This window comes from Microcoleus sp. ARI1-B5, from assembly GCF_036705795.1.
Lineage (GTDB): Bacteria > Cyanobacteriota > Cyanobacteriia > Cyanobacteriales > Microcoleaceae > Microcoleus.
This window is the reverse complement of record NZ_JAUBVK010000019.1, coordinates 1-57671: the sequence shown is the minus strand read 5'-3', so window position 1 is coordinate 57671 and position 57671 is coordinate 1. Positions and strand designations below refer to the sequence as shown.

At 48.2% G+C, this 57671-nt stretch carries 43 protein-coding genes (1 of these 43 running past the window's edge); 19 read left to right on the top strand and 24 right to left on the bottom strand.

Annotated elements, in window-relative coordinates:
- Positions 1–2213, top strand: partial view of a PAS domain S-box protein gene (locus tag QUB63_RS23700; protein WP_332947779.1) — the 3' portion only. It extends 1207 nt beyond the left edge of the window; 2213 of the gene's 3420 nt are visible here — the last part of the coding sequence; its start codon lies beyond the left edge, outside the window; the stop codon is at positions 2211–2213.
- A gap of 443 nt (positions 2214–2656) precedes the next feature.
- On the opposite strand, the gene QUB63_RS23695 is transcribed toward QUB63_RS23700, so the two are convergent.
- Positions 2657–4468: a CHASE2 domain-containing protein gene (locus QUB63_RS23695; RefSeq protein WP_332947778.1), complete on the bottom strand. Its 1812-nt coding sequence runs from the start codon at positions 4466–4468 to the stop codon at positions 2657–2659.
- Between the two features lie 57 nt (positions 4469–4525).
- Positions 4526–5629 carry a FecR family protein gene (locus QUB63_RS23690; protein WP_332947777.1) on the bottom strand — a complete coding sequence of 368 codons (1104 nt, stop codon included), beginning with the start codon at positions 5627–5629 and terminating at the stop codon, positions 4526–4528.
- A gap of 672 nt (positions 5630–6301) precedes the next feature.
- Here QUB63_RS23690 and petP point away from each other — a divergent pair.
- Positions 6302–6505 (top strand): cytochrome b6f subunit PetP, encoded by a 204-nt coding sequence (gene petP, locus QUB63_RS23685; RefSeq protein WP_332947776.1) that lies wholly within the window; start codon positions 6302–6304, stop codon positions 6503–6505.
- Positions 6506–6730: 225 nt separating this feature from the next.
- Here petP and QUB63_RS23680 read toward each other — a convergent pair whose 3' ends face one another.
- Positions 6731–6928 carry a hypothetical protein gene (locus QUB63_RS23680; protein ID WP_332947775.1) on the bottom strand — a complete coding sequence of 66 codons (198 nt, stop codon included), beginning with the start codon at positions 6926–6928 and terminating at the stop codon, positions 6731–6733.
- Between the two features lie 67 nt (positions 6929–6995).
- Between QUB63_RS23680 and QUB63_RS23675 the strand changes: the two genes are divergently transcribed.
- The gene (locus tag QUB63_RS23675) at positions 6996–8090 is read left to right on the top strand and encodes a Get3/ArsA fold putative tail anchor-mediating ATPase NosAFP (RefSeq protein ID WP_332947774.1); all 1095 of its coding nucleotides are present in this window, start codon (positions 6996–6998) and stop codon (positions 8088–8090) included.
- Positions 8091–8394: 304 nt separating this feature from the next.
- Positions 8395–9135 carry a Uma2 family endonuclease gene (locus tag QUB63_RS23670; RefSeq protein ID WP_332947773.1) on the top strand — a complete coding sequence of 247 codons (741 nt, stop codon included), beginning with the start codon at positions 8395–8397 and terminating at the stop codon, positions 9133–9135.
- A gap of 133 nt (positions 9136–9268) precedes the next feature.
- Here the strand turns inward: QUB63_RS23670 and QUB63_RS23665 are convergent, their stop codons facing one another.
- Positions 9269–11329: an elongation factor G gene (locus tag QUB63_RS23665; RefSeq protein ID WP_332947772.1), complete on the bottom strand. Its 2061-nt coding sequence runs from the start codon at positions 11327–11329 to the stop codon at positions 9269–9271.
- A gap of 1084 nt (positions 11330–12413) precedes the next feature.
- On the opposite strand from QUB63_RS23665, the gene QUB63_RS23660 reads away from it, so the two are divergent.
- Both QUB63_RS23660 and QUB63_RS23655 read left to right on the top strand, forming a co-directional pair.
- On the top strand, positions 12414–12806 hold the full coding sequence (locus QUB63_RS23660) for a peptidase (protein WP_332947771.1): 393 nt from the start codon (positions 12414–12416) through the stop codon (positions 12804–12806).
- Positions 12796–13206, top strand: coding sequence for a HEPN domain-containing protein (locus tag QUB63_RS23655; protein WP_332947770.1), 411 nt, complete (start codon positions 12796–12798; stop codon positions 13204–13206). The genes QUB63_RS23660 and QUB63_RS23655 overlap by 11 nt, the downstream gene beginning before the upstream one ends.
- A 218-nt stretch (positions 13207–13424) precedes the next feature.
- Here QUB63_RS23655 and QUB63_RS23650 read toward each other — a convergent pair whose 3' ends face one another.
- Positions 13425–15338: a heavy metal translocating P-type ATPase gene (locus QUB63_RS23650; RefSeq protein WP_332947769.1), complete on the bottom strand. Its 1914-nt coding sequence runs from the start codon at positions 15336–15338 to the stop codon at positions 13425–13427.
- A gap of 182 nt (positions 15339–15520) precedes the next feature.
- Positions 15521–16645, bottom strand: coding sequence for a flagellar assembly protein H (locus QUB63_RS23645; protein WP_332947768.1), 1125 nt, complete (start codon positions 16643–16645; stop codon positions 15521–15523).
- A gap of 399 nt (positions 16646–17044) precedes the next feature.
- Here QUB63_RS23645 and QUB63_RS23640 point away from each other — a divergent pair, with 399 nt between their 5' ends.
- Positions 17045–18148, top strand: a complete 1104-nt coding sequence (locus QUB63_RS23640) for a precorrin-8X methylmutase (protein WP_332947767.1) — start codon at positions 17045–17047, stop codon at positions 18146–18148.
- Positions 18149–18163: 15 nt separating this feature from the next.
- Here the strand turns inward: QUB63_RS23640 and QUB63_RS23635 are convergent, their stop codons facing one another.
- A complete protein-coding gene (locus tag QUB63_RS23635) occupies positions 18164–21835 on the bottom strand; it encodes an eIF2A-related protein (RefSeq protein WP_332947766.1) in 3672 nt (1223 codons plus the stop codon).
- A gap of 132 nt (positions 21836–21967) precedes the next feature.
- On the opposite strand from QUB63_RS23635, the gene QUB63_RS23630 reads away from it, so the two are divergent.
- The gene (locus QUB63_RS23630) at positions 21968–23158 is read left to right on the top strand and encodes an RNA-guided endonuclease InsQ/TnpB family protein (protein ID WP_332947765.1); all 1191 of its coding nucleotides are present in this window, start codon (positions 21968–21970) and stop codon (positions 23156–23158) included.
- Positions 23159–23220: 62 nt separating this feature from the next.
- Here the strand turns inward: QUB63_RS23630 and QUB63_RS23625 are convergent, their stop codons facing one another.
- Both QUB63_RS23625 and QUB63_RS23620 read right to left on the bottom strand, forming a co-directional pair.
- Positions 23221–27315, bottom strand: a complete 4095-nt coding sequence (locus QUB63_RS23625) for an NB-ARC domain-containing protein (RefSeq protein ID WP_332947764.1) — start codon at positions 27313–27315, stop codon at positions 23221–23223.
- 29 nt (positions 27316–27344) lie between these two features.
- Entirely contained in the window at positions 27345–27485 is a 141-nt protein-coding gene (locus QUB63_RS23620; protein WP_332947763.1) for a hypothetical protein, read from the bottom strand.
- Positions 27486–27823: 338 nt separating this feature from the next.
- Here QUB63_RS23620 and QUB63_RS23615 point away from each other — a divergent pair, with 338 nt between their 5' ends.
- From QUB63_RS23615 to QUB63_RS23595, 5 genes are all read left to right on the top strand, one after another.
- Positions 27824–28801 carry a calcium-binding protein gene (locus QUB63_RS23615; RefSeq protein ID WP_332947762.1) on the top strand — a complete coding sequence of 326 codons (978 nt, stop codon included), beginning with the start codon at positions 27824–27826 and terminating at the stop codon, positions 28799–28801.
- A gap of 320 nt (positions 28802–29121) precedes the next feature.
- On the top strand, positions 29122–29397 hold the full coding sequence (locus QUB63_RS23610; protein ID WP_332947761.1) for a hypothetical protein: 276 nt from the start codon (positions 29122–29124) through the stop codon (positions 29395–29397).
- Positions 29398–29549: 152 nt separating this feature from the next.
- Positions 29550–30044, top strand: coding sequence for a cupin domain-containing protein (locus QUB63_RS23605; RefSeq protein ID WP_332947760.1), 495 nt, complete (start codon positions 29550–29552; stop codon positions 30042–30044).
- 76 nt (positions 30045–30120) lie between these two features.
- The gene (locus tag QUB63_RS23600) at positions 30121–30597 is read left to right on the top strand and encodes a cupin domain-containing protein (RefSeq protein ID WP_332947759.1); all 477 of its coding nucleotides are present in this window, start codon (positions 30121–30123) and stop codon (positions 30595–30597) included.
- A gap of 80 nt (positions 30598–30677) precedes the next feature.
- Entirely contained in the window at positions 30678–30818 is a 141-nt protein-coding gene (locus QUB63_RS23595; RefSeq protein WP_332947758.1) for a hypothetical protein, read from the top strand.
- Positions 30819–30933: 115 nt separating this feature from the next.
- Here the strand turns inward: QUB63_RS23595 and QUB63_RS23590 are convergent, their stop codons facing one another.
- The 8 genes from QUB63_RS23590 to QUB63_RS23555 all read right to left on the bottom strand — a co-directional run bounded on the left by QUB63_RS23590 (position 30934) and on the right by QUB63_RS23555 (position 40347).
- Entirely contained in the window at positions 30934–31305 is a 372-nt protein-coding gene (locus QUB63_RS23590; protein ID WP_332947757.1) for a hypothetical protein, read from the bottom strand.
- A 287-nt stretch (positions 31306–31592) separates the two neighbouring features.
- Entirely contained in the window at positions 31593–32132 is a 540-nt protein-coding gene (locus QUB63_RS23585; RefSeq protein ID WP_332947756.1) for an MgtC/SapB family protein, read from the bottom strand.
- 268 nt (positions 32133–32400) lie between these two features.
- Positions 32401–34512, bottom strand: coding sequence for a DNA-binding protein (locus QUB63_RS23580; protein WP_332947755.1), 2112 nt, complete (start codon positions 34510–34512; stop codon positions 32401–32403).
- Positions 34513–34683: 171 nt separating this feature from the next.
- Entirely contained in the window at positions 34684–36450 is a 1767-nt protein-coding gene (locus QUB63_RS23575) for a ribonuclease III domain-containing protein (protein ID WP_332947754.1), read from the bottom strand.
- 569 nt (positions 36451–37019) lie between these two features.
- Positions 37020–37712 (bottom strand): hypothetical protein, encoded by a 693-nt coding sequence (locus tag QUB63_RS23570; protein ID WP_332947753.1) that lies wholly within the window; start codon positions 37710–37712, stop codon positions 37020–37022.
- Positions 37713–37882: 170 nt separating this feature from the next.
- Positions 37883–38617, bottom strand: coding sequence for a hypothetical protein (locus QUB63_RS23565; protein WP_332947752.1), 735 nt, complete (start codon positions 38615–38617; stop codon positions 37883–37885).
- Positions 38618–38655: 38 nt separating this feature from the next.
- Complete coding sequence (locus tag QUB63_RS23560) at positions 38656–39426, bottom strand: PP2C family serine/threonine-protein phosphatase (RefSeq protein WP_332947751.1); 771 nt, start codon at positions 39424–39426, stop codon at positions 38656–38658.
- A 258-nt stretch (positions 39427–39684) separates the two neighbouring features.
- The gene (locus QUB63_RS23555) at positions 39685–40347 is read right to left on the bottom strand and encodes a vWA domain-containing protein (RefSeq protein ID WP_332947750.1); all 663 of its coding nucleotides are present in this window, start codon (positions 40345–40347) and stop codon (positions 39685–39687) included.
- Positions 40348–40642: 295 nt separating this feature from the next.
- Here QUB63_RS23555 and QUB63_RS23550 point away from each other — a divergent pair, with 295 nt between their 5' ends.
- Positions 40643–41245: a Uma2 family endonuclease gene (locus tag QUB63_RS23550; protein ID WP_332947749.1), complete on the top strand. Its 603-nt coding sequence runs from the start codon at positions 40643–40645 to the stop codon at positions 41243–41245.
- 53 nt (positions 41246–41298) lie between these two features.
- Positions 41299–41538 carry a DUF6737 family protein gene (locus QUB63_RS23545; protein ID WP_332947748.1) on the top strand — a complete coding sequence of 80 codons (240 nt, stop codon included), beginning with the start codon at positions 41299–41301 and terminating at the stop codon, positions 41536–41538.
- A gap of 297 nt (positions 41539–41835) precedes the next feature.
- Here QUB63_RS23545 and carB read toward each other — a convergent pair whose 3' ends face one another.
- Entirely contained in the window at positions 41836–45147 is a 3312-nt protein-coding gene (carB, locus tag QUB63_RS23540) for a carbamoyl-phosphate synthase large subunit (RefSeq protein ID WP_332947836.1), read from the bottom strand.
- A 601-nt stretch (positions 45148–45748) separates the two neighbouring features.
- Positions 45749–45958, bottom strand: a complete 210-nt coding sequence (locus QUB63_RS23535; protein WP_442921845.1) for a hypothetical protein — start codon at positions 45956–45958, stop codon at positions 45749–45751.
- 563 nt (positions 45959–46521) lie between these two features.
- Between QUB63_RS23535 and QUB63_RS23530 the strand changes: the two genes are divergently transcribed.
- The 4 genes from QUB63_RS23530 (at position 46522) to QUB63_RS23515 (ending at position 51940) form a co-directional block, all read left to right on the top strand.
- Positions 46522–46776: a hypothetical protein gene (locus QUB63_RS23530; RefSeq protein ID WP_332947746.1), complete on the top strand. Its 255-nt coding sequence runs from the start codon at positions 46522–46524 to the stop codon at positions 46774–46776.
- A gap of 41 nt (positions 46777–46817) precedes the next feature.
- Complete coding sequence (gene mltA / locus QUB63_RS23525; RefSeq protein WP_332947745.1) at positions 46818–47999, top strand: murein transglycosylase A; 1182 nt, start codon at positions 46818–46820, stop codon at positions 47997–47999.
- Positions 48000–48396: 397 nt separating this feature from the next.
- Positions 48397–50865: a tetratricopeptide repeat protein gene (locus QUB63_RS23520; protein WP_332947744.1), complete on the top strand. Its 2469-nt coding sequence runs from the start codon at positions 48397–48399 to the stop codon at positions 50863–50865.
- Between the two features lie 130 nt (positions 50866–50995).
- Positions 50996–51940, top strand: a complete 945-nt coding sequence (locus QUB63_RS23515) for an ROK family protein (RefSeq protein WP_332947743.1) — start codon at positions 50996–50998, stop codon at positions 51938–51940.
- A gap of 189 nt (positions 51941–52129) precedes the next feature.
- Here QUB63_RS23515 and QUB63_RS23510 read toward each other — a convergent pair whose 3' ends face one another.
- The 5 genes from QUB63_RS23510 to QUB63_RS23490 form a co-directional block, all read right to left on the bottom strand.
- Entirely contained in the window at positions 52130–52555 is a 426-nt protein-coding gene (locus tag QUB63_RS23510; RefSeq protein ID WP_332947742.1) for a hypothetical protein, read from the bottom strand.
- A gap of 511 nt (positions 52556–53066) precedes the next feature.
- Positions 53067–54725: a CTP synthase gene (locus QUB63_RS23505; RefSeq protein WP_332947741.1), complete on the bottom strand. Its 1659-nt coding sequence runs from the start codon at positions 54723–54725 to the stop codon at positions 53067–53069.
- A gap of 205 nt (positions 54726–54930) precedes the next feature.
- Complete coding sequence (locus QUB63_RS23500; protein WP_332947740.1) at positions 54931–55167, bottom strand: hypothetical protein; 237 nt, start codon at positions 55165–55167, stop codon at positions 54931–54933.
- Between the two features lie 97 nt (positions 55168–55264).
- Complete coding sequence (locus QUB63_RS23495) at positions 55265–55543, bottom strand: hypothetical protein (RefSeq protein WP_332947739.1); 279 nt, start codon at positions 55541–55543, stop codon at positions 55265–55267.
- Positions 55544–55670: 127 nt separating this feature from the next.
- Positions 55671–57671: DNA primase family protein (locus QUB63_RS23490; RefSeq protein WP_332947738.1), on the bottom strand; the 2001-nt coding region annotated here is incomplete at its 5' end.

Here is a 57671-nt window from a genome sequence, read left to right as displayed (position 1 = left end):
GCATCCTGGCTCAGTCTTTCAACCAGATGGCCCGACAATTGCGATCGTCTTTTGTAGCCCTAGAACGAACCAACTCTAGTTTAGAACAGCGAGTAGCAGAGCGGACTGCCGAACTCGAAGCCACCGAAGCAGAATTGCGGGCTTTGTTTGCAGCCATGAACGAATTAATTGTAGTTGTGGATGCCACCGGCCGCTATTTGAAAATCGCGCCCACAAATATGTCCCTGCTCTACAAACGGGCCGCAGAATTAGTTGGCAAAACTGTCCGAGAGCTGTTTCCCCAAGCTACAGCAGAAAAATTTCTCAACCACATCCGAGCAGCTTTAGAGACTCAGCAAACAGTCAGCATCGAGTACGATTTAACCGTTGACAACCGCGAAGTTTGTTTTGCAGCCAGCATTTCGCCGCTTTCAGAAGCATCCGTAATTTGGGTGGCCCGCGACATTACCGAACAGAAGCGAGCCGCATCTGTACGGCGGATGAGGCAAAAACAATTGCTCAAACAAAATACGGTTTTGCTAGAATTGGCAAGAAATAAAGCGCTGTATCGAGGCGATTTGCAAGTAGCTTTGAGGCAAATCACCGAAGCGGCCGCTCATACCCTAGATGCAGAAGGAGCCGGAGCGTGGTTGTACGACGAAAGCCGCTCGAAACTGCAATGTCTAGACCAATTTCACCGCAGCAACGGCCAGCATTCTCAAGGTGCCGAACTCGCAGCAGCAGACTATCCAGCTTATTTTAAAGCTTTGGAAGAAGACCGGACGATCGCAGCCGACGACGCCCTCTCAGATGTCAGAACCAGAGAATTAGTCGCATCTTACTTTGCAGAAGGCGGTACCACCTCTACCTTAGACGCGCCGGTGCGACTGGGAGGGCAAACAGTCGGAGTCATCTGTATGGAACAGGTGGGAAGTGCTCGCAACTGGACAGTAGAAGAACAAAATTTTGCTGCTTCCCTGGCAGATTTGGTATCATTGGCGATCGAAGCTAGCGATCGCGATCGCACACAAACCGCACTGCGTCAAGCAGAACAAAAATACCGCAGCATCTTTGAAAATGCAGTCGAAGGCATTTTTCAAACAACCCCCGAAGGCCGCTTCTTGAGCGTAAATCCAGCTTTAGCCCGCATCTACGGCTACGCCAATCCCGAAGAATTGACATCAAATCTCACAAACATCAGACAGCAAGCTTACGTCAACCCTCAGCAGCGCGAGAAGTTTATGCGAGTGATGAAAGAATTCGGACAAATTTCGGGGTTTGAGTCAGAAGTTTACCGCGTTGACGGCAGCATAATTTGGATTTCCGAAAGCGCGCGTGCAGTGTGCGACACCGACGGCGAGGTGCTCTACTATGAAGGCAGCGTCGAGGATATTAGCGATCGCAAAGTCTTTGAATCCGCCTTGCAACTCGCCCTAGAAGCAGCCGAAGCCGCTTCCACCGCAAAAAGCGCATTTTTGGCAAACATGAGCCACGAACTGCGAACACCTCTCAATGCCATCATCGGCTACAGCGAAATGCTCCAAGAAGAAACCGAAGAATTGGGCTATGACGAACTCACCCCAGATTTAGACAAAATCCGCACTTCCGGCCGACACTTGCTGTCGCTAATCAACGACATTCTCGACATTTCTAAAATCGAAGCCGGTCGCATGGATCTTTACTTAGAAACCTTCGATATCGCCGCCTTGATTGAAGAAGTCGCCTCCACAGCCGCGCCGCTAATTGAGAAAAATCATAACACTTTAAACTTACAGCAAATTAGCAACATCGGCATTATGTACGGTGACATTACCAAAGTGCGGCAGATTTTATTAAATTTGCTGAGCAATGCTGCCAAATTCACTCAAAACGGTACAATTACTCTCAGCGCCAGCCGAGAAAACAGCGCGGGCGACAGCAGCGGAGCGATAGCAGAAAACAGTTCTGAACCTGCGGCAAATTCTCCATCCTCAAATCCCAGTAAAGAATTTTTAGTAGTTAATTGTACAGATACAGGAATTGGCCTGAATCCAAACGAGCTGGATCGCATTTTCCAACCCTTTACCCAAGCAGACGCTTCTACCACGCGCAAGTACGGCGGCACGGGTTTGGGACTAGCAATCAGCCAGCGTTTTTGCCTCATGATGGGCGGCAATATTTCAGTAACAAGTCAAGTCGGTGTTGGTTCTACTTTTACCATCCGCTTACCTGTCAATAATTCAACAGCAATATAATCCCGTAGGGGCAGGTTTTACGAGAATATTTAATCTGTACAAAAGACAAGATTGCCTAAATATTTGATGAAGAGGTTGACCGCAGATTGAAGGCAAATTTACGCTTCTTAATGCAGATTATTTCAATAATACCGAATGAATGAATGCAACTCAAGTCTTTTGTATATTTCGATTTACCGTGGGGCAGGGTTTTTGAGATTATTTGTTTGAGGGGTAGATTGTCGTTAAACCCGCCCCTACAACAAATATTTTAATTTCCCTGTCTCAACTAATTGGGTCTAATCAACCGAACCTAATATCGCAACAGCTCATGACTAATCACTCATGAATAATCACTATAGCAGTTCTCAAGAAAGTGAGGTACGCTCTCCAGTTATTACCAATTACCAATTACCAATTACCAATTTACCAAGTGTACCTCCAGAAAGCTGAGAAAGGCTATATTACTTTTCACCCAAAATAGCATAAACCACAGTCTCTTCTTTTTTCCCGCGCAATTGAATGGCTCCTACTTTTTGGCCTTCGTAGCGATCGCGCACGTAAGCAAAAGTCCTCCCCGTCACCAACAAATTAAAAGGACTGTCTGACACAATTTCCTTATTCATCGCTTCCAATCTAGCAGCCACGTTGACAGCATCGCCGATCACAGAATAATTCAAACGCCGGGAACCGCCGACACTGCCGGCAACTAACTGTCCGGTATGCAAACCGATGCCAAACTTAATTAAAGGTTTGCGGTCAATTCTAAGTTGCTCGTTGATTTTGTGCAGCTTTTCGTGCATGGCGATGCAAGCCGCAACTGCATTCAAAGCATCTTGTTGAATTTCGGGATATTCTGTGTGGCAAAAAGGTACGCCGAAAACTGCCATAATTGCATCGCCGATGTATTTATCGACAACGCCGCCGTGATCCATAATACAGTTGGTCATTGCTTCTAAATAATTGTTCAGCCAGGTGAGCAAATCCCGCGGCCGCATTTTTTCTGAAATCGAAGTAAAACTGCGAATATCCATAAACAGCACAGTTGCTGTAAGTTCTTGAGGTTCGAGTTCTCCCTGTTCAAATATCTCAGCTTTGCGCTCCCAAATAAGCTGAGCAGTTTCGGGAGCGACGTGCTTTTCAAATAACCTCATCAACTGCTGTTTTTCGTACTGTTCGCGCAGTTGCAAAGCAGTGCCCGATAAAATGAGGGTGCCGATGGGTGCGGCAACGGGAAGCCACCAAAAATAGCAGCCAAATAACACAGCAGCAGCCACAATCCAAATTACAGGCAAACCGAGGGCGATCGCAATTCTTTCTTTAACACCTCGGTTGCACAGAACCGAAGTAGTCAGCGGGCCAATTCCCAACAGTAACAAAATTTCTAGCTGTACCGGCAGCCGCCGCAGATCGCGCTGATTGAGCAAATTGTCAATCAACGCTGCATATAAATAAACCCCAGCAGTAGTTTTGTTGAGTGGTGTAGATATCTGGTCAACGCCCGTAGCGACTACGCCGACTAAGACTAATTTATCAGCTAAAGCGTTTTCCGGAATTCTACCTTCTACAACATCAACAAAAGCATAGGTGCGTAGATTTTCTATTTTCCCGGGCCAGTTAACCCAGATTTTTTGTTCCTGCATATTTGCTGGCTGCGGCAGCAATACAGGATTTTGCGGGTTAGCAGCATTGTACCTCTGAGTCATTGCTAAACCGAAGTTAGGAATGGAGCGCAGAAACATTTTTGAATCGCGGCTAATGCCGTCGCTGTTGGGTTCGTGGATGATGTGTCCGACACCTGCGGCGGCTGCTTTTAAAGATGCTACGGGTTGTTCTTTGGTGGTTCTAGCGAGTACAACTTTGCCGTTGGCGGCGATCGCAGCGGCTAACATTTCATCTTTGGGACTCGGATCGACGAAAAGAATGTCGAAACCAACTGCTGTGGGGGGAGATTTTTTCAGGGCCCCCAGCAGTTCGGCGTAGCGATTGCGCGGCCAAGGAAATTTACCGTATTCCTGCAAGCTGTGGGGTTCGATCGCAATTACGGCAATTCTGTCATCCCACCCCGGATTTGGCAAAATTCCCGATTCTCGAATTTGAAATAGGGTTTTGTATCCCAAATATTCAAGGGGTTTCCACATTCCCAATTGCAGCATGGCTACAGACATTATACCTACTACAGCGCCTGTCATCCAGGGAGGATTTGTGATGATATATTGCCGGATGCCGATCAGTTGATGTTGTTTGAGATGCTCGATCGATTCTTTGAACTTCATGCAATTAATTTGACGCAATAATTGACATTAGAGTCCGAACTCCTAGATAGGGGTTGTTTAGGGAACTGCGAGGCTGTAATGCCTTTCTGTGATTGACGGGCCTCGGACTACGATGTTGAGGCGGCGGCTTGCAGGTAAAATCCCTTGGATGTTGAAGTTGCCCTGTCGATCGATCTTAATGGTTTCGTTGTTGACATAAATTATGTCGATCGGGTTAATTTGACCGCTGAGGCGATACATATCGCCGCTGAGTCTGAACACGCTGCGGACTTTGAGTTGAGCTAGGCGAGGGCTCGCTGATGGCGCTGCGGGCGGGGTTTGAGAGAAAATTGTCGTGGAGTTGCCGCCGTTGACAACTACTTCCGAGTCATTGTTGCCAGATACTCCGACTGCACCTTCAATGGTTTCGACTGCGGTTTTGCCGTCGCCCACGCTGACGCCAAAGGAGGTGCCGCGGACTCCGGCAACGCCTTCTGGGGTTTCAACCCTGACTGGGGCGGTTTTGGCAGATTTTTTTTGTTGGGCAATTTGACTGGAGTTGCCGAGTCCGCTGAAGGTATTGAGGGCGGCTATTTGGTTGGGCGGGATAATTGTTGAGGTGTTGGCTGCGGCTGTTGGCGCAGCAGTTTTGCCGATCGACAATCTGACTCGCCCCCGGCTAACAAAAATGGCTGTGTCTTTTTCGCCTCCACTGCTTGACAAATCGGATATTCTGACTGCGGTTTTTTCGGCAACTTCCACGATGCCGGTGTTGTTGTCGATCGCTAAACGGGCTGTGGAATTCGGGCCGGTGATGATTTCGTCTCCGGGGGCCAGAAGCCGATCGCCCACGACCGCTGGCCGCCCTTTGAAGGTGACTGTACCGCGAATTTCTTGGATTTTGAGCGATCGCACGAAAGCTGTTCCCTGAGCGTTTATCGTTTTGGTTGGGGATGGATTCGCCGCGGCTGTTTGCGGATTTTTGGGATAATTTGAGCCGGTTGGCAGTGCTGGGGGTCGATCGGCCGAGACAATTTTAGTAGTGTTTGACGGCTGTTTGGGGGATGGAGGGAGCGGACTGGCGATCGTAGAGCGACCGAGCGGCAGACAGGCCAGCACAGCTAAGGACAAGCTGAGGAGGGGAATTTTGGTCGATCGCCAGCACGTAAAAATTTTATTCATAATTTCTATTTTGTCATGTTGAAGTTCCTAGACTTCATTTCCTTTATTAGACTCCCTAAATCCGGCAATCGTTCCATTTTTTCTGCCATTAAACAGCCGCCAAAATAAACTTTGTCAGCGTCAAATATTAGCATTAAATTTTATTTTTTTCTCAAACTTTAGTAAGCTGTTACAACGTGGCATTTTCCTAAAATCTGATGTGCGCCCAATTTGGCCGACCAGAGTCAAAGTCTTTCGCAGCATGAGCTTTAGCAGATGTCAAGGTTCCAGAGCGAGTATTTATATATAGCAAACATACAATTTATTACTGCTTGTGAATGCCTTTTGCCTTCTGCCGGAAGGATGACTAATTGCGGAGAAATCCTGTAGTTGTGGCAGTTAATAAAAAGATTGGCTTCGCAAAGCGATAAAAAATAATTATCGGAGCGATGCGGCGGGCTCAGGGAGTGGAGCTTGCCCTGTGGAACCCTAGCTCGGCTGCCTTGTCGCGACAAGGCAGCGTAGATCGAGCAACTCCGACTAGAATACCGTCTTTTAGGGAAAGTCGATCGAAATTTCGAGGGAAAATCATCGCGAGCGATCGCCCGTGCTGGCGTTGCTGTTCGATCGAGACCGCCAAACTGTAAAATGAACGCTTGTATATAAGTTATGTAGAGCAGGAGAAAAATTTCAGTGGCAATAGAAGTAGGTCAGAGAGTTAAGGTGCGCCGTCTCAGAGATCGGATACCTGCAAATATGGTGGGCAAGATAAAGGAGAATCCCGTAGGCACTGTTGACGGATTCAGAATGGTTGACGGCAGCGGAGTAGGCGTGGTTGTCAAGTTTGACGTTGGTTTTGCGACTTGGTTCTTTGAAGATGAGCTAGAAGCCGTTTAGTAGAAGGAAGTTCGGCAGCGGATTTTGTAGCGGATGTAACGGATGTAACGGATGGAGGTTCGGCCTTACTCGCAATGTACGGGATGTAACGGATGTAACGGATAGAGGTTCGGCAGCCGATTGTGTAACGGATGTAACGGATGGAGGTTCGGCCTTACTCGCAATGTGCGGGATGTAACGGATGGAGGCTGAGGTTTGAGGTTCGAGGGAATAAGGAAGATTTTTTCAATTCTCCAGTTCTCCCGTTCTTCCGTTCTTCCCTTCTTCCGTTCTCCTCTCTCCCCATCTCCCTCTCTCCCTCTCTCCCTCTCTCCCCCTCTCTCCCCCTCTCTCTCCCCATCTCCCCCTCTCTCTCCCCATCTCCCCATCTCCCCATCTCCCCCTCTCCTTTTCTCCCGTTCTCCCGTTCTTCCGTTCTTCCACTCCCCCAATCTCGATGGCCGTTGCGCTTAAATGTTAAGTAGTAAGCTTTTGGCACTGAGAACAGAAAATGGCTTTGATTTTGACATTTTTGGGCAAAGGCGGCACTGGCCGCAGCACGATCGCGATCGCAACAGCTAAAAAATATGCGGCTCAAGGCAAGCGAGTTCTGCTACTCGGTCAAGATCCGGGGCCTGCATTAGGTATTCTGCTAGGAGTTCCCCTGACTCCCGCACCACAGGAAATCGCCCCCAACCTGAAAGCAGTACAGGTGCAAAGCGCGCCGCTGCTAGAACGCAGGTGGGACGAAATTAAACAATTAGAAGCTCAATATGTTCGCACACCGTTTTTCAAGCAGATTTACGGGCAAGAATTGGGAGTGTTACCGGGGATGGACAGCGCGCTGGCGTTGAACGAAATTCGGGAATATGACGACAGCAAACAATACGATGTAATTGTGTATGACGGCAGCGGCGGCATGGATACGCTGCGGATGCTGGGAATGCCGGAAATTTTGAGCTGGTATATCCGCCGCTTCCGCCAAGCTTTGGTAGATTCGGATTTGGGCAAAGCTTTGTCGCCTTTTATTCAACCGGTTGTCAGTACCGTGTTGACTGTGGATATGTCGGGAGACAATGCTTTTCAATCTACGAAGCAAGTCGATAATCTGTTGGATAAGGGTAAGGAAGCGCTGGCAGATCCGAAGCGCACGGCGGCTTATTTGGTGACGACTGGTGATGCAAGTGCGATCGGCACAGCCCGCTATCTTTGGGGAAGTTCTCAACAAGTTGGTTTGACTGTGGGCGGTGTAATTGTCAATCAAGCAGCGGTTACAGAAACTGTTGCTGCTGATTTTGAGCCTTTGACGGCAGTTTCGGTGCCGGCGCACAGCGATAATAATTGGCAGCCGCTAATTGATGCTTTGCCAGATTTTTCGGAGGCAACAAAAGCTCCTAAACCGATTAACATCAACACTGCACAGCGTTTAGTTAGTTTGTTTTTGCCTGGGTTTGACAAGAAAGAAATTAAATTGATTCAATCCGGGCCGGAAGTGACGATCGAAGCTGGCGATCAGCGGCGCAATATTTTGCTACCTCCGGCGCTGACTGGTAAGTCTGTTACTGGTGCTAAGTTCCAAAACGGTTACTTGATTGTTTCTTTTTAACAGTTAAGTTGTAGGGGATTTAGGGTGATTTTGGGAACGGGCTCTCCGGCCCGTTCCACAATACTTTTATGATGATTGTTTATAATTTTAGACAGGATTGCATTCATTCGCTCTCACTCAATTCTTGAAATCATCTGCGTTTATCTGTGTTGCATCTGCTTGGCATTTGCGGTCGAGCGCTCAAAGATTTATACAATAAGTCTTTTAAGAAGATGAATCCGCCCTGACAAATTTGGGGAAAATGCGATCGCCCGCCGTGCGTCTAGAATAAAATAAAGTCATCAGCCAATTTGGGGAAACAGCAATGGTTACACAACTGCAATCTCCCGACAAATCAAATATCATCTACCCCGATGACAACGGCGAACCAATGTCAGACAATACGGAGCAATTTAGATTGATCGTCTGGATTAAGGAAAACTTAGAACTGTTATTTGCTAGCGTTGCGAATGTTTTCGTAGCCGGAAACTTGCTGTGGTATCCAGTGGAAGGAAATAACAAAATTTCTCAAGCACCGGATGCAATGGTAGTTTTCGGTAGACCAAAAGGTTATCGAGGTTCTTACCAACAGTGGCTTGAAGAAAATATTGTACCGCAAGTGGTGTTTGAAATTTTGTCGCCGGGAAATCGCTTCACTTCGATAATTCAAAAATTTAAATTTTACGAACGCTACGGTGTGGAAGAACATTATTTATACGATCCACAAAATGTAGACCTGTCGGGATGGCGGCGTGTGGATGAACAATTAGAGGCGATCGAACAAATGGACGGCTGGACAAGTCCCAGACTCGGCGTGCGGTTTGGATTGTCTGAGGAATCAGGACTCCAAATGTTCGGGCCTTCAGGAGAGCCGTTTGTGAGTTTTGTGGAACTCGCTCAACTGCGAGAGCAAGCAGAAACGCGGGCACAGCAAGCAGAATCACGGATTCAGCAGGTACAGGAACAGATTCAGCAAGCAGAAAGTTTGCTGGAGCAAGAACGATCGCGATCGCAAGCTTTAGAAGCTCAACTCCGAGCAAAGGGAATTGACCCCAATCAATTGTAATTGCAACTCGTGCCAAAACCCGGTTTCTTGAACAGTCTTGGAATCAAGACCAAAGAAACCGGGTTTTTACCGGGATTAAAGGTTAAAATCCAGTTTTTTCGTAAAAAACCAGGTTTCTAACCTCCCCTGCTAACTAACTTTTACCGTTACCATTACCATTGCCGCCAGTCGCGAGCAAAACCCGTTTAGCCAAAGGTTCCGGTACTTCTTGCAAACGATCGAACTCCCAGTTAAAAAATCCGACACCCATCGTCTGCGATCGCAATTCTACGATCAAATTCTGCATTTCGGCGATCGGCAAATAAGCCGAAACAGCATCCCATCCCTTCCAGTCTTTTTTACCCTCGTAGCCGAGAATTTGGCCGCGGTGTCCGCTGATTAACTGCAACACCTTTGATGTACACTCGTTGGGAGCGCAAATTTCAACTTTGGCGATCGGCTCCAGCAATGTTGATTCGCATTTCGCCATTCCTTCCTGCATCGCCAAGCGCGCCGCCTGCTTAAAAGCTTGTTCCGAACTGTCAACAGTATGGTAGGAACCGTTAGTCAGAGTCACCGATACATCTACCACCGGAAAACCCAGCGGGCCGCGATCCAAATACTCGCGCACTCCCACTTCAACGCCGGGAATATACTGTTTTGGAACGACTCCGCCGACTATTTTGTCGCTGAAATTGAAACCTTCTCCGCGAGGCTGAGGTGCGATGTCGAGGTACACGTCGCCAAACTGTCCGTGTCCGCCACTTTGGTGTTTGTAGCGCCCGTGAATGGATGATGCGGGTTTGCGGATGGTTTCTTTGTAGGGTACTTGCGGTAAGTGAGTTACCATCGGTAAGTTATACTTGCGGCGCAATCGGTCTAAAGCTACTTTGAGGTGGATTTCGCCTTGACCCCAAAGTATAATTTCGTGGGTGTCGCCGTGCTGTTCCCACACTAAAGATGGGTCTTCTTCGAGCAATTTTGCGAGGGCACCGCTCATTTTTACTTCATCGTTGCGCTTTTCTGGGACGATCGCCAGTGCGTAGACAGGCGAGATGATTTCAGCTTTTGGCAAAAATTCATCACAACCCAGCGTATCGCCTGTTTTCAAGCCTTCCAGCCTCCCCACAGCCACAATTTCCCCAGCGCTGACGGACTGCAAACTTTGCGTTTGGTTGCCGGTCAAGCGGTACAAACCGTTAACTCGAACCCCGTTCAAAACTGCTCCATCTGCGATCGTCCCGCGCCACATTCTCACTAACGATAATTTACCTCCTTGAGGCGTGTAAAAAGTTTTGAGGATTTGAGCGAGAACCTTGTTTTCACTTTGTATAAAACCGCGCCGCTCTGCTGTCGTTTCCGGTGTCGGCGCTTCTTTGAGTAAAGCTTCCAACAGAGGCCGCACTCCGAAATCTTGTTCGGCGATACCGATGAATACGGGCACTATTAAATCAGCGCCTAATTCCATCTTGAAATCGCGGGTAATTTCTTCAGCGTCGGGATTGATTTCTTCGAGCAATTCTTCGAGTAAACGATCGTCAAAATTGGCCAATTCTTCGAGCATTTCCTGTCGCGCGGCGCTTTCTTGTGCTTTGAGGTGTTCGGGAAGCGGGACGGGATCTGCGGGTGCGCCGGAGTGATAGTGGTAGGCTTGTTCGGTTACTAAGTCGATAAAACCGATGATTTGTTCGTTTTTGCCGATCGGGTATTGGTGAGGTACAATTGGTCTGCTGGAAACTGATTTGAGGGCGTTGAGAACGTCGCTGAAGTTGCTAGCGCAAGTGGTTTCGTCGGTGCAAGCGCGATCGATCTTGTTGATGAAAACTAGGTGCGGAATTTCCCAATCGTCGAGGAATTTGAACAGCGGGGCGAGGGTTAAAGTGCGATCGGCAACTGGTTCGCAAACAATCACGGCTGCATCGACACCGATAAGTGCATTGTAAGTTTCTTGAGCAAATTCGATCGAGCCGGGACAGTCAAGAAATGTGAAGCGAACGTTTTCGTATTCTGCGGTGGCGCTGTTGACTTCTACGCTCATTTTGCGATCGCGCGCTTCCGGCGAACTGTCACCTACCGTGTTACCATCTTTAGCATTACCTTTGCGAGTAATCGCCCCTGTGACTGACAGCAAACTTTCCAGCAGTGCGGTTTTACCGCTTAAATAAGGGCCAACAATTGCAACGTTCCGCGCGGCCCCAAGGACTTTTTGGTTCATAATTGCCTCCTACACAAAGTGAAGGGGAAGGGGAAGGAGAAGATGATTGTTCAGGAAAAAAACTTGTGTTTGCCGGTTTCTCCGATCTCTTCCCTTGTGAATCTGAAAACTTTTATTTTGCGATGTTCTTAGTTTAAGCTTAAATTGCGATCGCAAATCGTTAATTCCTATGAACTATTAAGTAGTTTTGTAAATTACTTTGAGTCGCGGGTAGCCAGAAACCGGGTTTTTTCCACAATATCTCGGTATCACCAACAGACTCGGAAAAAAACCCGGTTTCTTTCCCCTCACGAGTAGCCAGAAAGCTAGCCAGAAACCGGGTTTTTTCCACAATATCTCGGTATCACCAACAGACTCGGTAAAAAACCCGGTTTCTTCGTCTCACGAGTAGCCAGAAACAGACTCACGGGTAGCCAGAAACCGGGTTTTTTCCACAATATCTCGGTATCACCAACAGACTCGGTAAAAAACCCGGTTTCTTAGACTCACGGGTAGCCAGAAAGGTAGCCAGAAACCGGTTTTGTCGTCAGAAGGTGGACGAAAGAGAATACTCTTATCAACAAAAGAGAGACCTTGAACACTCTTGTCCCCCCCCTTAAGAAGGGGGGCGCCGGGGGGATCTGGCCTTAATCGCCAAACAACAGTCTATGAGTACATTTTCTTTCAACTCACGAGTAGCCAAAAACCGGGTTTTTCACCACAATACTTCGACATCACCAACAGACTAGGTAAAAAACCCGGTTTCTTTGACTCAGGGGTAGCCAGAAACCGGGTTTTTTACAACCATACTTCGGTATCACCAACAGACTAGGTAAAAAACCCGGTTTCTTTGAGTCCTAATGCGTCCTGAACAGCAAAAACTCTGCTACAATCACCAACAATACATCGCCCACCCAGCCAATTAACGATCCGAAAAAACCGGGTTTTTTACCTAATATGTGGGCGACAATAAAATATTTTCGTCCATCAAGCCCGGTTTCTGGCCACCCGTGCGTAAGTCTTATCAGCATGACACACAGGCTTTGCACAATAGCCCCCATATTTGCTAAAATATTAACAAGTAAAGCACTCCCAACCAACTATTATGACTGCTATTCAAGAGCAAGCCATTAAAACCTCACCCTTTGACGATTTAATCGCTGATTTCAATAAAATCCGAAGTCTCTACAGGGTAGATGAACCTCTAGAAGCTTTTAAGTTAATTATTGAGCAGGAAGTAATGCTAAGTGTGATTTTAGAAGCTCATTCTCACGTTAGAGAACTATTTCCTAGCGAAAGATTGGCCTTGGAAGTGAAAACCGATCCAGAAATTGCCAATTGGCGATCGCTCTGGATTACCATTTACACTAAACTAGAAGTCGATGAAGCTTTGGAAAAATTAACAATTCTTGATGATACTTGGTGGCTGGAAAAGATAACTGCTGTTGCCAACAGTAAATTGCATATTAGTTTGGGATTCGAGTCAAATGAGATTTGATTGGTCTGATTATTTAAATTTAGCCCAAGAATTGGCAGCAATCTCTGGCGATTCAGACAATAATGAGGCAAAATTGCGATCGGCAGTAAGTAGGGCATACTATGCTGTATTCTGCCTAGCTAGAAATTATTTGCGCGATGTTGAAAAAGATTATAGACTTTCTCGAATAAATTCTGATATTAACGAACATCAATATGTGGCTGAAGAATTCATTTTTCATAAATCAAAAGCTAAAAAAATGATAAAAATAGGGGAGAATTTAAGCAGATTAAGGGAGTTTAGGAATAAGGCAGATTATGCGGATACGGTATTTACATTGTCAAGCGATGTGAAAATTGCTTTGAAAATGGCTCAAAATATTATGACATCTCTGAGTGAATTAAATCGAGAAACTGAGTGATAACAGTAGGGGCGGGTTCACCCACCTTATATGAAACCCACAAATAATCTCATAAACCCGCCCCATCCCCGCGATTATTTACATCAACATTTTACAAATAAATTCATGGTACATTTTTATTGTTGGTGGGGGAGGGCGGGTTTATGAAATTGTTGATTTTTATCGTAAATTGTTGGTGAACCCGCCCCTACAAATTCGTCTGGTAATGAGTAATCTAATTAATTTCTCAGCAGCCGCAAACCGCTCAATGTTACCAAAACTGTAGACCCTTCATGACCGATGACGCCGATCGGCATTGTGATATTTCCGAGAAAATTAGCAGCCAACAACAGTATAATGCAACTGAGTGCAAAAACAATGTTTTGCTTCACAACATTTTGAGCGCGGCGGCCCAAACTAATTGCTTTAGCTAATTGTTCTAACTTATCTGCCATTAATACGATATCAGCAGTTTCTAAAGCAACATCGCTGCCGGAAATACCCATCGCAATTCCCACAGAAGCTTGGGCGAGGGCGGGGGCGTCGTTGATGCCGTCTCCTACCATTGCGACGGTTTGATACTGGGTTTGCAGCTTTTTAATTAGGTGCACTTTGTCTTCTGGCAAAAGTTCGGCGTACACTTCATTGATGTCTAATTGTTGGGCGATATATTCAGCGGTTTGCTCGTTGTCGCCTGTCAGCATAATTATATGTTCTACGCCTAATTTTTGCAAGCGTTTTATTGTGGCTGCTGCTTCGGGGCGCACGGTATCTGCTACTGCAATGATGCCTAAAAGTTCATCGCCCTTTGCCACCCAAACAACTGTTTTTCCTTCGGCTTGCAACTGATGGCTGACTTCTGTCAATTCAGCAGTTGCTGCGACAAAACCGGCTTTACCAATGGTAATGGTTTGATTGTTGACTTTGCCGACAATTCCTTGACCGATTTTTGCTTGTACGCCGATCGCACTTGACAATTGTAACTGTTGCTGCTGGGCAAATTGGACAATTGCTTGGGCGATCGCGTGTTCGGAATGAGCTTCGAGAGCCGCAGCCAATTGCAGAACTTCCGTTTCAGTATATCCGGTAGCTGGTACAATTTGGATAACTTGCGGTTTTCCCGTGGTGAGAGTTCCGGTTTTGTCAAAGGCGATCGCCCGAACTTTACCTATTATCTCTAATTGCGCGCCACTTTTAAACAAAATCCCCTGTCTCGCCCCGTTAGCAATTCCCGAAAGCAGCGCCGGCATAATCGAAGCCATCAGCGCGCAGGGAGATGCGACTACTAGGAAAATCAGCGCCCGATAAATAGTATCTTCCCAATTCCAGCCCAAAATAAAGGGCGGCAAAATTGCCAGCAGCAAGCCTAAACCGACAATTAATTTAGCATAACCGCGCTCGAACTTTTCCACAAACTGTTGAGAAGGCGGCGCTTCTGTTTGCGCTTGTTGCACCAGCCGAATCACTCGCTGAATCAAACTGCTTTCTGGGGTTTTGTGAACTTCCAATTGCAGCGCGCCCGCACCGTTAATCGTGCCTGCATAGACTTCATCGCCCCTGGTTTTTTCGACGGGCATCGATTCGCCGGTAATCGAGGCTTGATTGAGAGCGCTGTAGCCTTCGATAATTATCGCATCTGTGGGGATGATTTCTCCGGGCTTGACTAAAATGCGATCGCCAATTTCCAATTTGTCGATCGCAACGAACCGTTCCCCACCGTACATTAGCACCCGCGCAGTATCCGCAGTCAAGCTCATCAAACTGCGAATACTCCGTTCAGTCCGCTGCATAGCATAACCTTCCAGGGCGCCGCTAATTGCAAAGATTAAAATCAGCACCGCACCGTCAACAATTAAATGATATTCTTGCCGCCACAGCCCCAAACCTGCCGCGCCCAAAGCAGCAACAATCATCAACAAATCTACATCTAATTCATGTTCTTGAAAAAGCGTAGTCAAGCCTTCGCGGGTGCTGGAATAGCCGCCGATAACGTAAGCAGCGGGCAATATTAACACGGCTAAGCCCAGCCAACCGAGTTGTAGGGCGATCGAACCCAAAATTACTAGAATTCCGCACAGGGCGGCAGTTAAAGCATCGGGGTGCTCTTGGGCGAGGCGCGACAGGCGCGAGATGGGGAGAGAATTGGGAGTCATTGGAGAGAATTGATTTGGTAGAATGACTCCTGCATCGTAAACCTTGACATTAATGTCAATGTCAAGCTTTTTGCCTGAATTCCCTCCGGGTAGTCCAAGGGCACGGCGCCGTGTCCTGCATTTGATAGAATTGAAAAGCGATCTCGACTTCCTGGTAAAGTCGAGATCACTTTAAACAAACTCTACCCTGGTCTCTGTCCCAATCTGGTCATAAATTCATCAGCCGATAACTGAGGCAATTGTTCCAACAACAATGTCAATTCTGCGGCTGGTAAAGCCAACAAATTAGCAACCAGTGCAGGCAAACTATCGCCAAATTCATTAAACCGCACTGCCAAGACATTTTCTGCTAACAATCTCACCGCTTCTTGCCTGCCTCCTTCATCGACCGCGAGCATAGATATTCCGAGTAAAATCATCGTAAACTCGGCAGCAGGTATCATGGATGCTGGAGTGAGAAACGCTATCATCAGCGAGTCTAACTCTCCAAATCTCACGCGCAGAAAATTCTCTAAAATTAACCGCTGTTGTTCTTGTCTTCCTCGCTCTAATCCTTGTTGAACCCCTTGTTCTATACCTTCTTGAACTCCTTGTTCTTGTGCCGCTTGTAACTGTTCTTGAAAAAGAGGTGCGATAGTCATAATTAACTCCCGGTCTTCTGTTTCTATTGGCTGTTCTAAATCTGCTACTAAGTTTGATTGCAGTCGATACAGCAATTCTAACGCATTAGTTCGCAGGGGGTTGTCTGTCGCCAAGGCGCTCAACTCGGCAACGGCTCTTTCCTGCACCTTTCCTTTGCCCAAAATCCTCAGCCACAAGGTTTCGGGAGTTTTTGGCAACTGATGGATGACCACAATTGCCGATCGCATAGATTCCCCCAAAAAATAGATTCCCGGCATCCAATTGGGCTCGTCAGGTTCGGCGCGAAACCCGTTTAACAGCAATTCTGACGCTGTGGGAGTGAGAATCCACAATTTCGGAAAATCATTTTCGTTCAGTCGGATATTGTCTCTTCTGGCTTCTCGTTCTAATTCGCTCTGAATATCAAACAATTTGCTGATGCAACCGACAACTTCCCTGATAGTTACCGGGTTGCGGAACGGTTCAAAAATTGCCGTCGAAGTTGCTAGTTTTCCCAACACTCCCAAGCTTTCGATGTATTCTGGGACTGTGGCATTCTGACTAAAGTAAACATCGATTTCGCGGACTTCGGAAGTGACATCGCGACCGATATCGACTGCTCCTACTGGAGACAGCATTTCTTCTAGGTATTCTTTGGCAAAGCGATCGTGAATTAATCGAGTCATTGGATTTTAGATTTTAGATTTTGGATTTTAGATTTTATATTTGAGCTTGATACAGAAGTTAATTTTATCATGCTTTCAAGCAATATTTTGGACAGTTTTAGGGATTGTCTAGGCGAGAAACCCGGTTTATACAATTTTTTGCGTTTGGTAACGATAATTTTAGGAAAAAACCGGGTTTCTGAGAGTTTCTGTCCGAAGAGAGGCACGAATCAATCGCAAAGACTTAGATTGCTTCGTGCCTCTCTTCGGACACTTATAGACGTTCATTATTTTCAATAATTAAAGGTTATTATATAAAAGTTAATTAGCCGAGTCCAGTGCCGGACACGGCAATGCCGTTTCCCTACCGATATCGGGTACAATTTAGAAGATTTAACCCGAGTTTTTAGAATTGGTATTATGCAGCAACAATACCTGACAATCAAACAACTTACTGAAGCGGTAAAAGGCACAATTACGCCTCGGATGGTGCGGCACTATCACGCTTTGGGGCTGCTATCTCCGGCCGTGCGATCGACCTCTAACTACAGACTGTACACCCGCAGCGACGTGCAAAGACTCCAAAAAATTGTCGCACTCAAGCAACAAGGCTTTCAACTGTCTCACATCCGCAAACTCTTAGAAACAGACGCGGATGCTTCCCCAGACGCGCTGATGGCGACTCTCCAGCAGCAATATCTGTCGGTAATTCAGCAGATTGTGCGCCTCCGAGAAACGGCATCAGCCCTCGAAGGATTGCTGGGGCGGGATCTTTCCTGTCAAGCGGTGCAAGGAGTCGCACTGGCGCAATTGAGGCTGTTGGAGGCGGAAACTGAGGGGGGTTTGGGAGGGTTGGAACAACTTTGGGATGCTTGGGATGCGGGGGCGCACACTCACCCGGAGGCGTTTGGGGAGTCGTTGCAGCATTTGTTGCCGGATTTGGGCGATCGCTCGGAAATTGAGGTAGACTTGCTGTCAAAACTAATGTTAGCATCCGGTGATTGTTCGCTGCTGCCGTTTGTGAAGTTGAGCTCCACGGCGATTCAATCGGCGCGCGAAGCTTTAAAAAATCGGTGTCAAATTGTAGCTGACGTGCCTCCTGTTTGTGCTGCTTTGGATAACACAAGATTGGCGCATTTAGGAACAAGTATTACAACTTTAATAGACGAGCCGCACATCAATGCTGCGGCGGAAGCTGAACAGGAATTTTGGCAGCAGCGCGAGTGGTTTGAAAAGTTGTTGAAACTGGAAAAAGGATGTATATTAGTGATAGGATATGCGCCGTCTGTGCTGATGGCGGTTTGCGAGGCGATCGAGAACGGGCAACTGCAACCGGCTTTGGCGATCGGAATGCCGATCGGCTTCAGTCATTCTCCGGTGGCGAAACGTCGGTTAGTGCGATCGGGAATTCCTTATATTACGACGGTGGGGACTTTTGGCGGCGGGTTGTTGGCGGCGGTGGCTTTGAATGCTTTGGTTGAGTCTTTGATTGAAAAGCCGAATTGTCACTGTCATCTCAAGTGAAAAGATGCAATTATCTCAAATTCCGCAAGCTTCAGCGCGATCTTTTGCGATCGCCCCCAAAGCACACAGCGTTGCTTTCTGTGCCTCGGTTATGCCTGTAACTCCCGCAATATTCATGCCTTCGTAGGGGCGATCGCCCATCAGGGTTTTCAAACACTCACCCGTATTCACATCCCACAGCTTAATCGTCTCATCCGCACTGCAACTGGCAAGGATTTGCCCATCTGGACTCCACGTTACTCCCCGTACCCAACTAACGTGCTGCCCCAGAGTTTTCAAACAATTTCCAGTGCGAACATCCCACAGCTTCACAGTTTCGTCTTGAGAGCCGCTGGCAAGAGTTTGCCCGTCGGGACTCCAGGCCACCGACCAAACCCAATTCGTATGCTCCTCCAAGATGTGGAGACATTGCCAGGTGCGAGTATCCCACAGCCTCACTGTTTTATCGCTGCTGCTGCTAGCGAGGATTTGACCGTCGGGACTCCATGCTACGCCACCCACCCAGCTAGCGTGTCCCTCCAAGATGTTCGCACATTCCCACGTACCGACATCCCACAGCCCGATCCTGTGATCCGCGCTGCCAGTAGCAAGAATTTGCCCGTCCGGACTCCATGCCGCCGACCAAACCCAATTAACTCCATCTTCCAAGGTTTTGAGACACTCGATCGTACGCGCATCCCAAATTTTCACAGTTTCGTCTTGAGAACCAGTAGCAAACATTTGCCCGGACGGGCTCCACGTTACCGCCCAAACCCAAGCCCCATGAGCTTGCCAGTTTTTGAGACACAGCCCGGTGCGAGTGTCTCCCAAGCTCACTGTTCCGTCACTTCCGCCACTGGCAAGGATTTGCCCGTCAGGGTTCCAGGCCAGTGCACCGATCAAACCCTGATGTTCTCGCATGATTTTGCTGCACGCACCCGTGCTAACATCCCACAGCCTGACGGCCGGCTCGGCACTCCCGCTGGCAAGGGTTTGCCCGTTGGGACTCCAGGCCACCGACCAAATCGGATTCGAGTAGCCTACGAAAGTTTTGAGGCATTCACCCGTATCCGAGTTCCACAGTTTCACCGTTTGATCGTCACCGCCAGTGGCAAGGATTTGTCCGTCGGGATGCCAACCCACAGCCCATAGCTGACCCGTATGCCCGCGCAAAGTTTTCAGGCATTGGCCGGTGCGGGCATCCCACAGTTTGACGGTTTGGTCGCTACTGGCGGTGACCAGGGTTTGCGCAACACGGCTCCATACCACTGAATTGATACGGCTGGCGTGACCCTGCAAGGTGTTGAGACATTCACCCGTGTCGGTATCCCACAGTTTTGCAGTTTGGTCGTAACCGGTAGTGGCCAGAGTTTGCCCGTCCTGGCTGTAGCTGACTGAATAGACCAAATTTGTATGTCCCTCCAAGGTTTTGAGACATTCACCTGTCCGGGCATTCCACAGTTTCGCGGTTTGGTCGCCGCTGCCGCTGACTAAGGTTTGTCCGTCCGGACTCCATGCCACCGCCCACACCCAATCCGTATGTCCCTGCAAGGTGTTGAGACATTCACCCGTGCGGGGTTCCCACAGTTTGATGGTTTGGTCGCCGCTGCCGCTGGCTAGGGTTTGTCCGTCGGGACTCCAGGCCACGGAACAGACCAAATTGTGATGACCTTGCAAGGTGTTGAGACACTTCCCCGTGCGGGTATCCCAGAGCCTCACCGTTTGGTCAAAAGAACTGCTGGCGAGGGTGAGTCCGTCTGGGCTAAAGTGAACGGCTCTCACCCAACTCGTGTGTCCTCTACAGAGCCAGAGAGGTTGACCGTCGGCTTGCCAAAAACACACCTCGCCGTTGGCATCTCCGGTTGCCAGCAGCTCTCCATTCGGGCTAAAGTCTAGCGACAAGATGGCAGCGCAGGTTTGAGTAAAAACCGACTGAACTAGATTCGCGCGGGCAAAATTGACGCGGTGCAAATTGACTTCTCGGAGATCGGCTTGGCGAATTGTGAGGCGAGAAAAGTCATAGCCGGTTAAATCAATTTTGAGATGACAGCAGAGGTTGATTAGGTTGCCGCAGCCGTAACCCGAATACTGCGCTTCTGAACTTCTGAGCATTGCTAGAATACTCATGAGCTGTTGTTCGATCGCACTTTTTGCCCCAAAGGTTTTCCCGAATTGGTCGGCAATCGGCTGTAAAATCAGCCGGACTTGAGTGTTGCGGACGTAATCTTTGACGGTGGTTTTGATTAGCGCATAACTTTGAAAAACCCGAAGAGACGGTTGATTTGAACTGACAATCTCTGCACTCACTTGCTCAATTAATTTGTCCGTCACGTACTCCATTACTACAGGTTGCTGCGTATATTTGCCGGACTGTTTCTCTAGCAGCGATCGCCAAGTCAACGACTCCAATGACTCCAGCAGATTTCCTCTAGAAGTCGGAGGTACAATGTCTTCGCTCAGTTCTGAAACCGCTGTCCATTCGCGGTTAATGGCCAACCAGTACATAATCGACTTTTCTAAGGGCGTTAAGCGATCGAACTGTTGGTCTAGCAGGCGGCGAATCCCGTTGAAAATAATGGTGTCTTCTTGGAGAAATTCTGCAATATTGCCGTCAAAGATGTCTTGAATCGAAGTCGCAACAATTTTCAGTGCTAAAGGACTGTTGCCGTAGCGATCGCCCAAAAGCTGCTTTTGTTCTGGCGTTCCTGTCAGTCTTTTGGCTTGAAAAATCGCTTGTGCAGCCTGCGGCGAACCTTGTAATTGGATCGATCGCACTTTTAAACCCATGCCCTCAGCAGCAGCCACCTCAGCGGGCTTTTCTCGACTCGTCAGCATTAAACAACTCTGATGAGAAGATTCGCCGGCAATCCGCAGCAAGTCGCCGTAATCTTCGTAGCCCGATCGAAATTGTCCGGCGCGATCGCCCGACTGCAAAATTGTTTCCATATTGTCCAAAATCACCAGACAGCGGTAGGTACGCAAATAATGCGCGAATCGGCTGAGATTCACCTGCGAGTCTTGATGATTCGACAAAAACGAAATTAAATCGGCGAGCAGAGTTTCTAAGGGCACAGCGTTGCGTAGACTTCGCCAAATGACGCACTCAAATTCGTTTTTTCCTTGCAATCTGGACGCGATCAAAACTTGGTTAGTTAACTTCACCGACAGTGCCGTTTTGCCAATGCCACCCATGCCCAAGATCGCAACTAACCGACAGTGATCGCCCACCACCCATTCAGTTAGCGTAGCCATTTCGGGCGATCGACCGTAAAACATCGAAACATCTACCACTTCCCCCCAATCTGCACGGAAAGTTGGTAGATTTTGAGGTGAAGTTGCAAGGGAGGCTCGATCGGCTGATTCTGCGGCTGCTGTGTCCTCGCTCTCTTGTTCCCGTACTCCCCTGTCTGGCTGGGGTTCTCGGGCCGCTCCTGCTGCGTCCTCGCTGCGCTGCTGGCGTTCTAAGACCGATCGAAAGTTAGTTTTACTGACAGATTCGCCAAAGGCTTTGCTGAGAAATTTCCAAAATTTCGGGCCGACATCCCGTTGCAGGTAGTTTTCCGAATACCCGTAGGTTTCGGCAATCTGCCCGTAGGTTTGGCTGTGCCAAGCCCCTTTGAAAATTGCCGTCTCTACATCCGTCAATTGGCGGCCAGTTGCACTACACACAACTCGATCGACCAATTCCAGGGCTCGATCTAAGTCCATAGTTGTTTATCAGAAAAATGGGTTGAAAACCCCGTCCTTTGAGGACGGCTTGACCGCTTACAGTTTAGCAGATACGATGTAAGCTGGCTTGAAAATTGCGTTTTTTGAAGCAAGAAAATTGCGTTTTTTAAAATGGAAAGAGCCTATCGGTACAGAGTCTATCCTACATCGGAACAAGAAACACTCTTGCGCCGGACATTAGGGTGCGTCCGATTGGTTTACAACAAAGCTCTAGCCGCCCGTACCGAGGCTTGGTATTCCAAGCAAGAACGCATAGACTACGCCCAAACGAGTTTAATGTTAACGGCTTGGAAAAAGGAACCCTCACTCGATTTCCTTTCCTGTGTCAGCAGCGTCCCCTTGCAACAGGGACTCAGACACTTACAACTGGCGTTCGTCAATTTCTGGTCAGGCACAGCAAAATACCCCAACTTCAAAAAGAAGCGTCACGGTGGCAGCGCCGAATTTACTAAATCGGCATTCCGGTGGAAAGACGGGCAACTATTTTTGGCTAAATGTACCGAGCCTTTGCCGATTAGATGGAGTCGTCCTCTGCCCCCCGGATGCGCGCCGTCCACCATAACCGTAAAGCTAGATGCTTCGGGTCGCTGGTTCGTTTCCCTGCTGGTAGATGACCCGACGACGGTAGAAGCGCTGCCAAAAACAGACAAAGCCGTAGGAATCGACTTGGGAATCGCCAGTTTAATAGCTACCAGCGATGGCGAAAAAGTAACCAACCCCAAGCACTTTAAAAAATTGCGCGAGAAGTTAAAGCGAGCGCAAAAAGCACTATCTAGGAAGAAAAAAGGAAGTAAAAATAGAGAAAAACAAAGGAGGCAAGTAGCAAAAATACACGCAAAGATAGCAGACGCCCGCAAAGATTTCTTGCACAAGCTAACAACTCAACTGGTGCGCGACAACCAAACAATCGCAGTTGAAAGTTTAGCTATTAAAAATCTGGTCAAAAATCCCAAGCTGGCACAAGCAATCGGTGACGCGAGTTGGGGTGAATTGACCCGACAGCTTAAATACAAATGCAAGTGGTACAACAGAGCGCTGGTCGAAATAGACCGTTGGTTTCCCAGTTCTAAAAGGTGCTCGAAGTGCGGGCATATTGTTGAAAAACTGCCTTTGAATGTCAGGGAATGGGAATGTCCCAATTGCGGTACTAACCACGATCGAGATTTAAATGCGGCACAAAACATTTTGGCGGCCCTTCTTGCCGTTACAGTCTGTGGAGCGAACGTCAGACCCGAGAGAGATAACTCTCAAAGGCAGTTGCGCAAAACTCGTAAGAGAAAGAAGCAGAAACCCGATTCGTGAGTGTCGGGAATCCTCGCCGTATAACGGCGAGGTGGATGTCAACCTAGGCTTTGCAATCTACTTTAGCTACAAACAGCGCCCAAACGGCACAAAGTAGCAGTTTGTGCCTCGGTTATTCCAGTCACTTCGGTAATATTCATGCCTTCGTAAGGTCGATCGCCCCGAAGGGTTTTCAAACACTCGCCCGCCTGCACATCCCACAGCTTAATTGTCTCATCCGAACTGCCGCTAGCCACAGAATCACCATCAGGACTGAATCGAACAGACCATACCCAACTGGTGTGTTCCTGTAGAGTTTTTAAGAGTTGTCCGGTGCAGACATCCCACAGCTTGACTGTTTGGTCGTAACTGCCGCTGGCAAGCATCAGATCGCGATCCAGTAGAGAGGCGGCGCATTTCTGGGATGGTTGCGCCCTGGGACTGAACGCGACAGACCACACCCCGTGAGAATGCCCCTCCAACGTCTTCAAGAGTTCTCCGGTGGAGACATCCCACAGCTTGATAGTGCGATCGTAACTACCGCTAGCAATCAACGTACCATCTGGACTGAAATCCACCGACCAGACTCCGCTAGTATGCCCCTGCAAAGTTCTCACGACTTGTCCGGTGCCGACATCCCACAGTTTCACCGAGGAGTCGTAGCTAGCACTGGCTAGCAGCGTGCCGTCGGGACTGAAGGCGACACACCGCACCCAATTGCTGTGTCCCTCCAGAGTTCTCACAATTGCTCCAGTGCGGACATTCCACAGCTTCACCGTCCGGTCTACACTGCCGCTGGCAAGCAGCGTGCCGTCGGGACTGAAGGCCACCGACCATACCCCGTTGGTATGCCCCTCCAAGGTCTTCCAGATGCTTCCAGACAGCCTATCTGCCCTGTATTCGTCGCTGCCCGACTCACAGCGATCGACATCCCACAGCTTGATAGTGCGATCGTCGCTGCTACTGGCAAGAAGTTTACCGTCGGGACTGAAATCGACACAGCGAACCCAACCCGTGTGTCCCGGCAAGGTGTACGCTCCTCGGCCGGTGCAAACATCCCACAATTTCACCGAGGAGTCGTCGCTGCCGCTGGCGAGAATAGTGCCGTCGGGACTAAATTTGATACACAATACCCAATTAGTATGTCCCTGCAAGGTTTTCAGGAGTTTTCCGCTTTGCCCGTTCCACAGCCTCACCGAGGAGTCGTAACTGCCGCTGGCAAGGATCGCACATTTCTGTGGCGATTCTCTTGGTTCGAGTTCCGCTGTTAACATGACGCCACCTGCCGCCCCAGCTATTCCCGGACTGAAGGCCACCGACCACACCCAATTAGTATGGCCGAGCAAGGTTTTCCAGAGTTTGCCAGTGTGTGCGTCCCACAGCTTCACTGTCTGGTCATCGCTGGCGCTGGCAAGCAGCGTACCGTCGGGGCTGAATTGAATAGACCGCACCCAATTGCTGTGTCCTTGTAGGGTGTTCCGAAGTTTTCCCCGGCATTCGCCTGGACTCCCTTCGATCTCATATGTTGCACCATTCTCAAGAACAGGCAAGATGCCTGTTCCACAAAGAGTGAGTTTTCTTGTGGGGAGTAGGGGTTGGGCATCCTGCCCGCCCGTAAAAGGCTGATTGCAAATGGTGTCTGAGCTCAGTTCGATCGAAGTTTCAGAACGCCAAACATCCCACAGCTTAACGGTTTGGTCGGCACTGCTGCTGGCAAGAGTCGCGCCGTCGGGGCTGAAGGCAACGCACAGTACCGGACTGGAATGCCCCTGCAAGGTGGTCAAAAGTTCTCCTGAAACCTCTGCTGCACCTGCACTCTCGGCGAATTCCCCCGATCGTATTTTGCTGGCATTCCACAGTTTCACGGTTTGGTCGTCGCTGCCACTTGCCAGAATAGTGCCGTCGGGACTGAATGCCACGGAGCGCACCCAACCCGCATGATCTGTTAAGGTTTTCACGAGTAGCCCGGTGCCTGTATCCCAAAGTTTCACGGTTTGGTCGGCACTGCCGCTGGCGAGAATAGTGCCGTCGGGACTGAATGCCACTGACAAGACTTGACCGATACGATCGTACAAAGTATTTAACAACATTCCAGTAGACACCTGCCACAGCTTGATGGTTTGGTCGCCGCTGCCGCTGGCGATCGTGCTGCTGTCTGGACTAAAGGCGATCGACCATACCCAGTTATTATGTCCTGATAAAGTTAACAACAGTTGACTGTCCGTGCATCGCCACAGCCGAATTCGACCGTCCACTTCTGCGGTAGCCAGGAGTTTGCCGTCTGTACTGAATGTGACGTAAGTAATCGCGCCGAAGGTTTGAGTGAAGACGGATTTAACCAAGTCAGCGCCGGCCAAATTGACGCGGTGCAAATTTACCTCTTGGAGATAAGCTTGGCGAATTGTGAGGCGAGAAAAGTCATAGCCGGTTAAATCAATTTTGAGGTGACAGCAGAGATTAATTAGGTTGCCGCAGGCGTAGCCAGAACACTGCGTTTCTGAACTTCTGAGCATTGCCAGAATACTGAGAATCTGTTGTTCGATCGCACCGACGGCGGCAAAATTTTGAGAAAATCGATCGGCAATCGGTTTGAGAATCAGCCGCACCTGACTTTGGCGCACGTAATCTTTGACTGTGGTTTTGACCGGCGCGTAATGGAGAAATTGTGCAAGTTCTCCGGTTTGCAATTCTGTTGCGAATTGTTCGATCAATCGTTCAGTCATGTATTCCATGACTACGGGCTGTTGCGTGTATTTACCCGAGCGTTTTTCCACGAGCGATCGCCAGTTCAAAGACTCTAGGGCCTCCATCACTTTTGCTTTAGAGACGGCAGGCACAATGTCGTCTAGCAATTGGGCGATCGTTGTTTCCTCCCGGTCGATCGCCAGCCAATACATGATAGTTTGCTCTAGGGGAGACAGGCGATCGAGATGTCTGTCCAACAGCCGGCGAATCCCGTTGAAAATAATCGTTTCTTGTTCTAAAAATTCTGCTATATCGCCGTCAAAAATATCTTGAATTGAAGTCGAAACAATCTTTAATGCTAGAGGGCTGTTACCGTAACAATTGCCCAAAAATTCCTTTTGTTCGGGCGTTCCTGTCAATCTTTTGGCTTGAAAAATCGCTTGTGCAGCCTGCGGCGAACCTTGTAATTGGAGCGATCGCACTTTTAAACCCATGCCCTCAGCAGCAGCCACCTCAGCCGGTTTCTCCCGACTGGTCAGCATTAAACAACTCTGATGAGAAGATTCGCCGGCAATCCGCAGCAAGTCGCCGTAATCTTCGTAGCCCGATCGAAATTGTCCGGCGCGATCGCCCGACTGCAAAATTGTTTCCATATTGTCCAAAATCACCAGACAGCGGTAGGTACGCAAATAATGCGCCAATCGGCTGAGATTGACCTGCGAGTCTTGATGATTCGACAAAAATGAAATTAAATCGGCGAGCAGAGTTTCTAAGGGCACAGCGTTGCGGAGACTTCGCCAAATTATGCACTCAAATTCGCTTTTTTCTTGCAATCTGGACGCGATCGAAATTTGGTTGGTTAACTTCACCGACAGCGCCGTTTTGCCAATGCCGCCCATGCCCAAAATCGCGACTAACCGACAGCGATCGCCCACCACCCATTCTGTTAGCGTCGCCAGTTCGTGCGCTCGACCGTAAAACATCGAAACATCCACCACTTCCCCCCAATCCGCGCGCAGTTTCGGCGGATTTTGGATATTAACTCCCTCTTCTTTTCCCTCCCTTGGCAAGGGAGAAACATGGGGAATGGGAGACAACGGAGGTAGATTTTGGGATAAATTTGCTCTCGTGGCTCGATCGGCCGATCCTGCGGCTTCTGTCCCCTTGCTCTCTTGTTCCCGTACTCCCCCGTCTTGCTGCGGTTCTCGGGCCGCTCCTGCTGCGTCCTCGCTGCGCTGCTGGCGTTCTATTGCCGATCGAAAGTTAGTTTTACTGACAGATTCGCCAAAGGCCTTGCTGAGAAATTTCCAAAATTTCGGGCCGACATCCCGTTGCAGGTAGTTTTCCGAATACCCATAGGTTTCGGCAATCTGTCCGTAGGTTTGGCTGTGCCAAGCCCCTTTGAAGATTGCCGTTTCTACATCCGTTAATTGGCGGCCGGTGGCAGTACACACAACTCGAGCGACCACGAACAGGGCTCGATCTAAGTCCATAGTGGTTTACCTAGGCTTTATTGAATACCTTACCTGACATTTCCATACTTTTTGGTATTCGAGAAATCTTTTTTGATAATTTCAGCCGAAATAGGGATGCGCGGGCGATCGTTCTGAGCCATCCCATTTCGCCCCAAGCCGTTGCAGGCCAAGCTATCGGGGCCCATCACTTCAAGTATCGGCTTGCCTGACCTGACTTTTGCAACTCAAGTCCATACTTTTACTGTACAGACACATCCAGAATCCCAATCTAATGTAGATATATCAGGTTCCAAAGCGCACATCTCAAGCGATAACAAATAGCCAAAAACTAATAGCTAATTGTTTAACTCTCGCTGACAAAACGCTTGGCAATCTCCGCAAAATTTCAACGATTTCTAGCTCTTAGTCTCACCAGGCTTGTGCAGCAATCGAGTTTCGCTACCGCATCCCGGTAGACAGGCCGAGGTTTTACTGCGGCGAAATTAGCTCACAGTTCTTTTACTTAATTTCAAAGGAGAAACTTATCATGACACAATTCGCAGCTACCAATATCAAACTCATCTGTCTTCAAAACGGTGCAGACGTATTAAGCGACGACGACATTTATATGAATGTCAACGGTTTCAAATTTGGTTTTGGCTATGGTAATTCACTTCAGCAGGCTCCTGGATTCACAAATAATACACGCCCCGGAGCCAAGGAAATGCGGACGGGAGACACAGCTACCCTTTACCCCTTAACAGGAACCACCACAATTGGTGATGGTGCCTTCCTCCCGAATGGAGAGTTCATTCAGACCATCCCTTTTAGCAACAGTATGAGTTTCGATGTCTATGATGCGGATGGTATCTTTGAAGGCGGTGATGATTTCATCGGTACAACCAGTTATGTCGCTAAGGGTAACGAACCGCTGCTCGGACAAGGTAATTTTCACTTTATCAACTTCATGAATGGCAATGGGTCAAAGTATCGGCTAGAGTATGACATCAATAAGCTGCCTAGTCCTACTAATGGAAAAATTGCCTCACAAGAGGGCGGTATTCTTAACGGCAGCAACCTAGACGGTACTCTCGTCGGACAAGCAGGCAAGGACATTATCTACGGCAATGGCGGCGCTGATATCTTGATCGGCGGTGATAATGACGATATGCTCCAGGGCGGCAAAGGTGATGACTTGCTGTTTGGCGGCATGGGCCAAGATACCCTCGCCGGAAATAAGGGACACGATACGTTTGTCTTGGCTCGCGACTTCGGTTTTGATAGTTTCTTAGATTTCCATATCGGTGAAGACAAAATTGGCTTGGCCAACGATTTGAAGTTTGAGGATTTGAGTTTTGTGCAACAAGGAACTGGCACTTTGGTGAATGCGGGTAGCAACTCGCTGGCTGTCTTGCAAGGCGTGCAACCGAATCAGTTGTCGGCCTCTGACTTTTCGCAATTCGATTTGGGCAGCTTGAATTCTCGGGTGCAATCTGATGTCGAGGCTTTGTCTTTGAAAGCTTAAGTCTTGCGGTGTTGGGTGGGCATTTTGGGTTACGTGAATTAACAGAAAATGCCCGTTCCCAAGCTGCTGCGATCGCTTCGTTCCTTGCAATGACCGAACAATTTGAGATTTGAGATTTGAGATTTGAGATTTTGGATTCAAATGAAAATTTGAAATCTAAAATAAAGGGTTTCAAGCCGATCCATTCATGGAGAAAACAAGAAAAAAGTTGGGTGCTTCGAGCCTCTTCTTTAAAGAAGAGGTTAATCTCAAATCGCAAATCTAAAATCCAAAATCGATTGACCATTATTCCTAAGCTTGCGTAACATGGAGATTTTGTGATGAATAAACAACATATTTTCAACCGCAAATCCGAGTTAATTTCCGACTTGGTGGCACAAGTAAAATCTCATACATCAACCTTAGTTTCTGGGCTAGGTAAGGTTGGGAATTATCTCATCTACCACTGCACCAAAGAGCAGGAACCGCAGATTTGCCAGAAGCGAGATCGCACGGGTCAAATATGGTATCACGCCTACGACCCAAGGACAGGGCGATCGGCACACTGTTCTGATGAAAACGATCTGCGGGCTTGGCTCGATCGACTACCTTACTAACTCACTTTCACCTATTGCGAAAAATTCAGTTTGAGACGCTATATGTATCGGTAAAGTGCGGACGGCGCACCCTACATTTAGATCGGCCAGCGTCACTCTTATTAGTCAAAGAGATTTTTCGCATATTTTCTGAATAAAAAAGGAGAACTAACATGACTGAATTAATGACTCAAACAACTGTGCAAACTCCACCGCGAGCCTCAACCGTTATTGCACCCAATCAGGGTAAGGTATTTTCATTTTTGGGCAATACCATTACCTGCAAATTTGACAGCAGCGATACTCAAGGTTGGCGGTTCTTTGAAAACGTTGGCGCGGGAAATATTAGCACTCCCCTGCACACTCATCCTTGGGATGAAGGGTTCTACATTCTGGAAGGGGAAATGGATTTGCTAATTGAAGATGGAATAGTACACGCCACCCCCGGTTATTGCATCAACATTCGGGCGGGAATACGTCACGGTTCTCAAATGCGATCGCCTGGAGTCAAGTTCTTATCCTGGGTTTCTAACAGGGGTGCAGAAAAGTTTATGGAGGAATGGAGTCAAGCAATGCAGGAACCGTCGCCGTCTCCAGAGTTGTTGGCTCAAATCCGCCAGAAACATGGCATCGTCACCGCAGATGCGATCGCCGCAGGTGTTAACTGAAAGCATTTGTACCACCTTACCTTGAAATTTTTCGCGCAATTTCTGAATAAAAAATAGAACTAACATGACGGAATCAATGAATCAAACAACTGTGCAAATTACACCCCGAGCCTCAACCGTTATTGCACCGAATGAGGGTAAGGTATTTTCAGTTTTTGGCATCAATATTACCTGCAAATCTAACAGCAGTGATACCCAAGGTTGGCGGTTCTTTGAAAACGTTAGTGTGAAAAACGTTAGCACTCCGCTACATACCCATCCTTGGGATGAGGGGTTCTACATTCTGGAAGGGGAAATGGATTTGCAAATTGAAGATCGAATTGTACGCGCCACCCCCGGTTATTGCATCAACATTCCTGCGGGAATAGTCCACGGTTTGCATATGCGATCGCCCGAAGTTAAGTTTCTGTCATGGGTTTCTAACACGGATGCAGAAAAGTTTATTGAGGAATTGGCCGCCTCAGCCCAGTCCCAGCCGCCGTCTCCAGAGTTATTGGCTCAAATCCGCCAAAAACATGGCATCCTACCCGCAGATGCGAGCGCGGACGGCTAGAAATCAAATCCACAAATGCGATCGACAAGCTTCCGTTTCTCATCTAGCTTCGCTCATCTCTAAACTCACGGAGAAAAATCATGATAGCAATAACTGTACAATCTTCTGTAACCACCGACAACACTCTCCAACCTGCTAATGTAAAGTCTAAAAAACCTCGCCTCACAGCTCAATGGCTGATGGTAGATGGTAAGTTGTTTTGCCAATGGATTGTTACCTAAGACTTACTAAAATCAACCCTGTTTCTACTTGTAGGGTGCGCAATGCGCACCTTATTTTGAAATTTTTCGCGAAAATTATCAAAAAAACATCGCAAGCCCTTACAAACTTCAGCAGCTACCCAATCTCAACGGCTTGCAAAATCTCGTTAACAGGTCTTCCTCGTTTCAGTTCGACCCAGTTAGCTTCAATGGGTTGATAAGCACAATAACATACTGCGATTTCCTGGTTGGTTTCCTTAGACGAGAAGTGGTTGATGCGAGTCACAATCCAGTCGCCATCTTTACCGTGAGTGATGCCATTGTCGGGGTCTTGCAGGTTGGCGTATTCTCGCACGCGATCGCCGATTTGGGGCAATTTGCCGGAAAAGTCCCACTCTTGTGTCAGCATTTCGGTCAAGCCGCCGGACGGCATTAACTTGCGTTCTCTCCAGCCTTCGGCGCTCATTGATTCGACTTTGTAAACGATCCAGGTTTCTTTGTTAGTCATAATTACCTCACTCTTGGTTGTCCTGCCAAAGATATTGAAAAGAAGTCTGTTCGCCGTGAAAGATGCAATCGACTTCGAGTGGCAAATCCTTGTTTATTTTAATTCGCTTGAGTTTCCAACCATATCGGCTCTCCATTTCCCGGCATTTCTGCGGATTGGGATTGTCTTTTAACCTGAAAATTTCGGAGCTTCAAGCCAGACCAATTAACCGCAAAAGGTACTCAGCTACTCAGCATTGTCTTTGACCGTGCTGAGTATATCTTGTACTTTTTGAAAGGGAAGTTTAGTTATTCTGGCTGCCGATCTCGCGCTGAGGCTGCATCTTTGACTCGTGTTTTTGGTTTGCTGGTAGCATAAGCACGAATCAAGGCAGATTTCTTAAGCCGTTTGACGCCACTCAAAACCAAGAGTGCAAACAGCGTTCCTATCAAACTCATCACCCACAAACCGCAGCCTGCCGCTGCACCTAATCCGGCAGCCAACCAAATAGTTGCGGCGGAAGTTAATCCTTTGACTTCAGCTTTACCCACTGGGTATTGAGTTTGTTGCAGAATGATTCCGCCTCCGAGAAAGCCTACCCCTGTGGCAACTCCTTGGATAGTTCGGCTCAAAGCATTGTTCGAGGAAAAGGTGCTGTCGCCATCCATCTGCAAAGGAATCATTACAAATATAGCTGCGCCTAGACTCACAATCATAAAGGTTCTTAAACCTGCTGGTCTACCTGGCTGCTGGCGGTTCATGCCGATCGCGAAGCCTACGAGTAGTGCAGCCGTCAGCCTAAAGGTGACTGTTTGCCAATCGTTGGGGCCCAAAAAGATAGAACTCATTGCCTGTACTCCTACTAGAACTCGCTGTTGGCGCGCACGCATTCCCAGGCGTGGCAGGCTGACTTAATGTAAGTCCGGTTAGCCGCTAGATTTACTAGGGAATAAGGTTAATTTTAAGTTAAGACTAAGTTAAATTCAAGTAGAGGTTCGGCTCGATATGCGACCCCGAAACGTCAAACGCTGGAACTCCCACGCTTTGTTCAGGCGCTTGGCTAATAGGTTGCAGAGAAATATCTGCGGTTGCAAATTTACATCGTTGCTTCTTCCTTCACCATTTCCCCAACGCCCCCCAAACAGCACCCGAAATTACGCCCCAAATCGCCCCCAAACCAGCCCCGACGATCGCACCTACGACAGGCGCCAACTGCACTGACACCCCACCGCTGAGAGCCGGAAATATCGCACAAACCCCCGCCCCCAACACAGCACCCGCCACATTCCCCAAAAAACTGCCCCAAATCGCCCCCAAAGCCGCACCGCGAATTCCCGAAGGCTGAAACGACACCGGTAGCTTCGGCGCAAACCCGCAAACACCCAACAAACTCCCAGAAACCAAACCCCCAACTGAACCCACACCCGCCGCCACGATCGGCACAGCCAGCAACAAACGCGCAAAGTCGCTCACCGACAGCATCGGCCCCTTATACTGCTGCCAAACCACCCACCCAGCCCCCAGCAAAACACCAGCCAAAGTCCCCAAAAACGCTCCCCAAACCGCCCCCAAAAACGCTCCCCGCCTCCCCCACACCCTCCCCGACGGCAGCGCCAGAGGAGGCGAAAAAGCAGCCCAAACACAGCCCCAGACAGTACCAACCCCCGCGCCCGACAAAATCGCTTCCCCGATCGCCGCATTATCACTAATCGCCCCAAACACCACACCGCTAATCGCCGCCAAAAAGAAAGCCCCCCAGAGAGTCCCCACCAAAACTCCCCCCCACTTCCGCCAAATCTGGTTCGGCGACAAAGTAAAAATGCCCCACATCATCCCAAAAAAACTGCCCCAAATCGAACCGACAAAAATCGCCCCCAAAATCGCCCCGCCACCCTCAGCGATCGCCGAAAAAATCCCCGCCAAAGCCGCCAAACACAAAGTACCCCAAACACCGCCCCAAGCAGCATCCTGAACAATGCGCTCAAACTTGCTAGCGGGAACCCGAGGCGCCGGAGTCCGACTCCGAGAAGGAATCGGTAGCAGTGGCACTTGGTAGTTGCCGAGTTGGCGCGGCAGCCCCGTGGAGGGGTGTTGTCGGCGCACTGCGGTCTCCCTCACGGGAGGCGGGGGTAACGGCTTTTTACGCTTGGTTTTCGCGGGCTGCAAGTGCAATCCGTTGCTGACTGCTTGCCGCGAAGGAAACGGATCGCGGCCTTTGAGGAGTTTTGCCCGATCGCACCAAGGACAGCGACTCAAATGATTTCCGTATTTATGCTGAGAGTTTTTGCTGCAAGTAATTAGGGAATCTTCCGCTTCCCGAATCGCATTCACCCAAGTTTTCGCATCCGGGCGCGCCGCCGGATTCACGTGCCCTTCCTCAAAACAGCGGACAAACATCTGTCGCAGCCGGGGATGCAGCATCTCGAAAGAGGGCGCTGCGGGCATCGGGCGGTAGGGTATCCGCTTCGTACCGCTGGGGAAATGACCCGATCGAATTCTCGCCTCCAAAGACGGCGGTTCGTCGCTACCGAGATAAACTCCCGAAAACGGGTGCGTACCTTCCATCAGCAATTGAAAAATTAGTACCGCCAAACCGAACAAATCGTGCTCTGGAGCTCGATCGATATCGCGGAAAGTCTGGCCCTGCAATTCCGGCGGCGTAAACTCGGGTTTCCCCACGGGACACCGATAAACGTAACCCGTATAAGGATCGCGCACTTGAAACGAATCGGTATCTACCAGCGTTACTAAAGCCGTATCCGTGACGAGAATGTTCGACTCGTTGACATCGCCGATGACGTAACCCCTGACGTGGAGGGCGTTTACAGCCGAGGCGAGATTTCGGGCGGTGCGGTGGAGGTAAAGATAGTTAAATAGCGGTTTTTGTTCGCGCCTGGTTTTGGGAGTGTAGAAAGTGTGTACCGGCAGCACTTTGTTGACGCGCGGCATCACAAAACCGACGATTTTTTCGCGCCCGCCCACAGTATGCAGCAAATCGATCGGCCAAGCAATTGAGGCGTGTCCCGGTTCCGCGATCGGCGCATCCGGCGGCATACTGAACATGACTGTGAGTTTGTCGCCGTCTTCGTCTGTCGGTTTGTGGTAGATTTTTGCTACCAGGGACGAGTCTTGGGCGATCGGGTAGATGCGACCTTCACCGCCGCTGGCGATCGCGGTTTTGGTGTCAATAGCAATCAGTTGTCCGCTAAATTGGCGCTGCAACTGCATAGAATTCCGTTAGGGGATAGAGGATTTGGAAGTCAACAGCACTCAATACATTTGACCTGTCAAACAACCATTATAAGGTTCGATCGTTCGGACTTCAGTCCTCTCTCATTTGAGGACTGAAGTCCGAACGATCGAACTAATTGGATTGTGGTTGTTCGATCGGACAGAATATTAGACGTGAAGCAACTTCAAATCCACGGACAATAACATGGTATCCTCAATTTTTTGTCGGACGGCCGGTGTCACCTGACAATTATCGCTGTTGAGGCATTCCACCAGCAAGCTTTGGGCGTGATAATACTGTTTCAGCAAAGTTTTTTGTTGGGGGCGGCAATCTCGATTGTAGCCGATCGCGCTCTTAAATTTTGCCAACCAAGTTTTGCCGCACTCTTTGCGCCACTTTTTCCAGTGTTGCAAATCCGGCATCTCACTCTGAAATTGTTTTAGCAGTTGTTTGAGTTCTGGTTCAATATCCAGGCCGAAGATGCAAACCAATATCCCCGCCACATCGTCGTCAAAAGCCTGTTTCAAAAGCCCGCTAACATCCGCACCTTCCACATTTTTTCGAGCTTTTGCCAAAGAATTACGCAACTTGCGCACTTTCGATTTATCAAACTCCACACTCGGATCGAGGACGCGAGTCAAAGTCAAATCTAGGACGCAAACTAAGGCAACATAAAAAGCGCGGATTTGGGCCGCATTGAAATTCCTTTCCACTGACACCGACTTTTGATTTGCCCAGATTAGCAACTGCTGCAAAGTTTCATTTTTAGCAGTCATACTGTCAATTTTTTCTTGCATCAGCAGCACAAGTTCGTCAGCCGGTTGCAAAATGCTGGCGACTCTCAAAAATTCATTTTTCCACTTTTTGTCTGCAATCCGGCTGACCAATTCTGGCAGCGATTCCGGGTTGGCACTGTCAATCAGATATTCGGGTTGAGTGTGGGTTTCTTCTAGGAGTTCGTCAACTGCGGTTTTGATAAAGTTATCCACCAACCAGTCGCGGGTACGCGAGAAATTGCTCTGCAATTCCAGGTAATGACTGCCTAGTTTTGCCTTAAAGTCTTTGGGAAAAATCTCTTTGGCGGCTAACAGATTTTTCCAGCGAGTTAACCCGCTGGCGTTGCGTTCGGGAAAGCGGTTGTACAAATAGTCGATCGCGATCGCCTCTAGAATATCCGCACCCAGGATTTCCCGCCGTTTTCGCTCGTTTTCCGGCGCGCTTTCCGGCTGCTGAGTTCGATCTAGGTGTTCGCCGACAGTTGTTTCAATCGACTGCTGGATCAGCCAATTGCCCGCACGAGAAAAATTGCGGTCGAACTCCAAGTAAATCGCGCCAAACAAAGCCTCAAAACTCTGGGACAAAAATTTATTGTACTCGCTTTTGTCTGTTTCTTTCCCGAGTTCGCTGCGCCGGCAGAGTTCGTTCAATTTAAAATTTTGTGCAAATTCTGCAAGTTTTTTCTGGTCTGCTAAACCACTTTTTAAGGTTGAGATCGCCTCCGCATCGAGGTGGGGATATTCGCGGTACAGGTAATCGGTAACAACAGCAGCGAAAATCGCTCCGCCTAGGAGTGACAGCCGTTGGTGCTTCACGGATTGTCCTGCGGGAGAATGGTTTGGGCGATCGCCCAAATCGCTGGTATAGTTCGGGCTAGTCAAGGCGATTTCCAGCAGTTGGGTTTGCCCAAAGTCCTCCAGGTCGATCGCTACTTTGACTGCTTCAACATCTACTACCTGTTGAATTTTTATCTGTTCTAATTCTTCTTCACACTTTACCCACTTTTCCAACCAATCACCCCCAGCATCTTCCACATACAAATCCACAAAATCCACCCCGTAATTCATCCAATCATCCTGCATTTTTCTGGCTGCTTCCAGTTCTTCCAAGACTTTTTGCAAGTTATTTTCAACGGTGCTTGTACCTTGTAATGTCATAGTATTGATTTTGATGTAATTTGATTTTATTTCCAACAACTTCACCGCGCTTCAATCAAATCTCTCTTCAATTTATACCGAGTTGCTAGTTATTTTACTCTGATTGATTGTTTCTGTAAATCTTCCCGTTGCTTAGCATTCCTATCGATCGCCTGTTGCCGTTCCTCGTGCCAAAAATCACCTGAAAACCTTTGTATTTCTAGTTTATACCCCAGTCTCGATCCCCCTCAATCCCCCTTAAGAAGGGGAGTAGGGGTTGAGGCAATAAAATACTCTTTTCCCCCCCTTTTGAAGGGGGGTGCCAGGGAGATCTAGGGCCTAATAATCAAACAGGAGATCGGTACTACGTTTGACCTTAAATTTACACCTATGCCTGTTACCGCAGTCTCCCAAATCCCTCTCGAAAATAGAAAATGGGAGGAAAGATTTTGGCGTAGCCTTCCCTTTTCCCGGAAGCGGGCTGAGAGTTAGGTTTTTGCCATTGTCGAGAATTGTGCAATATGCGAGTTATTCAAAATTTCTTCACCGAGTTTTTAGCAGTCGAACTATTCTCAGCAGATCTGGTTAATTTACGGGAATTTGAGGTAACGACCTGCGGGCAAATTATCACTATTATATAATGCAATGTTAACTAACTGGTTCAGGAAATTTGCATCTTTTGTATCATAACTTAAAAATAGTCCTCTGTCAATCCCCCAATCTTGAAGAGTTTGTTGCCAATTTTGATATTTTTCTTGAGAAAACTCATCGGAAAGAGTAGTAACTTGAATGCAGAGGGGCTGCTGTTGGCGGCTGCTCACGATCGAATCGGTAGCCATAGAAAGATCGGCTACATAGCGATACAAAACGCTGCCTTGGCGTTCGACAATCCGGGCGGCGATCGCACGAATCACTATATCATCAGCCGGATCGAATTTACCGGCCTTGAGTTTTTGTTTCCAGATGTAAAATTTGCGATCGTTTTCGCTCAGCCATTTAGGAAATAAATAGCTGTACCAATACCTTTCCCCCGGATTCATTAACTCAAACGCCGCTTGCTGTTCTCTTTCCGAAGGTAGAGATTGAACCGCCAGCCAAACCTGAGAATCTCGGATAAGCTGCAGCAAAAAAGCCATCACAAATTTTTTAGCAGTTAGCGAACCGGGTTTAACATCTTTCACCCAGCGATTGATTTCATCCAATCTTCTCGCCAAACTCGGATCTATTCGATCTGCTGCGCTAATTAGGGAGTTGAGCTTATCCTTAATCTCTTGTGCTTGCAAGTGACGACCTACTGTACAGACTAAACCAGAATTGTTGACACCTCGATTTTATTATAGAACTGTGCAAAATTTTCGCCTCTCGTTAAACATCTCGAACAATTGCTGTGGAGTCGGTATCCTGCATCCTTTAACTTTATTTGAGGAGATGTCTATTGAATAGTTGCTGCCGATTACCGCAGACCCTTGTACAATAAAACAAAATAAACATTCATCAACATTCCGGCTATAAATCCGAGTAGATTAGTCATAAGCTGAGATGCTAGCGCATTCCCCAATCTTGAACCGATAAATTCAGGAATCAATATGGCTGTCATATAAAACACAAAAATTATCAGTAAACTCGAGCGAAATACCAACCCCCAGCACCCTTTAGTTAATTGCCAACTGCTATTAAAGCTGCCCAGGACTGAACAGTTATCAATGACAGTAGCATAAGATGAAAATATTAAGCGGTATAACACATACAACCCAGGAATTATTATCATTAATCCTAGAAAACCCAAAGACTGCTGGAGCCAGACAATAAGGCCTGCCCAAGCCAATAGCAGCACCACAGACAGGAAATTAACCAAAATGAGTGGTAGCAATCTTCTTGTTGCTTGAGTGCAAGCATCCCTCACAGTTACTTGATTTTTTGTCAAAATTCGATAAGTGTAGAAAGTAGTAGCTCCCCACAAGAAAGGAACTGCTACCAACAAGTAGATAATATTCAAAGGAACAGTTGCTGAATCGAGTTCAGATGTAGTTATGCCCAACGTATTCAGCATTCCATCTCGGCCAAAAGTATTCAGCACGAGCCATATCAAATGGGGAGAATTGATCGTCAACAGAGCTGGGTATACAGCTCCCACAACAGCAAATGTTGCTTGCAACAAGTAGAAGGCACTAATTCGTTGAGATCTCATAATTTTTTATCCGGCTTTTATAAGTGGATTTGAACAGATTAGCCATTACTCGAAAAAGTTGCTAGCAATAAAGTTAAGTCATCATCGGTGCGTTCGCAAACGCGGGGCGATCGCAAAAACGACTCTAACTGCTCTTTTGCATCTTCCTCTTCTTTCCACTCGCCCGAAAACCGAAACAAAGGCGCAAAAAACGGCCCGTGCGGCGTGCCTTCTGGGATTTTGAGAGCGAGCATTTGCAAGCCGTCGGAAAAAACCGCCAAGTGCCGCAGCGGTTCCCGCACTACCTGAAATTGCGCTGTTTCGATCGCATTTGGCGAAATCAAAAACACGGTTTCATTGATATATTCGCCGCAGGGAGGTACAGTCAGGGCGATCGCATTTCCCGCACTATCGCCCGCCACCGCCGCACCGTCGCCGATTTGAGCAACTGCGATTAATTCCGGCGTCGCAACAACCGCAATTAAAGTGCAAGCTAAATCTCTCGCCGCCGTTTCCCGCACAGCCGCTTCTGCTTCCACAGCAGCCCGCGCGACTTGCAGAGAAGCTGTGAAAAATACCTGCCATTCCTCATCACTTTCCGGCTGCAAATCCTCTTGACAAATCGTTTCTACAACCGCTTCCACAGCAATTTTTGCCCCAACTTCTGCGAGTGCAGCCGAACCCGCGCCGTCAGCCACTGCTGCTACCAAAACACCGTTAGACAAGACGCGCCAGCAGTGGGAATCTTGACAGGGCTGCGATCGTTTTTCGTGGCTCGTACCAGTCACCGATGCCGCTACAACTTGCCAATTAAAAGATGAATTCTCCATTAATAACTCTTGTATTCAAAACTTCGTAAATTCAAAACTATGGAAATTTATTGGGAGCATCTCATTGTTGTAAAAAGCATTTTTCTGTAGTGCTGTCCCCGCTCGCTTCTATAACCAAGCGAGTGGGGACAGCACTCTTAAAGCAAAATTGAGATTCTCCCAATTCATTGCAAGCACTTCGCACCTTACCAATGAGTAATCACCAATGACTATTGCCAACTGTCAACTGTCAACTGTCAACTGTCAACTGTCAACTGACTAAACAGTTCCCCATCCGGGTGGCGGCAATGCTACTTGTTCGTCAATTTTTGAATGAGAAACTCTCTGCATACTAGCCGACAGCCAGATGAACATCTCTCGAAAATCTAATCCTCTCAATTTTACAGGAGTGCGCTCGACTATTTCCGCCAGACGCGCGATATTAGCACCTTCCACTCCGACAGCAAAAAATGCCACGCGCTTGTTAGTTTCTTCCTCTTTAATCCGCTGTGCGGCTGTGGACACAACATCATCTGATTCGCCTTGAGGTTCGCCGTCGGTAATCATAAATACCCACGGGCGGTAATAGGTAATGCCGTTGTTGCGGTATTCGGATTTGCGGGCGGCAATGGTATCTAGTGCTAGCTGAATGCCTCCGCCCATGTGGGTTTGTCCTTGAGCAGTCAGCAGCGGCGTCTCGAACTGATCGGCGGTCACGAAGTCTTGCACGACTTTGATATTATTGTCAAATGAAATAATCGCGACTTCGACTCGCTTTTTAGCTAGTTCATCTTTAATTAAGTCATTCCTAAAAACTTCCAGCCCCTCATTCAAGGCATCTATGGGTGCACCTTGCATGGAGCCGGAGGTGTCCAGCAGGAGGACGCAGGGACACCGCGGCTCTGGGTTTTCGGCAAATTCTACGGCTTCGTCTAGTCTCATGGTTCGGGGTTGACCTTGGAGTGGCTCGGTTTTTAGCATTGTCACTTTACTGTATCAACTCAGTAACATATTTAAGTGCAACTTGCTAGGGCGATCGCATTTTACCATTTCAGTGAAATATCAGCATCAAATATTCAGTGTCAAATATCAGAAGGGCGATGGATGGAGCCCCGCTACGCTACGATCTTTTGTTCATCCGCGCTCATCCGCGTTCATCTGCGGTCAAAAAAACAAATTTATTCCTGTCTGTGCTAGTATAGACTAATAGTATTCCTGCAAAATAAGGGTAAATCTTATGATTGCAACAGTCACACAAAAAATCACCTTTGACCAATTTCTTGTAGAATGTCCAGAAGATGGACTCTATGAACTGGTAAATGGAGAAATTGTAGAGATGAATGCCACAAGAAATCATTATGATGTTGCTAATTTCATGTTATTTGGCTTCAATGATGAAATTCGGCGACTGAATTTGAATTATGTAGTCAACATTACAGCCGTTATCAGAACTGTAAATAAAGTTGGAGTAGAACAAGGGAGGAGACCTGATGTCAGTGTAATCGATCGCGATTTGTGGCGATCGAACCGTTCTGCTTATGCTGCTTTGCGAGAACCAATTCAATTGGCAGTCGAAGTAACATCAACAAATTGGGAGGACGATTACATTGATAAATTGGACGAGTATCAGCGCCTCGGAATTCCTGAGTATTGGATTGTCGATTATTTAGCAATTGGCAGTAGGGAATTTCTGGGGAATCCCAAAGTTCCAACTATATTTGTCCACCTTTTGGATGCAGGCGGTAACTATCAAACAACTGCGTTTAAGGGCAGCGATCGAATTGTATCGCGGACTTTTCCAGAATTAACGCTGACAGCCGAACAGGTGATGAATGTTTAAATTGGTTTGCTTTAGATAACCCGATCGTCAATCTATACAAAATTACTGCAAATATGAAATCTGGTTCTGAAAAAAAAACTATTAGTGCTTGGGATTACAAACCTTGGTGGTGTCAGCCTTGGTCGATTCTTTTGACAGGGACAACTCTAATTTCTGGTAGTTGGTTTTTGCTAAAAACTATTTGGATAACTGTTTTAGTCGCGATTCCTTTATTGGCTTGGATGGGATTTTTCTTGTTGGTTTGGCCGAGGTTGATGCTGTCTAGCGGTGCTTTGGATTCTCATTCAGATTAGGTTTTGGGATGGTGCGTTTGAGTAAGGTGCGCCATCAGTTCTCTACGTTTATAGCAAAGTCTCGATCCCCCTAAATCCCCCTTAAGAAGGGGAGTAGGGGTCGACTTTGAAAAGTGGACGGTTTCCCCCTTAACAAGGGGACTTTGACGCTCTTGTCCCCCCAACAAAGGGGGCTTTGACGCTCTTGTCCCCCCCTTAAAAAGGGGGGCTAGGGGGGATCTGTGGCATCAGGATCGAACCGCAGACTGGTACTACATTTAAGCTGTTTGTTAACACCAATGTACACCGAGGCGCACCCTACGCTTGCGGGTAATAGTCTTGAATTGCTTTCACTTCCATCGGGTGAGATTTGAGCGATCGAATTCCCGCTGCTGTGGCCTTAGCACCGGCTATTGTGGTAATAATCGGGATTTTGTAAGTCAAAGCTGTGCGGCGGATAAAGATGCCGTCGGCGCGGGATTCTTCGCCGGAAGGTGTGGTAATAATTAGTTGAATTTTCTCATTTTTGATTGAATCCAACAAATTCGGCCGCCCTTCGTGCAGTTTCAATTCCAAATCTACGTCTAAACCTTGCTCTTGCAAAACTTTCCGTGTCCCGTGGGTTGCTACTACTTTGAAACCCAGTTCTAAGAATTCTTTGACAACCGGTACAACGGCTAGTTTATCGCGATCGCGCATCGAAACCAACACGACTCCCGACAGCGGCATTACTTGGCCGGCGCCGAGTTGAGCTTTGGCAAATGCTTTGCCAAAATCTGTGTCAATTCCCATGACTTCGCCAGTCGATCGCATTTCCGGCCCTAACAAAGTATCAGTTCCCGGGAACTTAGCAAAGGGTAGCACGGCCTCTTTCACAGAAACGTGAATTGGTACAATCTCTTTAGTAAAACCCAAAGCTTCTAGAGTTTTGCCGGACATGACTCGGGACGCCATTTTTGCTAGCGGAACCCCGATCGCCTTTGACACGAAAGGTACTGTGCGAGAAGCGCGCGGGTTAGCTTCCAAAATGTAAACTTCCTCGCCTTGAACAGCAAATTGAATGTTCATCAACCCGATGACTTTCAAGGCTTTTGCTAGTTCCACTGTCTGGCGGCGGATTGTTGCTAAAGCTGCATCGGGAAGCGTTTGGTAAGGGATGGAACAAGCCGAGTCGCCGGAGTGGATGCCCGCTTCTTCGATGTGTTCCATAATACCGCCGATCGTGACATTGCCAGTCGTATCGGCGATCGCATCTACATCGACCTCGATCGCATTTTCCAAGAACTTGTCAATTAAAATCGGATGCTCCGGTTCTACCAGCACCGCATAAGTCATGTAACGTTCCAATTCCGTATCGGAATAAACAATTTCCATTGCTCGCCCGCCCAACACGTAACTCGGCCGCACCACCACCGGATAACCGATGCGTTGAGCTACGATCAAAGCATCCTGATAACTGCGCGCCAAACCGTTAGCAGCTTGCTGAATATTCAACACCCGCAGAATCTTTTCAAATCGCTCCCTGTCTTCCGCAGTATCGATCGAATCCGGCGAAGTTCCCCAGATTTTCGTTTGTACGTCAGGATGATTTTCCAGGGCTTTTTGTAAAGGTAGCGCCAATTTTAGCGGCGTTTGTCCGCCAAATTGAATGATTATTCCCTCGGGATTTTCCGCCTCGATGATGTTGAGAACATCCTCTTTTGTTAGCGGTTCAAAATACAGGCGATCGCTCGTATCGTAATCTGTCGAAACCGTTTCCGGGTTCGAGTTAACCATAATTGTCTCAAACCCGTCCTCCCCTAGGGAATAGGAAGCGTGACAGCAACAGTAATCAAACTCAATCCCCTGTCCGATGCGGTTCGGCCCGCCGCCTAAAATCATCACTTTGCGCTTAGTAGAAGGCAAAACTTCCGACTCTGGGGCGAGACTGTGACCGACTGGCGAAACTTTCTTTTCTTCATCGCCCAATTCCCAAATTGCTGCTCCCACTTCGTAGGTGGAATAGTAATATGGTGTCAGCGCTTCAAACTCGGCGGCACAGGTATCAACTGTTTTGTAAATCGGCACTACGCCCAACTGTTTGCGGTAGGCGCGGACTTCATCTTCCGATGTTTTGGTGGCGTAAGCAATTTGGCGATCGCTAAATCCCAACTGCTTTACTTCAAACATTGTCTCTTTTGTCAACTGCTTGAGCGCAGTCCGTTTCAAGAACTTCTCGGCGTCCAGCAATTCCTGCATTTTATCCAAAAACCAAGGGTCAATTGCTGTGAGCTCGAAGACTTCTTCCACCGACATTCCCATCATCATCGCGTGGCGGACTGTAAAAATGCGATCGGGATTTGGCGTGCGCAATCCGGCGCGAATTTGTTCCAAACTCGGCAATTTTTCCGGCTTGTCGCACCCGAAACCCGCGCGGCCTGTTTCCAATCCCCGCAGCGCTTTTTGGAAAGATTCGTTGAAGCTGCGCCCGATCGCCATTACCTCTCCTACTGACTTCATTTGCGTTGTCAGAGTCGGTTCGGAACCGGGGAACTTTTCAAAAGCAAATCGGGGAATCTTCGTCACCACGTAGTCAATTGTCGGCTCAAAAGACGCCGGAGTTTTCTTGGTGATATCGTTGGAAATTTCGTCTAGGGTGTAACCTACCGCTAGTTTGGCAGCCATTTTTGCAATGGGGAAACCGGTTGCTTTCGAGGCCAAAGCTGAGGAACGAGAAACCCGGGGATTCATTTCAATTACAATGAAATCGCCGTTGACTGGATTCACCGCAAATTGAATGTTAGAACCGCCGGTTTCTACTCCGATTTCGCGGATGATTTTCACCGAAGCATCCCGCAGGCGCTGATATTCTTTGTCGGTGAGAGTTTGCGCCGGCGCGACGGTGATCGAATCGCCAGTGTGGACGCCCATCGGGTCGAGATTCTCGATCGAACAAATAATCACCACATTATCTGCCAAATCCCGCATCACTTCCAGTTCGTACTCTTTCCAACCGATCAAAGATTGTTCGATCAAAATTTGCGATACTGGACTGGCGTCAATCCCGCCCTGGGCCATTTCTTCAAACTCTTCTTGATTGTAAGAAATGCCGCCTCCCGTGCCGCCCATTGTAAAAGCAGGACGAATAATTAACGGGTAACTGCCGATTTGGTGGCCGATTGCTTTGGCTTCGTCGAGATTGTTGGCAATTCCCGAAGGACAAACGGCGACACCAATTCGCGCCATCGCTTCCTTAAATAACAGTCGGTCTTCTGCCATTTCAATTGCTGGCAATTTAGCGCCAATCAATTCTACATTGTACTTTTCCAGAACGCCATTTTTAGCGACGGCAACGGCTAAATTTAGTGCCGTTTGACCGCCCATTGTCGGTAAAATTGCTTGTGGTCTTTCTTTAGCGATGATTTGTGCGAGGATGGCCGGCGTTAGAGGTTCGATGTAAATGCGATCGGCAGTTTCCGGATCGGTCATAATCGTTGCAGGGTTGGAATTCACCAGCACTACTTCATAACCTTCTTCTCGCAAAGCTTTGCAAGCTTGTGTCCCCGAATAGTCGAACTCGCACGCTTGGCCGATAACAATTGGGCCGGAACCAATCAGGAGAATCTTTTTTAAGTCTTGGCGGCGGGGCATAGGTTCGTAATTGGTAATTGGACAGGATTGATGATAAATTTGATATTTTGCATCACTCTTAGAAACAGGCTCTCTGAGCTGTTCCACCAAAAGCTTACTCAAAACAGTGCAAGTTTTGTTGTTAATTTGAAATTGTGCACTATTATCAGCATTTTGGAAGCGGAACCTCGCGACTCCGGCTGACAGACACCGCCAGCGAAGGAGAAATATTGATGCGAAAAGGGTGCAGTCGATCGCTAAATCCAGACTATTTTAAGTGTTGCGGTCAAATCGTGCTGTAATATACACAATCTTTGTTTGGCCTGCGATCGATCGCGGTAGGGACACTCCAAGAGCCGTGTCCAAGGCGTGTCAACAGTCGCCCGAAAACCTTTGTATCTCTGGTTTATAGCCCAGGCCCGATCCCCCCTTAGCTTGCCCCCTACTCCCCCGAACCAAGGGGAGTAGGGGGTGGGACAAGAAGCGCTCAAAGTGGGTCTTTTTAAGGGGGATTTAGGGGGTTCGGGTCTCGGCTATGAACGAGATCGATCGACGGTTTCAGGCGATTGTTGACACGACGAAGGGGACGGTGCAGTGTCCGGCGCGGTATTTCAGCCGATTTTTAGGGTTTGCGGGACGATCGGCGAATCAGTACACTGATAACTTGTCCCGGCTTTGGGCCTCGCTGCGGGGGACTCCAATCGCCGACGGCGGCAAATCCCAGTCGGTACAAGGTGTGGATGGTTTCTGACACGGCTGCGGGGGAACCGATAACCGTTATCTGCACGACTTCTTGTTCGGATACTGTTGAGCCGTCATTTGGACGATCCAATGAGTTATCCTCAGGGATGAATTCCTGTGACATAATATGGTCTCCTAGTTTTTGGTTTTTCTTGTGAGGAAAACCCAAAAACCCAGCCGCCCCGCACGGTAACACAGAGCAGGGCGGCTACAGAGAGTGTTAAAATTCTCGGTTAGCCTCCAGACTGCTGTACTCAGTTTGGCGGTGAGCTGTCTATTGCTGTTGGCGCAGCAATGGGCAGTGCAACTAGATTTTCGGGCGACGCGGGCTGCTTCCTCTTTGATCTCTTGCAGCCTTAATTCCACAGCGTAGCCGCAATGGGGGGCCGCCGTCAATCGATTTAAGATTTTGGATTTGGGATTTTAGATTGTCCTGAAAGTTTAGTCGGCGCAGCCTAAAAGTTTTGCCGATTGCAACGCTTGTAAGTTCCCATTGACATACAACCTAGCCTACTCTCCCCCTCTCCCCCTCTCCCCCTCTCCCCATCTCCCCATCTCCCCCTCTCCAACCTACTAGATGAGGGAATGCGCCGAGTATCAGGTAAAATATGGAATCGTTCCAAAAGCTTAAAATCAAAAATCTAAAATACACATATGCCTAGAACACCCAGCGAATATTCCGTGCACCTGCTGCTTGAGGGCGGCCACCGCGAAGAAATCCGTTTTTCAACGCTGCAAGATTTTCAACAGTGGTATAAAACTCTGGTTCCCAAACAAGATTCGTCAGAATTTGTTAATGTCCCGATCAAAAATATTCAAGGCGAATACATGGTAGTTCGGCCGGCCAGCATTCTCGGAATTCGCGTAGAACCGGTATTTACTTCTAGCATCGATCGCTACGATGAATGATCGATCGGGAAAATTATCAATAGATTAGGGAAATTTGGAAGTTGAGCAAGATTTTTCGCTATCAGCTATTGGCGATCGCCTGTTGTGTTTTGGCGATCGCCTTGGGGGTACCCGCGATTGCAGTTCCGGCGCTGCAACCAATTAGTATAAATCAATTAGAACCGAGCGAGTTGGAGTCGATCGCTTTTGACGCTCAAATCTGGGGCGAAAATGGCAAGCCCGGGGACAAGCAACTGCTGTTAAGGTCGATCGACCACAGCCTCGGCTATCTCGATACATCGGCCGCTGCTAGCGCTTACAGCCGCTATCCAGTAGCAGGAGTTACGCGCGATCGAGTTCGGCGATCGCTCGATCGCTTCCGCCAATTAGTTGTCAATTCTACTACACCAGCGCAACTCCAGCAATCTGTCAAGCGGGAATTTGTGTTTTACAAATCCACGGGCAAAGACGGCAAAGGAACAGTAGCATTTACGGGTTATTTCGAGCCGACTTATGCAGCATCTCGCACGCCTAATTCCGAATACCGTTACCCCTTGTACAGGGTGCCGCCCAACCTCGGTTCTTGGCCGAAACCTCACCCGACTAGATTGGATTTGGAAGGTGCGGATGCTTTGCAGGCAAGCAAAGGATTGTTGCGGGGATTAGAATTAGTTTGGTTGCGCGATCGATTCCAAGCATTTCTCGTGCACGTCCAAGGTTCCGCGAAGTTGCAGTTAGCAGACGGCGGCGTGATGACAGTCGGTTTCGCGGGGAAAACCAGTCAGAGTTATACAGGTGTCGGGCGAGAATTAGTTAAGGACGGCAAGTTTACTTTAGACCAGCTAACATTGCCAAAACTAACGGAATATTTCAAGAATTTTCCCGAAGATATGGACAAGTATTTGCCGAAGAATCAAAGCTTTGTCTTCTTCCAGGACACCAACGGAGCACCTGCTACTGGCAGCATTGGAGTGCCTGTAACTGCCGAAAGGTCGATCGCCACCGACAAAGCTTTAATGCCGCCGGGGGCCCTAGCATTAATTAGCACGAAATTGCCCTATCCCAATGCGGCGGGAAAACTCGAACAAAATGCCGTAAATCGGTATGTTTTGGATCAGGATACGGGCGGTGCAATTAAAGGCGCGGGCAGAGTTGACGTGTTTATGGGGACGGGAAACTCGGCGGGCGATCGGGCGGGTTATATCAACTCTACTGGAGAACTGTATTATCCGCTATTAAAGTAGAGTGATGCGATCGAGATAATTCAAATTGTAGGGTGCGTCAGTCGAGAAAAACTCAATTATTAACGATAAAACTAAAACTGACGCACCCTACTCTATCTACGGTATTTGGTAATATGGGTTGGTTGGTTGGGTGGGGGCGGGTTTATCAATATTTGGGATGGGAATTATAGATGGTTGGCGAACCCGCCCCTACGGTATTTGATAATAAAATAATACATCTAAAATACCAAGATTGGTAGGGGCGGGTTCGCCGAAATTTATATCATCAAATAGCAGAATTCATAAACCCGCCCCCACCCATCCCAGATACTCAAACACCCGCCCCTCTTCCATCGCAGATACCGACAAACCTGTCCGCATTGGTATAAAATAGAAACAACCCATCCCAACCCGACAAATGCTAAACAAAATTTGGCAATTCCTCAAACGACTAATCCAGCGCCTATTGGGAACCGCACCCCCACCTGCGCCACCGCCGCCGCCGGGCCCCACTCTAACAGACGCGGAATACGAGTCGAAATTCATGGAAATCCTGGAAGGGGTGAATGCCGGCTGGAGTCGAGGGGATGTCGCGGGATTCTTAATCGCAAAACGCCTGAAAGATGGTGAATTGGCGGCTTGGTTGCGACGGTTTGGCAGTCGATTGTTTGAGGAGGGCACGCACGGGGACACCGCCCCTACGGATGCGGTGGCATCGCTTCAGGAATTGGGGCGCAGGCTGGAATTGTTGGGGAGAATTCGCAGCGGGGAATTGTCGGAGGTGGCGGGGGATATTGGGCGGGAGATTTTGACGCGATTTCCGCTGCCGGTGGTTGAGGATGATGGTGGGTATGGGAATGTGATTGAGGCGGTGTTTGTTGGGGATGGTTTGGGTGGTTCTGGGAATGGGAATCGCAGCGGTGGAGATGGTGCGGAGGATGAATCGGAAGTTAATTTAGAGGCGAAAGTTTGGTTCGATCGAGCGAATGAGCAGTTTGACGAAGGAGATTTTTTAGGTGCGAGATCCTCCTCCGACAAAGCGTTAGAAATCAAACCAGATTACCACGAAGCCTGGAAGATTCGGGGCGCTGCACTTTTTCATTTAGACAGGTTTGAAGAGGCGAGATCCTCCTGCGACAAAGCGTTAGAAATCAAACCAGATTACCACGAAGCTTGGAGAAATCGGGGCGCTGCACTTTTTCATTTAGACAGGTTTGAAGAGGCGATCGCATCTTACGACAAAGCCTTAGAATTCAAACCAGATTACCACGAAGCCTGGAATGGTCGGGGCGCTGCACTTTTTCATTTAGACAGGTTTGAAGAGGCGATCGCATCTTACAACCAGGCAATTGCTTTCAAACCAGATGACCACGAAGCTTTCTACTTGCGAGGCCTAGCGCAAAGTAATTTAGGAGAATTTGAAGAAGCGATCGCATCTTACAACCAGGCAATTGCTTTCAAACCAGATGACCACGAAGCTTTTTACTTGCGAGGCCTAGCGCAAAGTAATTTAGGAGAAAGTGAAAAGGCGATCGCATCTTACAACCAGGTAATTGCTCTCAAACCAGACTACCACGAAGCTTTCTCCTCCCGAGGCTTAGCGCAAAGTTGTTTAGGAGAATTTGAAAAGGCGATCGCATCTTACAACCAGGTAATTGCTCTCAAACCAGATGACCACGAAGCTTTTTACTTCCGAGGCGCTGCGCAAAGTTGTTTAGGAGAATTTGAAAAGGCGATCGCATCTTACAACCAGGCAATTGCTCTCAAACCAGACCGCCACGAAGCTTTTTACTTCCGAGGCGCTGCGCAAAGTGGTTTAGGAGAATTTGAAAAGGCGATCGCATCTTACAACCAGGCAATTGCTCTCAAACCAGACTACCACGAAGCTATCAACAACCGAGGCGCAGCGCAGAGTAATTTAGGAGAATTTGAAAAGGCGATTGCATCTTACAACCAGGCAATTGCTCTCAAACCAGACTACCACGAAGCTATCAACAACCGAGGCGTAGCGCAAAGTAATTTAGGAGAAATTGAAAAGGCGATCGCATCTTACAACCAGGCAATTGCTCTCAAACCAGACTACCACGAAGCTTTCCTGAATCGAGGCTTAGCGCAGTATAATTTAGGAGAATTTGAAAAGGCGATCGCATCTTACAACCAGGCAATTGCTTTCAAACCAGACTACCACGAAGCTTTCAGCAACCGAGGCGTAGCGCAAAGTTGTTTAGGAGAAAGTGAAAAGGCGATCGCATCTTTTGACAGTGCTATTACTCTCAAACCAGACTGCTACGAAGCTATCAACAACCGAGGCGTAGCGCAAAGTGATTTAGGAGAATTTAAAAAGGCGATCGCATCTTTTGACAGTGCTATTACTCTTAAACAGGACAACTGGGAATCTTGGATCGGTCGAGGTAATGCTGCTGGTAAAGTAAAAACGCCAGAAAGCCTGTCTCCCTTCACCTCTGCCATAGCAATCCAAAATCCTGCCTTGAATCAGCGCGGCTATCAAGGAGAATTGACAAGTTATCAAGAAGGGTTGAAGTATGTTGACAAAGACACAGCACCGGAAGGATGGGGCAGATTGCATCGGGAAATTGGCTCGGTTCACTATCGCCGATGGCAAAGCAATACAGGCAGCTTTACCGAGTTACTCTCCGAAGCCATCGAGAGTTACAATCTAGCCCTCCAAACTCTTACTCAAGATGCCTTTCCTGAAGGACATCTAGAGGTTTTACAAGACTTAATCGAAGCTTATCGAAGTTCTGGACAAACCGCTGAAGCTCAAAGATTGCAGCAAGATGCCAGGGATTTATTGCGCCGCTTGCTGGCGGAGTCCAAAAGTCCTGGCATGAAACAACTACTCGCTGTCAAATTTGCTGCATTGTAGCAATTAACGTCATCCCTGTGGCGATCGGCATGATATTCTTATCAATTAAGCGCCGCATCCGTCGCTAATTTTCACACACTCAAATAAGACGAAAGAGGACGCTCAGTCCTCACTACAAACTTAATTCGTAATGGCACAAGTAATCGGCATCGACTTAGGCGGCACTGCAATTAAACTCGGCAGATTTAGCGAAGATGGCATTTGTCACCAATCCTTAACAGTACCAACTCCTCAACCCGCTACACCAGAAGCCGTCTTAGCCGCGATCGCCGATGCTATTTTACAACTTCAAACTCCCCCCCTTCTTAAGGGGGTTGAACTTCAAACTCCCCCCCTTCTTAAGGGGGGGCTGGGGGGGGATCGAATACGGGCGATCGGCATTGGCACACCAGGCCCCGCAGACGCAGCCGGCAGAATAGCCAGAGTCGCAATTAACCTCAAAAACTGGCACAACGTCCCCCTAGCTGACTGGTTGGAAGCGAAAACCGGACTGCCGACAATATTAGCAAATGACGCCAACTGTGCCGGATTGGGAGAAGCTTGGTTAGGTGCAGGAAAGCACTTTAAAAACCTCATCTTACTAACATTAGGTACAGGAGTCGGCGGTGCAGTTATCCTAGATGGCAAACTATTTTCAGGTCATCAAGGCGCCGCCGGAGAACTCGGATTAATTGCCATAAATCCCGACGGCCCGGAGTGCAAAAGCGGCAATCGCGGTTCCTTAGAACAGTACGTTTCGGTGCAAGCAATTCGCCGCGAAACTGGTTTAGAACCCCTAGAATTAGCCAATCTAGCTAAGTCGGGAGATGCCAAAGCTTTAGAATACTGGCAAAATTACGGGCGCTATCTCGGTATCGGTTTAGCAAGTATTATTTATATTTTAACGCCGGAAGCTATTATTATAGGGGGCGGAATTAGTGCAGGTGCAGAATTTTTCTTACCAACAGTTCGAGCCGAAATTGAGCAGCGGGTGCTGCCGAGTTCTCGGGAAGGTTTGCAGTTATTGGTTGCTGAATTGGGAAATCAAGCAGGCATGGTAGGCGCAGCAAAACTAGCTTGGCAAGTCGCTCAATAGTGATGAAAAATTAACTGTGCAGCACCTTTGACTGCGCTCTTTTCATCTCTAAACTTAGCGTGCGCCATAAGCACCTTACCACAAAAAACAATTAAAATGAATGTTGCCAGTGACTAAAAATAGTCTCCCTTCTCCCCTCAATATCCATCCGTTAAATCCGTTACATAATCCGTTGCCGAACTTCCTTCTTCATGGCAGAGAGTGCCCAGTCATATTTTTAATGTATTCCTGAATTTTTTGATAAGTGTCCGAGTTGCCTTCGCGCATGATAATAATATTAGTGGCGCTGTCAGGCAGGCAAAAGCTGATTAACCGACCGTTCTGTTCGCAAGCAAAAGAGCTAATTCGACTCAGATCGATCGCAAATTCCTTGCGATCGTAATTAATTTTAATCCACGAACCTTTAGAATTGCGCTCGATCGTTTTTTTGATGTATTCGAGAATTTGCTTGTAAGCCTCATAATTCCCTTGGGGATTGAGGATAATCGGCTGACTGCTGTTAGGCAGCCAAAATGTGATACGCTTGTTATCCAGTTCGCTAGAAAAAGCACTAATAGTGTCAAGATCAATTATGTATGTACTTTTCTCATAAGTAAATTTACTCCAGTAAGCCACAAAACCTCCTCAAACCTGCGTTTCCTGGTATTTTAGGATAGTTTGACAACTCATACCATTTTAGATTTTAGATTTTAGATTTTAGATTTGGGAATTGGGAATTGGGAATTGGGAATTGGGAATTGAGAATTGGGAATGACAGATGACTATCGGGGTTTGGATCTCACCTACAGTTGCATTCTTTTGTGAAACTGGTATCACCTGGAAATCTTAGGTAAAAAGTTAAGTAAAAAGATCCGCAATTTTTACCTTCTGCCTTCTGCCTTCTGGCTTCTGGCTTCGGGTACTAGCCCCCCAACCCCTGTAAGCTAGGGTCGGGAGGTGAAGTTTTTCAGTAGTTGAGAATGCTCCCCGATATCATGTCTGGTAAGTGCGACCCGAATCAAATCCGATTGTTGGGTTGGGCGGGTTTTGTACAGAGATTGTCTGCCCGATTTGAATAGTGCGTGTATTCACCCGCCCCCACAGACATCTAATATATCAGAACTAATCGATCGCACATGAGATAAGATCAGCTTCCGGCAAGTTTCCCCGCCACCAAGTCGCGAGCCTCAGCTTCTAAAACATCCTGCTTTTCCGGGGTGCTGGCGGCCTGGATAAACCCCTTAAACAACGGGTGGGGGGCGCTAGGTCGAGATTGGAATTCGGGGTGAAATTGACTGGCTATGAAAAAGGGATGGTTCGGCAATTCGATCATTTCTACCAGTCGGCCGTCAGGGGATGTCCCGGAGACTGCATAACCTGATTCTAAGAAAAGATTGCGGTAGGCGTTGTTAAATTCGTAGCGGTGGCGGTGCCGCTCGTAAATCACTTCTTTTTGATAAAGTTTGAAAGCCAGGGTGTCTGGGTTGACGCGGCACGGATACAAACCCAGTCGCATTGTACCGCCCAAATCGACTACATCTTGCTGTTCCGGCAATAAATTAATTACCGGATTTGCCGTATCCGGGTTAAATTCAGCGCTGTTGGCATCCTTTAGTTGGGCGGTGTGGCGCGCCCATTCAATCACAGCACACTGCATCCCCAAACACAATCCCAAAAAGGGTATTTTATGGTGTTTGGCATATTCGATCGCCGCTATTTTGCCGTCAACTCCCCGAATTCCAAAACCTCCGGGCACAACAATGCCGTTGATATCTTTGAGATAATTTTCGAGGTTTCCCGATTCTAAATCTTCTGAGTTAATCCAGTGCAAATTTAGGTCTGAGCCGATCGAGATCGCTGCGTGCCGCAAAGCTTCCACCACCGAAAGATAAGCATCGTTCAAGCGCACGTATTTGCCAACCAAAGCAATATCAATCTTGTGGTTGGGGCTGTAAAGCCGCTTGACTAAGGTTTCCCACTGAGTCAAATCGGGCTGCCGCTGTTCGAGTTGCAGCAAATTGATGGTTTGTTCCGCCAGACCTTCCTGCTCCATCATCAGCGGCACTTCGTAGATACTTTTGGCATCTTGAGCCGTGATGACGCATTCTTCGGGCACGTTGCAGAATTCCGACAACTTTTGTTTCAGGCCCAAAGGTAAAGGCCGATCGCACCGACAGACTAAAATATCTGGTTGAATGCCGATCGACCGCAATTCCTTAACCGAGTGCTGAGTCGGTTTAGTTTTCATCTCTCCCGCCGAAGGAATCCAAGGTATCAGCGTCACGTGCATATACACAACATTTTGCCGCCCGACAGCCTTGCGAAACTGGCGAATTGCCTCCAAAAACGGCAAAGATTCAATATCTCCCACCGTTCCGCCGATTTCCGTAATCACCACATCAGGATTGGTGTTTTTTGCTACACGAAAAATTCGCTCTTTAATCTCGTTAGTGATGTGGGGAATCACCTGTACCGTGCTCCCCTGATACTCGCCGCGGCGTTCTTTATTAATCACGGCTTGATAAATGGAACCCGTGGTGACGCTGTTGAGGCGAGACATGGAAGTATCGGTAAAACGCTCGTAGTGCCCCAAATCCAGGTCAGTTTCCGCACCGTCTTCGGTGACGAAGACTTCTCCGTGCTGAAACGGGCTGAGAGTACCGGGGTCAACGTTAATATAGGGGTCTAGCTTCAAAATCGAGACAGAGTAGTCTCGCGACTTCAATAAGCGGCCGAGGGAAGAAGCCACAATTCCCTTGCCGATACTGGAAACCACGCCGCCGGTCACAAACACAAATTTGGTCATAGATTTTCGACTTTAGATCTTTCTCAGTTAAGGTAACACTATTTAACGATTTTCCAACACTTTCAGCCTTTTCTAACCTTATTTCTATCACTCGTCTAGCAAAACAGTCATTTTAGGGGCTTTTGAACCCCTGCTACTGCCTGTTCACCTGCTCTAGTGTCCCCTACCCGGTACTCGGTTACAAGCGAACTCTTCTATCAATCTTCTAGCGACACCACACAGTATCTGCACGTGACCCCAGAGGGCGTAAATTTTCGTTACCCTTGTCAATCGCCTCTTTCCACCACAGTTCACCGTACCCGTCCCGCACGGCGTCGCCGTAGGGCATACTATCGAGCTTGTAAGCGCTGAACCCGCGCTCTATCATATCCTTGCGAGAAAGCACTTGCACCCAGTAATCTGGTTTTGACTCCTGGCACGGAAGCGCGATCGCTTCATTCACGCTATGTGCATGATGTGACTCTAGTTTTCTTGTTGGTTCATTTTTTAGTCCTTTTTAGTCAAGCCGCCCAAGTGGGGCGGCTACGCCAGAAAATACTTTAAGACAACGAACCGCCCAACATATCCAAAATCGCTTCTACGTCCGCTAGGTCGCACTTGGACTTTTTGCGCTTGGCTTTCAAGTGATTAAGTAAGGTGGCAGCGTCAGGTACATCACTTGTGTCAAGCGATTCTCTGCTATCTAGCTGTCTGGCTAGTGCTAGCACCCGATCGGCTAGAGCGATCGGCACTCGGATGGTGCGGGTTTGTCCGTGCTTCCATTTCCCCTCGTAGTGCTTGAGGTTGGCTAAGCTAGCGTCATTGATGTTTTTAGTCATGTCACTTGTGTCACGTGATTTACTGTTAACAGCTCGACACGGTTGCTTTTGTTTTGTCAAGGACTGAATCACCTGACACAAGTGAATTAATTCTATAGGGGCCGTATGCTAGTACCGAGGTTACTTGCTACAGCTTCATCAAGATAGGGAAGCCCAATGTGTGTGGGACGGTGACGGTGACATTTTCCTGGGAATGGGATTTTTTGTCGAGTTCGATTTTGTAGTCTATCTCGCTACTGCCGTACCAAACTTCGACTATCTTACCTTTCTGTTCGTGGTGCAACCCACGGTCAACAATTACCACGCGGTCATTAACCTTGAATTCTTTATGGTTCGCCCCGATGCTTGCAGGACTTATAGGGGGGCTTGCAGGACTTTGTACACCACTTGATGCAGGACTTAAAGCCTTACTAGATAAGGGGTTTGCAGGACTTGCAGGACTTATAGGGGTAATTTCTTTTTCCTCTATCTTTTCTTGAATGCCCTGTCCAGTCTCGTCCTGTTCTCGGTCGGATTCACAATCTTCAAAAATGTTTGAGGTTAAGTCCTGCAAGTCCTGCAAAGCTATATCCTGTATGGGCGGAAGTCCTGCACTAAGTCCTGCAGAAGTGCTGCTATTACTGTCAGAAGTCCTGCAAAGCGCTGCTAGTTGTTGGGAGTAGGTGGGGTGATAGTCATTTTTACCCCTCAACCTTAAACCGACAAAAGTGACGTGCCGACCGCTCCGATCGCGAACGACTGGCAGGTGCAGTTCGGTGCAAAGCTTCTCCAGACCCGGGGAAAAAGTTGTCAGGCTCATCGCAGGCTTTTTAATTTCCTCACAAAAATCTTTGTAACTGTCGAACAGATCGCCCGCACGGACTTGTGCGCCGTCCTCGACGATTAGCTCCATCTCGAAGAACGCGGCGAGGCTGTCCATCCGTACCTTCATGTCCCACTCAGCAGCCTTAAAGTCGGCAATTTCGGCGTCGCCGATACCTTTTATCGCTTGCGCTACCTCGCTACTAGGCATTGCCAAAGCGATCGCAATTAGCGACGCTATCTCGCTGTCAAAGCTAGCTTCCATCTCGGAATTGCGTAAGGCTTTCGGGATAGGATTGTTAAACTCCACTAGGCACAAACGCCGCTCTAACCCGGTGGTGTTACCCATGAATATTGGGTCATTGCTACAGATGAGCAGCTGCCCGTAAAAGTAGGCGTTAGCAGCAGGTCGGTACACTTCCCGATAGTTGACGCTATCGCCACCAGTTAGCCGGAGGATGGATTCAACGCCTACGGGCTTCCGTTCGTCGCCAAACACCACCAATTGTTTGTCAATGATGCTCGCTAGGGTTGAGCCATCTTTCAAGCTTTCGAGACTGCAAGGTTGAGTATTGTCCTTGCCCACAACTTTCTCCATTAACCGGGCAAACGTACCTTTGCCGGAACCCGGAGCACCAATTAAATGCACGAACTGCTGCCAGTCGTGGAACCCGAAGCGCAAGCAACCGTTGATGATTGCCAGCAACTTAAATATTTTCTTGGCATCGCCCCTCATCGCCGTCCGCATCCAGGCGCTGATGTTCGGGCAGTTTGTCTCTAACGCTTGCAGTGCGTCGCTTGTATCGCCCGCTAGCGGCTTGTGTTCAAAAGGCAGGTAGGAAGTGAAGCGATCGCCCGGTTGATGTTCGCGTGTTTTGCCGCTGTTGCCGTCGAGAACGCAGTTGCTGAAATTGATAAACCGACGGCGGTCAGCCCCTCCCCAGTGTTTTTCCCTCAGCAGTTTAGTCAGGAGTTTGAGCACGTCAGTCAAGTAAGCATCACCGCTGTAAGCGATGTTTTTGGCGTCAACCACTGTCATCAGTAGAGTCTCGAAGTTGCCTATCTCTACTTTTTCCCAGTGCTTGCCGGAGTAGACCCGCCATTCCTTTTGTTCGTTGTCGTACTTCCACTGATGCCCGTACTGTTCGGCTATTAGCGCGGCAGTTTCGCGCGGTGTAGGCGGTTTCTTAGCTTTAGCCTGTGAACCGCTATCACTTGACACGAGTGATTTGATATTACTGTTTGCCGCTTTCATCAGGATTGCCCTAAAAGCCTCAATCCCGTTTTTGTTGATGAAATCGTCCATACCTTTTGTTTCCCCTTTCTC

Excerpts from the sequence above, each read along its gene's own strand:
- QUB63_RS23695 (WP_332947778.1), bottom strand. The coding sequence starts at position 4,468 with ATGAAGTTCAAAGAATCGATCGAGCATCTCAAACAACATCAACTGATC.
- QUB63_RS23690 (WP_332947777.1), bottom strand. The coding sequence starts at position 5,629 with ATGAATAAAATTTTTACGTGCTGGCGATCGACCAAAATTCCCCTCCTC.
- QUB63_RS23675 (WP_332947774.1), top strand. The coding sequence starts at position 6,996 with ATGGCTTTGATTTTGACATTTTTGGGCAAAGGCGGCACTGGCCGCAGC.
- QUB63_RS23670 (WP_332947773.1), top strand. The coding sequence starts at position 8,395 with ATGGTTACACAACTGCAATCTCCCGACAAATCAAATATCATCTACCCC.
- QUB63_RS23665 (WP_332947772.1), bottom strand. The coding sequence starts at position 11,329 with ATGAACCAAAAAGTCCTTGGGGCCGCGCGGAACGTTGCAATTGTTGGC.
- QUB63_RS23660 (WP_332947771.1), top strand. The coding sequence starts at position 12,414 with ATGACTGCTATTCAAGAGCAAGCCATTAAAACCTCACCCTTTGACGAT.
- QUB63_RS23655 (WP_332947770.1), top strand. The coding sequence starts at position 12,796 with ATGAGATTTGATTGGTCTGATTATTTAAATTTAGCCCAAGAATTGGCA.
- QUB63_RS23650 (WP_332947769.1), bottom strand. The coding sequence starts at position 15,338 with ATGACTCCCAATTCTCTCCCCATCTCGCGCCTGTCGCGCCTCGCCCAA.
- QUB63_RS23645 (WP_332947768.1), bottom strand. The coding sequence starts at position 16,645 with ATGACTCGATTAATTCACGATCGCTTTGCCAAAGAATACCTAGAAGAA.
- QUB63_RS23640 (WP_332947767.1), top strand. The coding sequence starts at position 17,045 with ATGCAGCAACAATACCTGACAATCAAACAACTTACTGAAGCGGTAAAA.
- QUB63_RS23635 (WP_332947766.1), bottom strand. The coding sequence starts at position 21,835 with ATGGACTTAGATCGAGCCCTGGAATTGGTCGATCGAGTTGTGTGTAGT.
- QUB63_RS23630 (WP_332947765.1), top strand. The coding sequence starts at position 21,968 with ATGGAAAGAGCCTATCGGTACAGAGTCTATCCTACATCGGAACAAGAA.
- QUB63_RS23625 (WP_332947764.1), bottom strand. The coding sequence starts at position 27,315 with ATGGACTTAGATCGAGCCCTGTTCGTGGTCGCTCGAGTTGTGTGTACT.
- QUB63_RS23615 (WP_332947762.1), top strand. The coding sequence starts at position 27,824 with ATGACACAATTCGCAGCTACCAATATCAAACTCATCTGTCTTCAAAAC.
- QUB63_RS23610 (WP_332947761.1), top strand. The coding sequence starts at position 29,122 with ATGAATAAACAACATATTTTCAACCGCAAATCCGAGTTAATTTCCGAC.
- QUB63_RS23605 (WP_332947760.1), top strand. The coding sequence starts at position 29,550 with ATGACTGAATTAATGACTCAAACAACTGTGCAAACTCCACCGCGAGCC.
- QUB63_RS23600 (WP_332947759.1), top strand. The coding sequence starts at position 30,121 with ATGAATCAAACAACTGTGCAAATTACACCCCGAGCCTCAACCGTTATT.
- QUB63_RS23595 (WP_332947758.1), top strand. The coding sequence starts at position 30,678 with ATGATAGCAATAACTGTACAATCTTCTGTAACCACCGACAACACTCTC.
- QUB63_RS23590 (WP_332947757.1), bottom strand. The coding sequence starts at position 31,305 with ATGACTAACAAAGAAACCTGGATCGTTTACAAAGTCGAATCAATGAGC.
- QUB63_RS23585 (WP_332947756.1), bottom strand. The coding sequence starts at position 32,132 with ATGAGTTCTATCTTTTTGGGCCCCAACGATTGGCAAACAGTCACCTTT.
- QUB63_RS23580 (WP_332947755.1), bottom strand. The coding sequence starts at position 34,512 with ATGCAGTTGCAGCGCCAATTTAGCGGACAACTGATTGCTATTGACACC.
- QUB63_RS23575 (WP_332947754.1), bottom strand. The coding sequence starts at position 36,450 with ATGACATTACAAGGTACAAGCACCGTTGAAAATAACTTGCAAAAAGTC.
- QUB63_RS23565 (WP_332947752.1), bottom strand. The coding sequence starts at position 38,617 with ATGAGATCTCAACGAATTAGTGCCTTCTACTTGTTGCAAGCAACATTT.
- QUB63_RS23560 (WP_332947751.1), bottom strand. The coding sequence starts at position 39,426 with ATGGAGAATTCATCTTTTAATTGGCAAGTTGTAGCGGCATCGGTGACT.
- QUB63_RS23555 (WP_332947750.1), bottom strand. The coding sequence starts at position 40,347 with ATGAGACTAGACGAAGCCGTAGAATTTGCCGAAAACCCAGAGCCGCGG.
- QUB63_RS23550 (WP_332947749.1), top strand. The coding sequence starts at position 40,643 with ATGATTGCAACAGTCACACAAAAAATCACCTTTGACCAATTTCTTGTA.
- QUB63_RS23545 (WP_332947748.1), top strand. The coding sequence starts at position 41,299 with ATGAAATCTGGTTCTGAAAAAAAAACTATTAGTGCTTGGGATTACAAA.
- carB (WP_332947836.1), bottom strand. The coding sequence starts at position 45,147 with ATGCCCCGCCGCCAAGACTTAAAAAAGATTCTCCTGATTGGTTCCGGC.
- QUB63_RS23530 (WP_332947746.1), top strand. The coding sequence starts at position 46,522 with ATGCCTAGAACACCCAGCGAATATTCCGTGCACCTGCTGCTTGAGGGC.
- QUB63_RS23520 (WP_332947744.1), top strand. The coding sequence starts at position 48,397 with ATGCTAAACAAAATTTGGCAATTCCTCAAACGACTAATCCAGCGCCTA.
- QUB63_RS23515 (WP_332947743.1), top strand. The coding sequence starts at position 50,996 with ATGGCACAAGTAATCGGCATCGACTTAGGCGGCACTGCAATTAAACTC.
- QUB63_RS23505 (WP_332947741.1), bottom strand. The coding sequence starts at position 54,725 with ATGACCAAATTTGTGTTTGTGACCGGCGGCGTGGTTTCCAGTATCGGC.
- QUB63_RS23495 (WP_332947739.1), bottom strand. The coding sequence starts at position 55,543 with ATGACTAAAAACATCAATGACGCTAGCTTAGCCAACCTCAAGCACTAC.